Source organism: Mesorhizobium sp. L103C105A0 (genome assembly GCF_000502215.1).
Classification (GTDB): Bacteria; Pseudomonadota; Alphaproteobacteria; order Rhizobiales; family Rhizobiaceae; genus Mesorhizobium.
On record NZ_AYXF01000017.1, the window covers coordinates 1 to 55399 of the forward strand.

The window sequence follows — 55399 nt, forward strand, 5'->3', positions numbered from 1 at the left end:
GCCCGACAGCGTCATCAGGCCGTTGATCATGCCGCCCCATGACGGCATCCACAGCATGATCGAGAACACCATGCCAAGCGTCTGCGCCCAATCGGGCAGGGCGGTGTAGTGCAGGTGATGCGGCCCGGCCCAGATGTAGAGGAAGATGATTGCCCAGAAATGGACGATCGACAGGCGGTAGGAATAGACCGGCCGGTTGGCCTGCTTGGGCACGAAATAATACATCATGCCGAGGAAGCCCGCTGTGAGGAAGAACCCGACGGCATTGTGGCCGTACCACCATTGCGTCAGGGCGTCCTGAACTCCGGAAAATGCAGAATAGCTCTTGGAGCCGAGAAAGGAGGCCGGCATCGATAGGTTGTTGATCACATGCAGCATCGCGATGGTCACGATGAAGGAAAGGTAGAACCAGTTGGCGACGTAGATGTGCGGTTCCTTGCGCTTCAGGATGGTGCCCAGAAACAGGATCAGGTAGGCGACCCAGACGATGGTCAGCCAGATGTCGACATACCATTCGGGTTCCGCATATTCGCGGCTCTCGGTGATGCCGAGCAGATAACCTGTCGCGGCCATGACGATGAAGAGCTGGTAGCCCCAGAACACGAACCAGGCGAGATCGCCACCGAACAGCCGAGCGCGGCATGTGCGTTGGACGACATAGAGAGACGTGCAAAGCAACGCATTGCCGCCGAAGGCGAAGACGACGCCCGAGGTGTGCAGAGGCCGCAAGCGGCCGAAGTTGAACCAGGGCTGGATGNTGGTCAGCCAGATGTCGACATACCATTCGGGTTCCGCATATTCGCGGCTCTCGGTGATGCCGAGCAGATAACCGGTCGCGGCCATGACGATGAAGAGCTGGTAGCCCCAGAACACGAACCAGGCGAGATCGCCACCGAACAGCCGGGCGCGGCATGTGCGTTGGACGACATAGAGAGACGTGCAAAGCAACGCGTTGCCGCCGAAGGCGAAGACGACGCCCGAGGTGTGCAGAGGCCGCAAGCGGCCGAAGTTGAACCAGGGCTGGATGNTTGCCGCCGAAGGCGAAGACGACGCCCGAGGTGTGCAGAGGCCGCAAGCGGCCGAAGTTGAACCAGGGCTGGATGTTGAGATCGGGATAGGCAAGCTGCAGCGCGATGACCACCCCGACCAGCATGCCAACCACACCCCAGAACATGGTGGCGATGGCGCCGTAGCGGATTGGACCATCCATGTAGGCGGACGGGTCGATCGGAGCGGCAGCTTCGAAACTCGTGTTGCGGAGGAGGATGGCGACAAAACCGAGCAGCACAAGAAACAGCACCCACATATGCTGCCGGAAGGGCTCGTCCACTCCGAAACCGGCGGCCACCAAGGCGGCAAAGGTAAAAAGGGCCAAAGCGAAGACTTGCGTGCCGAACTTCATGACCTGTCCCCGACTTCGGATTCCTGTGCGCGGACGTCAATCCGCCTGACACCAATCCAGCAGTCACGCGGCTGGCGCCTTGATCCATGTCAAAGCCATTTGATTTTGGATTGGGCAGCGTTGGATTTGCAAAGGATCGGGAGGCTGTCATTGAACAGGGAGAGGGAGCTGCGATCGTCGCTGTTCGAAACGAGCCGCGACAGATCGATGCCGATAGTTCGATCTGGCAGAGAAGCAGTCCCGGTTGCGCTCATGAAACGTGCGCATCTGGAAAAGCTGCAGCTCTGCGATGCCTTGGAAAAAATAGCCGACACCCTGCCCAGGGTCGATAGCCTGGCATGCCTGGCTGCGGCAAACGCGATCGTTCCGCTGTTGCGCAACATTCATCAATATGAGGAGACGGTGATCTTTCCGGCCTACGAGGCTGTTTTGACCGGCAGGGATGCCAACCTTGCTTCAACTCGTCGACTGCGCGCCGAACACGTGGAGGATGAATGCTTTGCCGGCGAAGTGACTGAAAATCTGTTAGCGATCGGCCATGGCGAGAGTGTTGAGAATGCCGAGGCTGTCGGCTTCATGCTGCGCGGCTTCTTCGAAAGTTTGCGCCGGCATATCGCCTTCGAACGCGAGCACGTCTTGCCGATGATCGGGGTCGATGGCGGTTAGGCGCCGGAGCGGCGTTCCAGCCGGCCCATGTTGTCCACCGTCACGCGCCGATTATTGTCGATCCGGATCACGCTGTCTGTTCGCAGCCTGGTCAGTTGGCGGCTGACCGTCTCGATCGTCAAGCCAAGAAAATCGGCGATAGCGGCGCGGGTCAAAGGCAGGTCGAAGGTCGTCGACTGCGCCGCCGGGTCCAGCGTGGGATCGATGTTCCTGGCGATCATCAGGAGAAAGCTCGCCACCTTTTCCGAAGCACTCTTGCGCCCGAGCGTCACCATCCAGTCGCGGGCTTCGTCGAGTTCGTTGAGCGCTTGTTTGAGCAGACGATGCTCGATTTCCGGAGATTCCTTCATCATCCGCTCGATGGCGGCCTTTGGAAACGAACACACGGAAACCGCGGTTGCGGCTTCAGCGTTGATCGCGCTTTCCACCTTGAAGGGCCTGCCCAGAAAATCGGGGGCGAACTGGAGGCCGACAATCTGCTGGCGTCCGTCCGAAAGGCTCTTGGTCAGCTTCACAACGCCGGAAAGCACGTTCGAATAGCTGTCGACGGTCTCGGCGTCGCCAATCAGTTCTGTGCCCGGTTCAACGGTATGCCTCGATGAGGTTTTGGCCAGGCTTACCAATTGGTCGGGATCGAGCGCACCGCAAACGCCGCGGTGCCGTGCCTCGCAAGACTGGCAAAGCACTGGAATGCTGGAACTGTGAACGTCTTGGCGCACGGTCATCTTCATCGTCCGAGAGATTCCATCTGTCCAGAAGGTAGCATTGGCGCACAAAAGAACCTTGCGGCAGTTTGTCCGCGGGCGGCCTTGACCGAAATCAAGGCCGCTCGCGCCCAATGTGATCAGTGTCGCGCCATGCAAAGGGGATCGGATAGCGACATGCGGCCAGAATTAGTTGCCAGGCTCGGTGAGAACGTTCCACGCTACACCAGCTATCCGACCGCGCCGCATTTCCATCCAGGCGTTGATGCTGCCGTTTGTGGTGGCTGGCTGCAAGCGCTCAACGAGGGCGACGAAATCTCGCTCTATCTGCACATCCCATACTGCGACAAGCTTTGCTGGTTTTGTGCCTGCCATACCAAGCAGACACGCCATTACGAACCGGTGACGATCTATCTCCGCTCACTGCATGCCGAGATCGCTACCGTCGCCGGTCTTGTTGTAGGCAAAGGTCGTNCACGCCATTACGAACCGGTGACGATCTATCTCCGCTCACTGCATGCCGAGATCGCTACCGTCGCCGGTCTTGTTGCAGGCAAAGGTCGTGTGCGTGCCGTCCATTTCGGCGGTGGTTCGCCGACGATGCTCAAGCCCGAAGATATGGTGGCGCTGGGAACCGCCCTGCGCAAGGGCTTCGGCTTTCTTCCCAGCGCCACGATCAGCGTTGAAATCGAACCCAACGATATCGACGATGCCCGCCTCGATGCGCTTGCAGAAATCGGCATGACCCGTGCGAGCCTCGGCGTCCAGGATTTCGATCCGAAGGTGCAGAAGGCGATCAACCGCGAGCAGAGCTTCCTGCAGACCAAGACTGTCGTCGACGGCGTTCGTTCGCGCGGCGTCGAATCGGTCAATCTGGACCTGCTTTACGGTCTGCCGCACCAGACCAGGGAAAGCGTCGCTTCCACGGTTACGCAGGCACTGACCCTGGAACCGGATCGGATCGCACTGTTTGGCTATGCGCATGTACCGTGGTTCAAGAAACATCAGACGATGATCGACGAGGCCTGGTTGCCGGGTCCCGCGGAGCGATTTGCCCAGTCGCAACTGGCAGCACGGGCGATCGTGAACCAGGGATACGAGGCAATCGGGCTCGACCATTTCGCCAAACCGGGCGACGCGTTGGCGCTTGCGGCCAGCGCCGGGACTTTGCACCGGAACTTTCAGGGCTATACCGAGGATCGCTGCGAAACCTTGATCGGCCTTGGCCCATCGTCCGTCAGCCAATTTCGGCAAGGCTATGCACAGAACATGCCTTCGACCGCTGAATATGGGCGCATGGTCGCGGACGGCGGGCTGGCCGCGGTCCGCGGTATCGCGCTTTCCGATGACGACCGGGTTCGCGGCTGGATCATAGAGCGCCTGATGTGCGATTTCTGCTTCTCGGCGCTCGATCTGGTGGAGCGCTTTGGCGAAGCCGGCCAAAGACTTCTCGTCAAGGCGAGTTCCACAGCCCTCCGCGATCCTGCGCGATTGCTTGAGCTTGATGGCGACAGTTTCGTCGTGCCGGCGGAAAGTCGGCCCTTTGTCAGAAGCATCGCGGCAAAGTTCGACAAATATTTCGAAACCGGCAAAGCCAGGCATTCGGCGGCGGTCTGAGCATTGGCTCCTGTCAGAAATGTTCGCCGGCCTTGAACGGGCCGATGCGGGTGCCTGCCGCGATCAGATAGGCGGTCGACCAGCCAATCAGAAGAAATCCGTTCACGCCTTCAAGCGCCGCCAGGACACGCCATGCGTGGGCCGGCACGATGTCGCCGTAGCCAACCGTCGAGAAGGTGATGGTGGAAAAGTACAGGGCGGTTTCGAAGTCGGCGAAGATATTCAGCAACCGGTATAGTCCTGCCCAGAGCCACACCTCCGCTGTCATAACGGCAAAGAGCCCCATGACCACGCTGATCATCGCAATGATGCGGCTGCGGCGCCCGTGCATGCGAAACCGGGCGACCAGGTGTCCCATCGCATGGGTAACGGCGATCAGACCAAATGTGTGTATGAGAACGGTCAGGCTTATGGCGATGGTGCCGATGAGCAGATTAAGGATCATGCGCTGACCGTACCGATGATCATCGTTGTTTTCATTGTGCAGGATCAAGTTCGATAAACCGATCTGTGGATTCTTCAGGCACGTACCGGCGAGGGGAGTATGTGATCGTCAATTAACGGCACACCAAGCGAGCACCGGGCACGCACTCGAGCTCCTCGATCGAGCTCGATCAGCTCCCAACGGGTGTCAAAAGTGCTATTCAAAAACCAAAATGCTGCGGCTGATTTTATGGTGGGTCCAATGGCCGGTCTCGAACAAAATCAGAATTAAGCTGTTGTTTTAAAAAGATAATGTCAGAGAAATGGCGGAGGGAGTGGGATTCGAACCCACGGTGGGCTTGCACCCACGCCGGTTTTCAAGACCGGTGCCTTAAACCGCTCGGCCATCCCTCCAACGTGACTTTTCAATCATCTAGGAACATCAACCGACCCAGTGAACGACAGTTGGTATCGAATGATACCTATCCTTCCGGACCAGCTTGCGGTTCATTTCTCTAGAGCGTTGCCCATCGCCAAGTCAACCATCGGCGCTGCCATGGATAATAGGGGGTGGCGTTCGTTACCCGAACGGAGCTGCGAACCCGTTTTCGAAGGAGCCGGGATCTAATTGCGATCCTTGCTGCCGACCTGCACAAGTTGCAGAAGACCCAGCACGACAAGTGCGAGCAAGGTAGCCAAAGCCGCGATCTGCCAGAACCCGAGCCCAACCGCCAGGCCTATGGCGCCTGCCAGCCACATGCCCGCCCCAGTGGTAAGCCCTTGAACCTCGCCCTTGGAGAAGAAGATCAAGCCCGCGGCCAGAAATGCCACGCCGGCAGTCGTGGCTTCGATCAAGCGGATAGGATCAATGGCGATTTCCTGACCATCGAAGACGTGAAGATGAGTAATCTCGATCGTGAGGATGGCAATTAGAGCCGTCGCAACACAGACTAGGATGTGTGTCCTCAATCCGGCCGGCCGGTTGCGCCATTCGCGTTCGATCCCAACGATGGAGCCAAGGACGGCCGCGAGCAAAAGCCTGGCTGAAATTACGGAAAAGGGCAGCCACGTCTGTTGCCCGAAACGTTCAATGAATTCATCCATGAGGCGCAGAACGTATCTCGGGTCGGTCGGTTCCAGGCAGCCGCGCTTCATGCCACAGGTTCACACCCAGACTCCAAAGGACAGAGGTCTCGGATGCCTCCTCACTGGCGCCCGGCCAGCCCGGGACCTGGCCGCCACATTCCTGCCCGGTTCCGGACACAATCGATTAATACGCTGATAAACAATTCCTGCGCACAAGGGATGGGGATTGGCGCGTCGCAGGCATTGCTCATCTGGCTCCGCCGAAATTCTAGAAGCGGCGCCTGTGTCGAGACGGTAGGGGACATCGGAAAACATGCAGACCACGACGCATCGGCGTCTTCGTCGCGCTCCTGCTTTGGTGTTGTGCGCTCTTTCGGCTGCGTTGCTGGCCGCGTGCGCGTCGCCGCAGTCCGAGCCGAAAGCCATGGTCTACAAGAAGCCTCGCTCGAAGGAATATTTTGCCGAGACCGAGTACGGCGTGAAGGCCAGCCCGCGCGTTCAGTACATGCGGCGCGGCGGCGGCCGCGACCAGTTGGGCAAGCCCTATCAGGTGCGCGGCAAGTGGTATTACCCTAAGGAAGACAAGCGCTACGCCAAGGTCGGTCTCGCCTCCTGGTATGGCGATGCCTTCCACGGTCGTCTCACAGCCAATGGCGAAGTCTACGACATGACCCATCTGACCGCGGCGCATCCGACCATGCCGCTGCCGAGCTATGCCCGTGTCACCAACACCGAGACCGGAAGCTCGGTCATCGTGCGCGTCAACGACCGCGGCCCCTATCATGAGGGACGCATCATCGATGTCTCGGAACGCGCCGCGCAAATGCTCGACTATGCCAAGGTCGGCACGGCCAGGGTCAAAGTGGAATATATCGGCCGCGCGCCGCTCGACGGCGACGACGACCAATATCTGGTCGCCTCCTATCGCCCGGGCAACAACCGCCCGGACCCGTCCGATGGCTTGCCGACCGGCGTCATGGTGGCGATGAACGGACCTTCGCCGAGCCTATCTGTTGGCGCACCCCCTGCCGTAGTGCCGTTTCCTGGTCAGTTGACGAATTCCGACACACAGCCAGTGATGTCGATGCAGGCACCGGCCTCAAGCGATGTGACGCTGCCTGAATTCGGGCCGATCGTGCCTCAGCGCCCGGAATCGTCCTTTGCCGTGGCTTCGCTCTCCTATGCGGATGAGCGCGTACAGCGCGCCGACGTCTTTGCAGCGCTTGACGACCAGGGCATGTCGCCAGCCGACATCCTGCAATCGTGGAAGAAATCCAACCCGCAGGCGGCGCCTGCCGTTTCCGACTATGTCGCCGCCGGCTCCTTCGACGATGCCGCCGAGGCAAAGCGGGTGGCTGCGGCCCTAAAACCCTTCGGCAGGACGGAAATCCAGAGCACCGAGCTCGACGGCAATGACTGGTACGCGGTCAATCTCTATCCGGATGGCCACGGCAATGTCGACGACCTCTTGCGCGCGGCATGGTCGCATGGCGCGCCGGACGCGCTGGCTGTGCGCAACTGACCAACAAAGGCACGCCGGTTTTGTGATTGCGCGGTTGATCCGCCGGGAAGAAGCCTGATAGCGTTGCGGCAAGTTTCTGCCGGCTAACAGGTCAAGCCTCTTCATGCGATTTCGCCTTTTCCACCCTTTTGCCGGGCTTTTTGGCCTTGGCTTCTTGCTTGCCGCGCTGGTTCCGGCCAACGCGCAGCTTTTCGAGACCAAGGCCACGCAGGCTTTCATGATCGATGCCGAAACCGGCACGGTGCTGTTTTCCAAGGATGCCGACCAACCGATCCCGCCGGCCTCGATGGCCAAGCTGATGACCATGGAGATGGTCTTCAACGCCATCAAGTCGAAGCGCATGAGCCTCGACGACACCTTCGTGGTTTCGGAAAATGCCTGGCGCAAGGGCGGTGCGCCTTCGGGAACGTCGACCATGTTCGCCAAGCTTAAATCGGCGGTCCGGGTCGAGGACCTGATCCAGGGGGTCACCATACAGGCCGCCAATGACGGCTGCATGGTGCTGGCCGAAGGCATGGCCGGTTCGGAAGAGAATTTCGCCGCTCAGATGAACGATCGCGCGCGCCAGATCGGGCTGCCGAAATCGACATTTGTCAATTCCACCGGCCTGCCAGCCGACGGCCAGCAGACGACAGTGCGCGAACTGGCGCAGCTTGGTCTGCATATATGGCGCGAATATCCGGATCTCTATCTCTATTACGGCCGGGCCGATTTCACCTGGAACAAGATCTCGCAAAAGAACCGCAACCCGTTGCTGGCCATGGGCATCGGTGCCGATGGGCTGGCGGTCGGGTCGAGTGAGGCGGGCGGTTTCGGCATCGTCGGCTCGGTCAGCCATGACGGGACGCGGGTGATCGCGGCGATGAGCGGATTGGCCAACGACCGCGAGCGCGCCGAGGAAGCGCGCAAGCTGCTTGAATGGGGCGTCCGCTCCTTCGAGAAGACCGAGATTTTCGCCAGCAACGAAGTGGTCGGCGAGGCCCAGGTGTTCGGCGGCGGCAGCTTCTCGTTCTTCTCCGAGGAACTCAGGCNGACGTGTGCTCTTCCGATCTGCTTGAATGGGGCGTCCGCTCCTTCGAGAAGACCGAGATTTTCGCCAGCAACGAAGTGGTCGGCGAGGCCCAGGTGTTCGGCGGCGCCAAATCCAGCGTAGCGCTGAAGGCAAAGGCGCCCATCGACGTCCTGCTGCCGATCGCCAACCGCGACAAGCTGACCGCCAGGATCGTCTATCAGGGGCCGGTATCGGCGCCGGTGGAGGAGGGACAGCCCGTCGGCGCGCTGCGCGTCTGGATCGGCGACACGCTGAGCCAGGAAACCCCGCTTTTCGCCGCCGAATCGGTTGGCGTCGGCACACTGCCGCAACGAGCGTTTGATGCCGCCAGGGAACTGGCCGTAGGCTGGCTGCGTTGAGTTCCTGCGGCGTGGACCTTTTCTCGGGCGCGGACTAAGACACCAGCGCAAAGCAGGACAAAGGCCTTTCGATTGGCAAGCGGATTTTTCATCACCTTCGAAGGCGGCGAGGGCGCCGGCAAGTCGACGCAGATCGAGCGGCTGGCCCAGAAGATGCGCGCCAAGAAATACGATGTCCTCCTCACCCGCGAACCCGGGGGGTCACCCGGCGCCGAGGCGGTCAGGCACGTGCTCCTGTCCGGCGCCGCCGAGCCTTTCGGGCCGAAGATGGAGGCGCTGCTGTTTGCCGCCGCACGCTCCGACCATGTCGAGCAGGTCATCCGGCCGGCGGTGGAGCGCGGCTCCATCGTGCTTTGCGACCGTTTCCTGGATTCGTCGCGCGTCTATCAGGGCGTCACCGGCGGCCTCGATCCGGCTTTCATGGAAGCTCTGGAGGAGGTCGCCATCAACGGCATGATGCCGGACATGACGCTGATCCTTGACATTGACCCCGCCGAGGGCTTGCGGCGCGCCGCCGCGCGGCGTGGCGCCGAGGACGGTCCGGACCGCTTCGAAAAGGAGACGCTGGACATCCACCAGCGCCGCCGTGACGCCTTCCTGGCGATCGCAGCCGCCGAGCCGGACCGCTGCATCGTGATCGACGCGTCGGCGCCTCCCGCTGCGGTGGAGGATGTCATCACCGCGGTGGTGTTCGCCGCACTTGAGGCGAGGGCGCCCGCGCGCAACCGACAGGCGGCGCCCGCATGATCTTCGAACGCATCGCTCCCGAGCAGCACGACACGCTGGACGGTGTACCGGAGCCGTCCGAGACGCTGCGCCTGGTCGGCCATGAGCAGGCGGCCGCGATGCTCGCTGCCGCCTATCGCTCGGGAAAACTGCCGCATGCGTTGATCTTTGCCGGGCCGGTCGGCATCGGCAAGGCGACGCTTGCCTTTCACCTGGCGCACCATCTGTTGAAGCATCCGGCCTTCGACCAGGCGCCGGACACGTTTGCCGTTCCCGATCCGGCCTCACCGCTGTTTCGCCAGATCGCCACCGGGGCGCATCCCGGCGTGCTGCACCTGACCCGGCCGCTGAACGACAAGACCAAGAGTTTCAAGACCGTCGTCACCGTCGACGAGATCCGCAAGGTCAACCGCTTCCTGTCGCTGACCTCGCATGACGGCAGCTACCGGGTGGTGATCGTCGATCCGGCCGACGACATGAACACCAACGCCGCCAATGCCTTGCTGAAGAACCTCGAGGAGCCGCCGAGCCGCACGCTGTTCATCCTCATCGTGCATGCGCCGGGCAGCCTTTTGCCGACGATCCGTTCGCGCTGCCAGATGGTGCGGCTGACGCCGCTCGATGCCGGCAGCCTGATGAGTGTTCTGGAGACCGTCGAGCCGCCGCCACCTTCCGATCCTGCTGCGCGCGCGGCACTAGCGGAACGGGCAGGGGGCAGCGCCCGCAATGCGATCCTTCTGACCCAATATGGCGGGCTGGAGATTGCCGGCACCCTCGACGCCCTGGTCACGTCGGGCAGGAGCGACATCGCCGGCGCCTATCGCCTTGCCGAGGCCGTCGCCGGCCGCGACCAGGCGATCCAGTTCGACATCTTCAACCGCCGCGCGCTCGATCTGCTCTCCACCGGCGCCAGTGAAGCCGCGCTGGCTGGGGATCTCGCGCGGGCGAAAACGCTGTCCGACACTTGGCACGAGGCGCTGAACGCCATATCTGAGACCGATACCTACAATCTTGACAAGAAGCAGCACGCCTTGACCATGATCGACCGCCTGAATTCCGCAATGCGAATGTGACCGGTTTCGGCATTGGGGCGGGATGGCAATCGCCGTCTCGATGCGATATCCACCGCTCACATTCATTCGGCCATTCATGACGGTTCATTCATGTCACGCGACACATTCTACATCACGACACCAATTTTCTATCCGAACGGCAAGCCGCATATCGGCCACGCCTATACGGTCATTGCGACCGACGCGCTGGCCCGCTTCCAGCGCCTGGACGGCAAGGACGTGCTCTTCCTCACCGGCACTGACGAACACGGCCTCAAGATGCAGCAGACGGCCGAGAAGGAAGGCATAACGCCACTCGCGCTTGCCGACCGCAACTCGGCGATCTTCCGTTCGATGACAGAGGTCCTGGGCGGCTCGAATGATGATTACATCCGCACGACGGAACCACGCCACTACGAGTCGTGTCAGGCGATCTGGAAGGCTATGGCGGCCAATGGCGACATCTATCTCGACCGCTATAGCGGCTGGTATTCGGTCCGCCAGGAAGCCTATTTCGAAGAGAGCGAAACCACGCTCGGCGACGACGGCGTGCGGCGCGAGCCGCTTGGCTCGCCGGTCGAGTGGAACGAGGAGGAAAGCTACTTCTTCAGGCTTTCCGCCTATCAGGACAAATTGCTTGCGCTGTACGAAAGCCAGCCCGATTTCGTCGGTCCGGCCGAGCGCCGAAATGAGGTGATGAGCTTCGTCAGATCCGGCCTCAAGGATATCTCGGTCTCGCGCACGACCTTCAATTGGGGCGTGCCGGTGCCCGGCGACGACAAGCATGTGATGTATGTCTGGGTCGATGCCTTGACCAACTACATCACCGCTGCCGGCTATCCCGACACCAAGGCCGAGCAATGGCGCTACTGGCCGGCCACGCACATTATCGGCAAGGACATCGTCCGCTTCCATGCTGTCTACTGGCCGGCTTTCCTGATGTCGGCCGGCATCGAACTGCCGAAGCGCGTCTTCGCGCATGGCTTCCTGTTCAACCGCGGCGAGAAAATGTCGAAGTCGGTCGGCAATGTCGTAGACCCCTTCACCATGGTCGAGCATTACGGCCTCGACCAGGTGCGCTATTTCTTCTTGCGTGAGGTGCCATTCGGCCAGGACGGCAGCTACAGCCATGACGCGATCGTCAACCGCACAAATGCCGATCTCGCCAACGGTCTCGGCAATCTGGCGCAGCGCTCGCTGTCGATGATCGCCAAGAACTGCGGCGGCGTGGTGCCGCATCGCGGCGAGCTGACCGAAGCCGACAGCGCGATCCTCGACCAGGCGGTGGAAGCGCTGGGTACCGCGCGCCACGCGATGGCGGAACAGGGCATCCATCTCGCGTTGGCGGCGATCTTCGGCGTTGTGGCGGAAGCGGATCGCTACTTCGCCTCGCAGGCGCCCTGGGCGCTGAAGAAGACCGATCCGGCGCGCATGGAAACAGTGCTGTGGACGACCGCCGAACTGGTGCGGCGCGTGGCATTGCTGTGCCAGCCCTACATTCCGGGGTCGGCCGGCAAGCTGCTGGACCTGCTGGCGGTGCCGGCGGACAAGCGTGACTTCGCGCATGTCCATGCCGACTATGCGCTGGTGCCCGGCACGGCGCTGCCCGCGCCGGAGGGTGTGTTTCCGCGTTATGTCGAAAACCCTGAGGCGAGCGCCTGATGCTCGTCGACAGCCATTGCCATCTCGACTTTCCGGATTTCACCGAGGAGCGGGCGGCCATCGTCGCCCGCGCCAAGGCTGCCGGTATAGGTCACATGGTGACCATCTCGACACGCGTGAAGCGGTTTGCGCAAGTGCTTGAGATTGCCGAGAGTTTCGACGAAATCTATTGCTCGGTCGGCACTCATCCTCACAATGCCGGCGAAGAGCTGGATGTGACGGCTGAGGACCTTGTGCGCCTGTCCGCGCACCCGAAGGTGGTGGCGATCGGCGAGGCCGGGCTCGACTATTTTTACGACAAGGCGCCACGCGATGCGCAGGCGCAGGGCTTTCGCACTCACATAGCGGCCGCGCGCGAGACCGGCTTGCCGCTGGTGATCCATTCGCGCGATGCCGATGACGACATGGCTGCCATCCTCGAAGACGAAACAGGGAAGGGCGCCTTCCCCTTCATCCTGCATTGTTTTTCGTCGGGGCGACGGCTGGCAGAGGTCGGCGTGGCGCTTGGTGGCTATGTGTCCTTCTCGGGCATACTGACCTTCAAGAACTCCGCCGATTTACGCGCCATCGCAGCCGATGTGCCGCATGACCGGCTGCTGGTCGAGACCGACGCACCGTATCTGGCGCCGGTGCCGTTCCGCGGCAAACGCAACGAGCCGGCCTATATCGCGCATACAGCCAAGGTGCTGGCGGAGACGGTCGGCGTTGGCGAAGCCGAGATCGCGACGCTGACGACGGCAAACTTCTTCCGGCTGTTCGGCAAGATGCCGCGGCCCGCCGGGCTCTGACGCATGAGCGACCGGCTGCGCCTCACCATCCTCGGCTGCGGCTCGTCACCTGGCACGCCGCGCATCACCGGCGATTGGGGCAATTGCGACCCGGCCAATCCGAAAAACCGGCGTACACGCTCAGCCGCGCTCGTCGAGCGGATAGCAGCCAACGGCGCCAGAACCACGGTCGTCATCGACACCGGGCCTGATTTCCGTGAGCAGATGCTGATGGCGGCGGTCCGGCGCATCGACGCCGTCGTCTATACGCATCCGCACGCCGACCACATCCACGGCATCGACGATCTGCGCGGCTACGTGCTGGAGCAGCGCCATTTGATCGATGTCCACGCCGACCAGCCGACCATGCTCAGGCTGCGCGAAGCGTTCGGCTATTGCTTCGAGACGCCGCTTGGCAGTTCCTATCCGCCGATCGTCAGGCCGCACATCATCGATCACGCAAGGGCGGTGACGATCGAAGGCGAGGGCGGTGCCCTCACCCTCGAGCCGCTGCCGCAGATCCATGGCGACATCATTTCGCTCGGCTTCCGCATCGGCGGGCTGGCCTACTGCCCCGATATAAGCGACTTCCCGGATACCACCGCCGAGCGGCTGCTCGGCCTGGAAATGCTGGTCATCGATGCCTTGCAGTACCATACCCATCCCAGTCATCTGTCGCTCGGTCAGGCGCTTGGCTGGATTGAAAAACTGGCGCCGAAACAGGCCGTGCTGACGCATATGCATGTGCCGCTCGACTATGCCACGGTGAAGGCCGAGGTGCCGGCCAACGTCACTCCGGCCTATGACGGCATGGTGATCGAAATTCCTTTATGAGACAGCATGATACGAGCAGATCTTATAAGGACGTTCGGTTCTTCGGCGCGAAGATCAGCAGCGTTCCAATCCGCTCATAGCCCATGCGGGGATAAAGCAGCGCTCCGGCACGCGTCGCCAACAGCATCGAGCACCGCGACCCATGCGCTTTGTCGTCATGCAGCATTTTGGCCATCAGCGCCTGGCCGATGCCTCGACGCCGGTGCGAAGGCTCGACAAACATTGCCGAGCACCATGTGGCGCCGATGGCGTCTATGCTGCGCACACGCCCGACGATGGCGTCGCCATCGAGCGCCACATACTGGCGAAACGGCGCATCGTCGCCGAGTTGATCGTCTGGAAGTGGCCGCCTGCGTATGACCTTTCCAGTTGTGCAGCGCGTTCAGCCGTCCTCACGCGTTCGATAGAGACGATTGCTGGCGGGTCTGGAATTTGGCGCAGCGACTGGACGAAAAAGCCTTCCGTCCGCAGCAGCCGGTAGCCGAGCGCCTTGTAGGCAGTTCGCGTCGGTTCGTCCGGGCCGTCATTCGCGATCACGACCGAAACGGCAAAGCTTGGCCGCGCATGCTGCCGCACGATGGCATCGGCTTCCTCGGCGGCGACGTCATGGACGATCCATTCTTCGCCACGGTAGTCGCGTGCATTCTTGCGCTCGGCATCGCGCATCAGCCACAAGGGTCCGACGCGGCTGGCCTCGTAGGGAAAGGAACGGCTCTTGTCGGTGCTGAAGCCGTGCACGAACACTTCGATCGCCGCTTCGATGTCACGCTTTGCTGTCGTCATCGACACAGCGTAGCGTTGGCCATCGGCTCAAGGCAACACGCGTCGATCATGCCAAACCCGTGAAAATCGCAGCAATTTCCAGCTTCAGTCTAATGCACAAGTTCCATAATCTATCTTATGCGACTTTCATATGTGGCTGCTGCTTCCATTACGGACGTGCCAATATACGCCCTGCTGACTGAGATGCGGGCCGGCGGCTCTGATTGCTTGGCGGGAGGAACGTTGACGAAGCAGTGGCGAAATGAGTTGGCGTGGTCTTCATTTCTCAAGGGATGGCGCCTTTCGCAAAGGCCTCGACTTCCTGCTCGACCGGCCCGCGCCGGGATAACGAACAGGAGCGTCATCCCGAAAAGCTTTCCAGGAGGCCGCTGAAGGCTGCTGCGATTGCAACAAGATGGAAGACGCCAAGGGCCAGCCATCTGGAGCCGCCGGCGCCCGCAACAAATGCCCCATAGGCAGGAAACTGCAGCGCAGCCAATCCGATGGAAAGGCTGGTGATCGTTGTGTTGGTCAAAAGCGTTGCCAGCATGGGGACCGGATAGAGAAGTCGCGCCAGCACATAGTCGCCATGCCCGGCCCCGGCCGAATAGAGCGCCAGGAAAAAGGCGACCGGCGTGACGCCGAGGCCGACAAGGAACCCTGCCCGCGAGGAGAATTTTGGCGACGTCATCTGGCCATGGCCATGGCGGCCGGTGGGTCGCCGCCGGGTGGCAGTGGTACGGGAGCGTATCCGGAATAGTCGGCGCGCAGGCGTGCCAGTCCGTTCGAACAGGACCGGAGCGCATCCTCCAGCATGAACATGTTCGCGAGCGGCATTGTCGCTTTGACAACGACGACCACGCCGCTGATTTCCCGACTCCGGATCAGGCCCCGGCGGCTGTGCAGTTCGGCGATGATTTTGTCGACATAGGCCGCCGACGTGTTCACCTCGACTTGCATGATCGGCTCGAAGAGCTGCACGCCCAGCTTGGGAGCGGCTTCACGGAAGCAGGCTCGGCCGGCGATCTCGAAAGTCAGGGGCGAGGAATCAGTATCGTGATACGCGCCGTCGATCAGCGTTGCCTTCACGCCAAGCATCGGGAAGCCAAAAAACGGGCCTGAAGACAGAATGTTCCGCAGCCCCTTTTCGACGCCCGCAACATATTCGTTCGGAAGCGCACCGTCGGCGACCTTGGACCCGAAGACGAAGTCCCAGCTACCGCCATTCGGCTCGAACGCAATCTTGACGCGGGCGAACTGACCCGTACCACCGGACTGCTTATTGTGCGTGTAGTCCTGCTCGTGCTTACGGGTGATCGTCTCGCGATACGCTACCTTGGGCGCGCCGACATTCACCTCAATGCGAGACTCGCGGCGCAGGTGGTCGATGACTATGTCGAGGTGGAGTTCGTCCCTGCCGGCGACGATCGTCTGGCCCGATTCCGCATCCTGCTTGACGTGCAACCAGGGATCCTCGTCCGCCAGCTTCGACAAGGCAGTAGCTAGCTTCTCCTGATCCGCCCGCGACTTCGGCTCGATCGCGATTTGCAGCAGAGGCCAGGGCGCGGCAGACTTTTCTATCATGACGCCATGGTTGCAGATCGATCCGATGACCGCAACGGAGGGGTCTACGCCCGGCCGGCCGCCCTGCCCGTCCCTTTCGCTTCCTGACTGTGGACGCGCGCCAGGAAATCGCGCACCAGCGGAAGTGCCTCATCGAAATGCGTTTCGAGCAACCAGTGGCCGGCGCCATCGATCAGATGAAGCTCCGCTTCCCGCAAATCGCGCTGGTAGGCATGCGCCGATTGTGCCGGCATGTAACCATCCTCGGGGCCCCAGACGATGAGCGTTTGCGGTTGGTGCTCGCGCAGATAGCTCTGATAGCGCGGGAACCAGCCGAGGTTCGCCTCCAGCTTCTCCATCAGGCCGACCGCGAGCCGCCGGCGGATCGGCGTGTCCATCAAAGGCCAGTGGAGTTTCCAAAGATCGGGAGGCACGCGCTCGGCTACAGCGTAATCCACCTCTCCGACAAACTCGTGCCGGAAGCCCTTCTCGCTTACCGCCTCTTCCAACGGCCGGTGCTTTTCGGGCGTCTTTTCCTTCCAATAGGCTTTTATCCCAGCGTATTTCGGCCCGAGAACATCCTGGTATATATCGCCGTTCTGGATGATGAGTGCCGCGATGCGCTCGGGATGTGCGATGGCGTGGCGCAGTCCGATCTGAGAGCCATAATCGTGCAGCCAGAGCGCATAGCGCGACGTGCCGAGCGCATCGGCGAAAGCTGTCAGAAACCCGGCATAGGCATCGAAATCATAGCCAAAGTCCGACATTTCGGGCGTGCCGCTGTAGCCAAAGCCGGGAAAGTCCGGCGCGAATGTATGCCAGCGATCGGCAAGTGCCGGCATCAACCGTCGGAATTGATAGGACGAGCACGGATAGCCGTGCGGCAGGAGAAGGACGGGAGCATCAGGCGGGCCGTCTTCGCGATAGAAGATGCTGTTTCCGTCAATGTCGATCCGGCGATGTTGCAATTATACCTCCTTGCTCAAAGCTTGCCCGCCACTTTGTTTACGGCGCTCGGGCAAGAAGGTTCCCTTGAAGTCAGGGCGTGACGGCTTCCGGCTCTCCATTGCCCGACAGGATCTGCAGCGTTCCGCGCGTGGCGTTGCGGAACGCATCGTCGAAACTGACGCCACGTACCTGCCAGCGATACTCCTTATCCTTGAAGCTGAGCCGCCAGTCGCCGACCCAGCCCAGCGCTTCCTGGCGCCATACCAAAGTGCCGGCAAGCAGGGCGTCCCCATCCAGCGTGTTGGCCACGTCGGCGAGCGCGACGTCGGACGGCCGAGGCAACTCCAGCGGCAAACCGGTCCGGTGCGCCGCGTCCGCCAGCGCAACGCGCATATCCGCCGCAAGCTCGCCGCCGCCATCGCGCACCAGCGTGAAGCCGTCGCCTTTCATCGGCCTTACATCCAGCAGTGCGACCATTTTTGGCCGCGGCACCGCCCACGGTTTGCGCCCGAGCGACGCCAGCAAGGCATCGATCTTGTCCGGGTCGAAATCGGCGGTGATGTAATGCGGCCGGTCGTGGGTGCCCTGCTCGTCATGCGGCGGGCGGTTGTTGAGCAGGTCGCGGTAGCCGACACCAGTGACATAGTCGGCCGCGTGCCGGCTCATGTCCGCAACACGCGGGTCGCCGATCAGCCGCGGGTCGCCGGAAACCTTGACCAGCACCTCTTCAAGGCACGGCGCCAGGCCCCAGGCCCGGTTCTCCTCGCCAGTGCCGCTGGTCACCGATTGCGCGCGGTAGAGGCTGGCGCGGTCGATGTCGGCGGCAGCGACCGGAAAGACAATCAGCACAGCCAGCGCCGCTGCCACAAAGCCCAATTTCAAGCATCCAGGCACCCGCCGACCCTCCCGAACGGTCCGGAACATCCGTTGGAGCCATACTCCTGATCATCAGGGAATTTCAAGGTACCGCCCATCAAGGCGTATCGCCGACGATGCGCCGGTGTACGCCGTCCAGGCTCTCGGTGAGCGCCTCGAACATGTTTCGCGCCGTGAGTTCGCGAAGAACCTGTTCGTTGATGCCGCCGCGCGTCGCATAGTCCTGCGCCAGATGCATGAAGTCGGCATCCGGCGACATATCAGGAGCGCATCCCAAGGCTTTGAAAAGCGAGGCGATGTAATCGCGCCCCTTCCCTTCCTCCACGCCATTCCTCTTGAGCCAGCTGTTAATCGTATCGAGATATCTAAAGTAGCTGGCATAGGTTGCGGTGGCCACGCTCAACGCGTTGAATTCGGCTGGGTTCTCGACCTCGATCACTTTCCCCAGATTGCCGAACAAGGCAGCGACAGTGGCATCCGGCGGGCAGATGATCGTTGCCCCCAGCCGGTGGGCGATCATCGGCATGGGCAGCGCTTTCGTCACCTGGTGCGCGGGTGCGGTCAAGCGGGCAATCTCCTCGCGCGGCAGCGTGGCGATCAAGCTGATGAGGTGATGCTCGCGCCGAAACCGCAAACCCGGCAGGACGTCATGCGCAATTTGCGGCCGGACAGCCAGCATGACCAGGTCGCATTGATCGAGAACCGCCTGATTGTCATCAGCGATACGCACATCCGGATAACGGGCTGCCAGCTCTGCGGCGATCTCTTCATTGCGCGGCGACAGCAGCACGGAGACGGAGTTATCCGCGACGGATTTGAGCCCGCTGACAATGGCCGCTGTAAGGGCACCCGTGCCGATGAAGCCAAGTTTCATCGCGCCTGTCTCTGGTTCATCGGTCACAGCGGCGCATGCTCGAGCCGTACCTGATAGCTCAGCACGCGCTTTTCACCGGGCGCGATCAGCATCACGCCCGGCTTGTCCGCGAACTCGCCATCGAAATCCACGGGGCTGGCAAGCCCGTGCCAGGGTTCGATGCACAGGAACGGAGCGCCGCCCGGCTTCGACCAGATGCCCAATTCCTTAAAACCCTGCCACGACATCTCGATCGCCGCACCGTTCGCGGCGGCATAGCGCACGCTGGTGCTGGCCGGCCGGTCGAGGATCACGGCGTCTGCCTCGAACAGCTGTTCGGAAAGCGCCAGCGTTTTGCCTTCGATAGGCGTCGGCCGCGGTGCAGCCAGCACCAGGCCATCCTTCAGCCGGCGGATCGGCGCCGGCTCGTCCTGGGCAAAGGTCAGGTGGTAGTCTGTCTTGGCGAGCCCCGGCTGCAATGGCCAATTGAAAGCCGGATGTGCACCGATGGAGGCTGGCAGCGTCTCGTCGCCGGTGTTGGCAATCTCGAAGCTCACACCAAGTTCGCGACGCTCGAGGGTGTAGGTGATGGCAAGGCGAAAGGCGAACGGATAGCGCGTGCGTGTATCGGCATCGTCGGTCAACACCAGCGTGCAGGATCGGGGGCTCGCGTCAGCCCACACAAATGGCTTGTCGCGGGCAAATCCGTGCTGCGTCAGGGGATAGACCCGGCCCCGATGGCGAAGCTGGTCCCCCTTCAGCCGGCCGACGATCGGAAACAGCACCGGCGAATGCCGCCGCCATTCCGGCCCGGCCTGCCACAAAAACTCCAGACCCTCGGCATTGCGCAAGGAGACGAGCTCGGCCCCCTGCCCGACAATGGTTGCCGAGATGCCGTCGCCCTGAAGCGTCACTTGTTCCATGCGTTCTCGCGGAAAGCTGCGTGCGAGCGGCAGGTTAGCAAAAGCCCGCATGGACTCAAGGGCGCAGCGACATCGCGCTGATAGAGGAGCGATGTCTCCACGCCAAAACGACAGTGGCCGGAGATTCTCCTCCGGCCACTGCGAGATCGAGATTGTTGCCTTGCTACGGTTCGACTATTCGCGTTCGCCGGTGAAGTTCAGCAGCAGCTGGAAGATGTTGACGAAGTTCAGGTAGAGCGACAGCGCGCCGAAGACGGCGAGCTTCTGCTGCGATTCCGCGTCGAAATTCTCAGCATACTGTTCCTTGATCGTCTGCGTGTCCCAGGCGGTCAGGCCAACGAACACCGCGATGCCGATCACCGAAATGGCGAACTGCAGCGCGGTCGAGCCGAGGAAGATGTTGACGACGCTGGCGATCACCACGCCGATCAGACCCATGATCAGGAACGACGAGAACTGGGTCAGGTCGCGCTTGGTCGTGTAGCCGTAGAGGCTGGTGGCGCCGAACATGGTGGCGGTGATGAAGAAGGTGCGCGCGATGCTGGTGCCGGTGAAGACCAGGAACACCGAAGCCAGCGACAGGCCCATCACCGCGCAGAAGGCCCAGAACATCAACTGGGCGCTTGCCGCCGACATCGTCTGCATCTTGAACGAAAACAACAGCACGAAGGCGAGCGGCGCCAGCATCACCACCCATTTCAGCGGGCTGGAAAAGATCGGCACGTAGAGGGCCGGCGTCGAGGACACCACCATGGCAACGATGCCGGTGACGACGAGGCCGATGCCCATATAATTGTAGACGCGCAGCATGTGGCTGCGCAGGCCCTCGTCATAGACGGCGCCGGCGCGCGCGCCAGTGCCCATGCGGTATCCGAGGTCAGGGGTATTCATTGCGGGTTCTCCTTATGTGGTCTCAGTAAAGCGTCTTGATCAGTAAAGTGTCCTGATCAGTAAAGTGTCTTGGCAAGCGTCTCGGCGGTGCGGTCGAGGTCGTGGACATCGCTGCGCGCGACGACCGCGTACGCGACCTCGCCGATCTGGAAATAGGCAGAGGAGATGTCGCCGGAGGGCGCGATGGCAGGCTTGACCACGTCGAAGGTTCCGGGCCGGATCGCAAACAGCGAGACCAGCCCCATATCCTTCGTCTCCAGCGCCACCTCGACGCTCGGCCCGAAGCGCGACGGATAGATCTGGACGTCGCGGACCTTCCAGTCCTTGGGCAGCGATGGCATGACGATTGCGGTGGCGGCGCGGATTTCGTCGCCATTGTAGTTGGGCGCCTCCAGCTGCGAGGGCATCGCCTCGCGCATGAGCGTCGCCTTGTGCGCCCGGATCGCTTCTTCGACATAGGCGGGCGGCGGCGGCGAAGCCACGACCTTGGTCACCAGCAGCGGCCCGAAGAGGCCGTTCGCCAGCCAGCCGGCAGCGACAAAGATGGCGACCGCGGCCGCCCGCTGCAGCACGGCGAAGACGCGGCGACTGGCCAGCCCCCTGCCCAGCCGGCGCGCGACTTCAGTCGTCGCCGGCCGCGCCATGCCTGTGGAAGCAGCCAGCGCCAGGCGCAGTTCGTCGCGCGTCCTCAAGTCGGACATCACCCGCGCCGCAGCCTCCGGACGAGCCGACAGGAACGCCTCGACCTCGATGCGGCGCGCGACATCCAGCTGGTCGTCGACATAGGCGTCGAGATCGGTATCGGTCACCGGGTCCCGCAACAGGTCGGTCATGATGGGTCTCCCACGATCCTCAGATGGCTTTTGGCCGGCGAAGGTGCAGCGTTTTCCATCTCGCGCAGTGCTGCGCGCGCCCTGCCGATACGCGACATCAGCGTGCCCAGCGGCACCCCGCTGGCGTCGGCGGCCTGCTGGTAGGAAAGGCCCTCGATGGCGACCAGATGCAGCGCCGAACGCTGCTCCTCCGGCAGACTGAAAAAGGCCTCGCGCACCTGCGCCAGTCGCACGGAATGTTCCTGCGGCGCCGGCGTGCTGGCATCGGTGAGATAGCCGGCCTGCTCGACACGCGCTGATTCCGACCGGCGCGAGCGCATCTTGTCGATGAAAGCGTTGTGGACGATCGACAGCAACCATGCCCGCAGATTGCCGCCCGAGCGGAATGTGTCGCGCCGCTCGTAGGCGCGCACCAGCGCATCGTGCACCAGATCCTCGGCGTCAGTGCCGTCGCGCGTCAGCGAGCGTGCGTAGCGCCTGAGCGAACCCAGCTGTCCGACAATATCGAAGCGTGGCATCGACCGTTTCATGCCCCGTTTACGAAACAGGCGGGGATCTTAATCCATCGCCACCAAAACTTTTTTGCGTCGCCACAATAGGCATCATGCAATCAGAAGTCCGCTGCGCACTTACCCATCTCCCGTGCGGCAGATGTTTGCTTTATGGATGAAGTCTAGCCTTATCCGTCTGTCCCAGGAGCAAAAGATGGCCAATGGTAGTCGTGTAACGGGTTTTGCAGCGTTGCCGATCGTCGGCAGGGTGTTCATCATCTTTGGCATTGTCGGACTGATCGCTTCCGGCGTGCTGGCCATCGTCGAGATGTACGGCCCTCGTACCGCTTCGGCGACAGGCAGGATTGTCGCCGCCGAATACAATCCCCGCATCGAGTTCTCGACCGCCGACGGCACCGTCATCCGCTTCAACAATGCCGTCCACAGCTCGTTCTGGGGTGATGGCGACAGCGTCCCTGTCGCTTACGACCCAACCAATCCGCAAAATGCCTCCGTCGACAGCTTCGCCGGACGCTGGTTCCTTGCCGGGCTGGCCGGCATGCTCGGCGGTTTCTCCCTGCTGACCGGCATCGGTCTCGCCGTGATTGGACGGGTGCTTATCCGGCGGATTGGAATGAACCCGTCGCCATAGCCGCCGACCCCTGCCGTACAGACAAAGCTTGGCGTAACGGTCCAGTACGCTAGCGGACTGGCGCAGATGGAAGCACTGGCGAAACGCGGCCGCTTTGCGTATTACTCCGCCGCCATTGGAGCCGTATTGATGTTCGAGACCCTGCAACCTGCCCCGGCCGACAAGATCATCGCCTTGATCGGCCTCTATCGCGCCGATCCGCGCCCCGGCAAGATCGATCTCGGCGTCGGCGTCTACAAGGACCGCGACGGCAGGACGCCGGTCATGCGCGCCCTGCGCGAGGCCGAGAAGCGGTTGCTGCAGGACCAGGACACCAAGACCTATCTCGGCCTTGCCGGCGACACCGGCTTCAACACGGCGATGGTCAAGCTGGCCTTCGGCCCCGCTGCCGACATGACGCGCATCCGCGCCGCGCAAGCGCCTGGCGGTTCCGGCGCGCTGCGGCTGGTGGCGGAGCTGTTGAAGCGGACCCGCCCCGACGCAACCGTCTGGCTGTCGGACCCGACATGGCCGAACCACCCGCCGGTGATGCGCGGGGCCGGCCTCAAGGTGCGCGATTATCCCTATTTCGATGCCGTTTCCGGCGCGGTGCGCTTCCACGAGATGCTGGCAACGCTTGGCGCAGCCGAGCCCGGCGATATCGTGCTGCTGCATGGCTGCTGCCATAACCCGACCGGCGCCAATCTCGATATCGCGCAATGGGCCAGCGTCACCGATCTTGTCGTCGAGCGCGGGCTGTTGCCCTTTGTCGACATTGCCTATCAGGGCTTTGGCGAAGGCCTGGACGCCGATGCGGCCGGCTTGCGCCTTCTCGCGGGCAAGGTGCCTGAAATGGTCGTTGCCTCGAGCTGCTCGAAGAACTTTGCCGTCTACCGCGACCGCGTCGGCGCGGCGATGATCCTGGCGAAGGATGGTGCGCAAGCCGATGTGGCGATGAGCCAGATGCTGGCGGCGGCGCGCGCCATGTATTCGATGCCGCCGGACCATGGCGCCGCCGCCGTGCGCATGGTGCTGGAAGATGATGGCCTTCGCGCCGACTGGGAGGCGGAGCTGGAGGAGATGCGGCTGCGCATGCTGAGGCTGCGCGTCCAGTTCGCCGACGCGCTGCGCCGGCAGTCCAACTCCGACCGCTTCGACTTCATCGCCAGCCATCGCGGCATGTTTTCCAGGCTTGGCCTGACCGAGGCGCAAGTCGAGCGGCTGCGTGCCGAGTATGGCGTCTACATGGTCGGCGACAGCCGCATCAACGTCGCCGGCCTGCCCGAGGACGGCATGGATGACCTCGCCAAGGCGGTTGTGTCGGTACTCGGCTGAAGCTCGCTGTGGACAATCTCCCCTCTCCGGCTGACGCCGTTGGCCGCACGACAGGCAGCGGGATAGCATTCGCCGCATGAAACCTTCGCGCGACATTTCCCGGCTGATCGAGATCATGGCGGCGCTCAGGGCGCCGAAGACCGGTTGTCCCTGGGACATCGAGCAGGATTTCTCGACCATCGCGCCCTATACGATCGAGGAAGCCTATGAGGTGGCCGACGCCATTGCGCGCGGCGATCTCGACGATCTGCGCGACGAATTAGGCGATCTCCTGCTGCAGGTCGTCTACCACGCGCAGATGGCTGAGGAAGCCGGCGATTTTGCCTTCGGTGATGTGGTCGAGGCCATCACCACCAAGATGATCCGGCGCCATCCGCATGTCTTCGGCGACGAGAAGGCGCGCAACGCCGGCATGGCAAAGGGCATGTGGGAAAAGATCAAGGCTGAGGAAAAAGCCGAAAAGCGAAGTGCGCGCCTCGCCCGCGGCCTCGACCCCGAAGACCATGGCAAGGGTTTCCTGGACAGCGTGCCCGTCGCCCTGCCCGCTTTGACTCGTGCGCTGAAGCTGCAGGAAAAGGCAGCGCGTGTCGGTTTCGACTGGAGCGAGGCAGCACCCATCCTCGACAAGATCGAGGAAGAGATCGGCGAGCTGCGCGAGGCACTGGCTAAGGGCGAAACGGCTGAGATCAAGGACGAATTCGGCGACATGCTGTTTGCCGTCGTCAATCTGGGGCGTCACCTCAAGCTCGATTCGGAAGCGGCGCTTAGCGGCACCAACGAAAAGTTCCGCTCGCGCTTCCACTATGTCGAGCGCGCGATCGATGCATCGGGAAGCACGCTCGAAAAAGCCACGCTGGACGAGATGGAAGTGCTCTGGCAGCAGGCCAAGGGCGTGAAATAATCAGGCTTACTGCCTGTTTTTGCGGTGCAATCGGCTTTCGATCTCTTGCCGGGCGGTGTGCGTGGCCTTGAGTGCGATGGTCGCGCTGCCATCCTCATTGTCTACCCGCGAAACGACGTCGCCATTGCGGTATAGCCAGTCGACAAGGCCGAACTGCGGCGGTTCGATCGTCACCGTCAATTCCTCGAGTTCGCCCGACATCCTGGTCTCGATCAGCGCCTTCAGCACATCGATGCCTTCGCCGGTGACCGCCGAGATGGCGATCGGCGGCGCCTTGTTGGCGTCAGTGCCGTCGGCGAGCAGGCGCTCCCGGTTGCCGTCGTCGAGAAGGTCGACCTTGTTCCACACCTCGATGACCCGGTTCGCATCGCCAGCGTCGACACCGAGATCGGCAAGGATGCGCTCGACGTCCTCGGCCTGGGCGGCCGTATCCGGATCTGAGATATCACGCAAATGGATGACCAGATCGGCCTCGACGACCTCTTCCAGCGTGGCGCGGAAGGCGGCGACCAGATGCGTCGGCAGGTCCGAAATGAAGCCGACTGTGTCCGACAGGATGATCGGCGTGCCGTGCGGCAGGCGCACGCGGCGCAGCGTCGGGTCGAGCGTTGCAAACAGCATGTCTTCGGCCAGCACGTCGGCCCCGGTCAGCCGGTTGAACAGCGTCGACTTTCCGGCATTGGTGTAGCCGACAATCGCCACCACCGGGAACGGCACCTTCTTGCGCTTGGCGCGGTGCAGGTCGCGGGTGCGGCGCACCGTTTCCAGCTCATGCTTGAGCTTGATGATTTTTTCCTGCAGCTGCCGCCGGTCCGATTCGATCTGGGTTTCGCCGGGGCCGCCGAGGAAGCCGGCTCCGCCGCGCTGGCGTTCAAGGTGGGTCCAGCTCCGCACCAGGCGGCCCTTCTGGTAGTTGAGATGGGCAAGTTCGACCTGCAGCGTGCCCTCCTTGGTCCGCGCGCGCTCGCCAAAAATCTCCAGGATCAATCCGGTGCGGTCGAGCACCTTGGCATTCATTTCTTTTTCGAGATTGCGCTGCTGCACCGGCGTCAGCGGATGGTCGACGATGACCACCTCCGCGTGACCCTCTTTGACGATCTCGGCGAATTCCGCGACCTTGCCGCTGCCGAGCAAGGTTGCCGGGCGTGGATCGTTGACGGTGACCACCGCCGTGTGGATCAGATCCAGGTTGATGGCGCGGGCAAGGCCGACCGCTTCGTCGTGGCGCGCATCCGCCGAACGCGTCAGCCGTGGACGGTTCGTTTCGTCATCGTTGCGCTGATGCCGGGTAAGCACCGGCACAATGACAACCGCCCGGGTCGGACCTGTGGCTTCCGTCCCGGAATTATGTGCTGGTTTCCCGCGGACGCCGCGGTCCGCGTCTTTTTCACGTGCCAATCAGGCGCCCTGGCTTTCCTCGCCATCGAACATCTGAACCGGCTGGCTCGGCATGATCGTGGAAATGGCATGCTTGTAGACGAGCTGGGAGTGGCCGTCACGGCGCAGCAGAACACAAAAATTGTCGAAGGAAGTGACCACGCCGGTCAGCTTGACGCCGTTGATGAGAAAGATGGTGAGTGGATTTTTGCTCTTGCGAACAGAATTCAGGAACAGGTCCTGAAGGTTTTGCGATCGTTCCGCCATTGTTCTTGTCTTTCGCCGATCCCCTTCGGTTTGCAGGCTAATGCGCCAAATTAGCGGGCACATGTCAAGCTTGCAAACACCCCCTTGCCGTCAGCAACGACAAGCAGAACGAGATATATTGATGTGCAGTCCGTCTGTGCGGTTATCAGGCTGGACTTTTTTCCGCAACGTCAAAAAAGGCTTGCCGCAATGAAAGTGTTATCGAACCGGGGTGCCCATTGGCGACCGCGGCACCGTCGATTGCCACGACCGGCATGGCGATTGTCGTTGCCGAACTGATGAAAGCTTCTCGCGCAGCCTTGGCTTCAGTGACTGAAAAACCGCGCTCCTCGATCGTCAACCCGAGCTTTGCCGCCACTTCGAACATGGTCGTGCGGGTGATGCCGCGCAGGATGCCATGCTCCGCCGGCCGGGTGACCAGAACGCCGTCCCTTGTAACGATCCAGGCGTTGGACGAGCCGCCCTCCTTGACGTTGCCATCGGTGTCGACGAACCAGGCTTCCTGGGCGCCGGCCTCCTTGGCTTTCTGCTTGGCCAGCACGTTGGGCAGCAGGCCGGTGCTCTTGATGTCGACCCGGTCCCAACGGTTTTCCGGCACGGTGATGACCTTGATGCCCGCCTCGGCTCGCTTGGCGGCCGCCGCCGGGTCGGCCTTTCTGGCCGTAATCACCAGCGATGACGGTGTATCGGCCGGGAAAACGAAGTCGCGGCTGGCAACACCGCGCGTAACCTGGACATAAACCAGGCCGTTGACGACGTGGTTGCGCCGCACGATCTCGCGCAGAAGAAGCGGCAGCACGCCCTTGGTGACCGGCCAGTCGATCGACAATTCGCTAAGCGAGCGGTTCAGCCGGGCAAGATGGCGCGGCATGTCGACGATAAAGCCCTGCGCCACCTCGCAGACCTCGTAGACGCCGTCGGCGAACTGATAGCCGCGATCCTCGATATGCACGGCAGCGTCGGCATGGGCGACATAGCGCCCGTTCACATAGGCAATGCGCGGCATGGGTGATCCCTCAGAACAGTCCCGCTATTTCTAGGCGATTCCGCCGCTGCCGTAACCGGCAATTGCACGGGCGCGGCCCGCTCGACCAACAACAATGGGGATCAGACCCCCAGCGACTTCAGTTTCCGGTGCAGCGCCGAGCGCTCCATGCCGATGAATTCCGCCGTCTTCGAGATGTTGCCGCCGAAACGGTTGATCTGGGCGATCAGATAGTCCTTCTCGAACTGTTCGCGCGCCTCGCGCAGCGGCAGCGCCATGATGTGCTGGTCGGACTGGTTCGGCGTGCGCGGCATGACATCGCCGATCTCCGACGGCAACAGGTCGGCGGTGATCGGCGCGTCGATATCGTCGCCACGCGCCAGGATCATCAGCCGTTCGACATTGTTGCGCAGTTGGCGGACATTGCCCGGCCAGTTGTGCGCCTGCAGCACGGCAAGCGCATCGTCGCCGATGCGGCGCGGCTTGATACCGGCCTGGCGCGCGATCTGCTTCATGAAATTGTCGACGAGGTAGGGAATGTCCTCGCGTCGCTCGGCCAGTCCCGGCACCATGACCGGAACCACCGCCAGGCGGTGATAGAGGTCTTCGCGAAAACGGCCGTCGGCGATCATCGCCTCCAGGTTCTGCGAGGTCGAGGAGATGATGCGGACGTCGACCTTGACCCGCTTGGTGCCGCCGACCCGCTCGAACTGCTGTTCGACCAGCACGCGCAAAATCTTGTTCTGCGTCTCGCGCGGCATGTCGGCCACTTCGTCGATGTAGAGAATGCCGCGGTGCGCCTCTTCAAGCGCGCCGACCTTGCGCTCGGTGCCGTTCGATTCGGTGCCGAACAGCTCGATCTCCATGCGCTCGGGCGTGATGTTGGCCGCGCTCAGCGTCACGAACGGCGCGCCCTTGCGCGTCGACAGCGTGTGGATGGCGCGCGCGGCGAGCTCCTTGCCCGAACCGGACGGACCGATGATCATGACGCGGCTGTTGGTCGGCGCAACGCGCTCGATGGTCTGGCGCAGCTGGCTCATCGCCGACGACATGCCGATCAAGTCGAAGGTTTCGCCGCTGCGCTGCTTGAGGTCGGACACCTCGCGCCGCAATTTCGAGGTTTCGAGCGCCCGCTCGGCGATCAGGATCAGCCTGTCGGCCTTGAACGGCTTCTCGATGAAATCATAGGCGCCGCGGCGGATGGCCGACACCGCTGTCTCGATATTGCCGTGGCCGGAGATCATCACCACCGGCAGGCTCGGATGCATCGTCTTGATCTCGTCGAGCAGCGCCAGCCCGTCCAGGCGCGAGCCCTGCAACCAGATGTCGAGGAAAATCAGCCGCGGCGCCCGGTCGGCGATTGCCGCGAGCGCGCTGTCGGCATCGAATGCCGTGCGGGTTTCATGCCCTTCGTCGCTCAATATGCCCGCGACGAGTTCACGGATGTCTTCCTCGTCATCGACGATGAGAATATCAGACGCCATTACCGACCTTTTCAGTTTCTCGTTCGTGTTCCGTTTCGCCTTGACCGCGTGGCGGCGCGGTTGCGGCAGCTGGCGGCAGGATGATCGAGATCATCGCGCCGCGTCCACCGTGGAAATCCGCGGGCGCATCGTGCAATTCGAGCCGCCCGCCATGGTCCTCCACGATCTTCTTGACGATGGCGAGACCGAGCCCGGTGCCCTTCTCGCGCGTCGTCATGTAGGGCTCGAGCAGCCTTTGGCGGTTCTCTCGCGGCAAGCCTTTGCCATTGTCGATGACGTCGATTCTGATCGCGCCATTCTGCCGGGCAGCTTGAATCCGGATTATGCCGTGCGAACGGTCCTTTTGTTCCAGCCCGTCAATCGCCTCGGCCGCGTTCTTGATGACGTTGCCGAAAGCCTGCGCCATCAATCGGCTATCGAACGTGCCCTTGAGCGGTTCGTTGCCGAACACGCGTTCGAAAGCAATGTCGGCGCGGCTGACTTCGACCAGGAACGACGCCTCGCGCAGCGATTCACGCAGATCGATGGCTTTCATCTCGGGCTTGGGCATGCGGGCGAAAGCCGAGAACTCGTCGACCATGCGGCCGATATCCTCGACCTGCCGGATGATCGTGTCGGTGCACTGGTCGAAAATCTCGCGGTCCTCGGTGATGACCTTGCCGAAGCGTCGCTTGATGCGCTCGGCCGAGAGCTGGATCGGCGTCAGCGGGTTCTTGATTTCATGTGCGATACGCCGCGCCACATCCGCCCAGGCCGACGAGCGCTGTGCCTGGACCAGATCGGTGATGTCGTCGACAGTCACGACGTAGGATTTCTCCTCCTCGCCGTCGTCGCCGGCCTCGATGGTGATCTGCACGTTGAAGGTACGCTCGGCGCCGGTGCGATAGAAGGTGACCTGCTCGCGATAGACCGGCTTGCCGGATTTGCGGCCGATCTCGAAGACACGGCCGACATGCGGTAGCACGGCGGACAGGTTCTGCCCCAGCGCCGCCGTGGCCGATATGGCCAGCATCGTTTCGGCCGATTTGTTGACGATGGAGACGATGCCGTAGGGATCGACGCCGATGACGCCGGCGGTGACGCCGGCCAGCACCGCTTCCGAGAAACGACGCCGTTCGTCGATCAAATCCTTGGCCGACAGGATCTCGTTGCGCTGCGATTTAAGCTCCAGCAGCATCTTGTTGAACGTATCGCCAAGCGAGGCGACATCGCCGTCGGAAGGCCGTACCGGCACGGCGACATCGAGATTGCCGGTCGCAACCTCGTCAGCCGCGCCGATGAGCTGACGGATGGGCCGCACCAGACGGTCGGCCACCGCTATGCCGGTCCAGATGGCCGACAGGATGATGATCAGCGTCAGCGACAGATAGGGCAGCGCGAACGCCACCTGCGACGTCCGCCTGTTGTCTTCCAGGCCGCGATATTCGGCGGTGTTGGACTGGACGATCGCCCTCGCCTTGATCACTTCGGGGTCGACCAGGCGATTGGTGTAGAGGTAGAGGCCTTCGATCTCCCGCAGCTTGATGATGGCGCCCATGATGTTGCGCGTCTTCGGCTCGATCAGCACCGGTTTGCCGTCGGCCGCGGCGCTGACCGCGCCCTCCGGCGGTGGCGGCATAGAGAAATCCGCATCGGTCTTCGCGCTCATGACAAAGGAGCCGTCTTCCCTGACCAGCGCCGCATGCACCAGGCTCCTGCCCACGGCTTCCTTGTTCATCAGGTCGAGAAAGCCGGTTCGATCGAGGCCGTAAAGCGTGCGCGACGCATCGAGATCGTAGGCCATCGACAGCGTCGTGCCCTGAAGATTGCGAGCGTTTTCCTGCACATAGGCGTCCGCGATCGACAGCGACGAGTTGACGATTGCCTTGGTGCGGATTTCGAACCAGCGGTCGAGGCCGATATCGAGCGTGATCGAGGCGATGATGGCCACCATGATGGCGGGGATGGCCGCGACCAGCGCAAACATCGTCACGATGCGCACATGCAGCCGCGAAGCCGCCTTGCCGTGCCGGCGCGCCATGGTGATGCGATGCACCTCTCGGCCGACCAGGGCGATCAGCGCCAGCACAAATAAGGCATTGGCCGCAATCAGCGTCAGCGTTGTGTTTGCGTCTGGCGTGATCGGCGTGGCGCCGACAAGAATGGCAAACGAGATTGCCGCCGTAACCAGCGCGCCGGCAATTGCCACAACGCCAGGCAACGCAAGCAGCCGGCGTCCATCCCTCTGGCCGGGTCTGCTGAAAAGCGGTTCGTTTGATGTCAGAGCTTGCGAAGCCATGTCGCCGTCTAAGAGCCAGTGATTGCGTCGGATGTATGCAACGCATTGTGGCGATTATGCAACAAGTGTGGCCGTGACGGAAATCTTTCGGCCACCGATCCCCTGAAAAGGGGATGACCTGGCGTCACATCGGGCGGTAGGCGCTCACGATCTCGACGATTTGTAGACGTTGACGCCCAGCTCGCGAATCTTCTTGCGCAGCGTGTTGCGGTTCAAGCCGAGCAATTCGGCCGCCTTGATCTGGTTGCCGCGCGTTGCCGTCATGGAAGCGAGCACCAGCGGATATTCGACCTCGGACAGGATGCGCTGATAGAGACCTGCCGGCGGCAAATCACCGGCGAAAGAGGCGAAATAGCGCTGCAGGAAGTGCTCCACCGCCTGGCCGATGGACAGATCGTCCGGGATCAAATTGCCGCCGCCGGGAACGACCGGCCTTTCGCCTGTCTTCAGTTCGGCTTCGATGATTTCGGCTGATATTTCGTCCTGCGAATAGAGCGCCGCAAGCCGGCGCACCAGGTTTTCCAGCTCGCGCACGTTTCCCGGCCACGGATAGCGCTTCATCAATTCGATGCCGCCGGTCGAAATGCGCTTGGTCTGCAAGCCTTCGCTGGCGCCGATCTTGAAGAAATGCCGCACCAGATCGGGAATGTCTTCCGACCTCTCACGCAAACCCGGCAGCCGAAGCGGCACGACATTCAGGCGATAGAACAGATCCTCGCGGAAAAGCCCCTGGTTGATCAGAGTGCGCAGATCCTTGTTGGTGGCGGCGACGATGCGCACATCGGTCTTGATCGGGGTGCGCCCGCCGACCGTTGTGTATTCGCCCTGCTGCAGCACGCGCAGCAGCCGCGTCTGCGCCTCCATCGGCATGTCGCCGATCTCGTCGAGGAACAGCGTGCCGCCCTCGGCCTGCTCGAAGCGGCCGGTCGAGCGGTTCTGTGCGCCGGTGAAGGCGCCCTTCTCGTGGCCGAACAGCTCCGATTCGATCAAATCGCGCGGGATCGCCGCCATGTTGATGGCGACGAACGGACCGCCGCGGCGACGGCCATATTCGTGCAACGCGCGCGCCACCAATTCCTTGCCGGTGCCGGACTCGCCCGAGATCATCACCGTCAGGTCGGTCTGCATCATGCGCGCCAGCATGCGGTAGATGTCCTGCATGGCGGCCGAGCGGCCGACCAGCGGCATGGCGTCAGGCTGTTCTTCCGGTCGCGTATCGATCTTCGGTCGGCGCGGCTCTGACAGCGCACGATTGACGATGTTGAGCAGCTCGGTCAGGTCGAACGGCTTCGGCAGATATTCATAAGCACCTGTTTCGGAAGCACGAATCGCCGTCATGAAAGTGTTTTGCGCGCTCATCACGATGACCGGCAGCTCCGGCCGGGCCTTCTTAATGCGGGGCAGCATGTCGAAGGCGTTCTCGTCCGGCATGACAACGTCGGTGATCACCAGATCGCCCTCGCCCGCCGCCACCCAGCGCCACAGCGTCGAGGCGTTGGAGGTCACGCGCACCTCATGGCCGACGCGCGACAGCGCCTGATTGAGCACGGTGCGGATGGCCGCATCGTCGTCGGCGACGAGAATATTGCCGCGAACCGTCATTTGCGGTCTCCTTCGCCTTCATCATCGGCAGTGTCGATGGGTGTTTCTTTCCAGGCCGGCATCAGGATTCGGAAGGTGGTGCCGCGCGGCGTCGAATCGCATTCGATGATGCCGCCATGCTCGCCGACGATTTTCGCCACCAGCGCCAGGCCGAGCCCCGAGCCGTTCGGCTTGGTGGTGATGAACGGATCGAACAGGATCGGCAGAATGTCTTCCGAAACGCCGGACCCATTGTCGCGCACGCAGAATTCAAGCGGTAGCGACACGCGGTCCTGGGTTCCGGGAACGGAAACGCGGATGCCCGGCCTGAACGCGGTCGACAGCACGATCTCGCCCTGCGGGTCGCCGCCGATCGCCTCGGCAGCGTTCTTGACCAGGTTGAGAAACACCTGGATCAGTTGGTCGCGGTTGGCGAAAACCGGAGGCAATGATGGATCATAGTCCTCCAATATCCTGATTCTCTTGGCAAAACCGTTCTTCGCGATTGCCTTCACATGATCCAGCACGACATGGATGTTGACAGGATAGCGGTCAATCGGCCGCTCGTCGGAAAACACTTCCATGCGGTCGACGAGGGAGACTATGCGATCAGTCTCGTCAGTGATGAGGCGGGTCAGCGCGCGATCCTCGTCGGACGCCGAGAGTTCGAGCAGCTGTGCGGCGCCACGTATGCCGGACAGCGGGTTCTTGATCTCATGTGCCAGCATGGCGGCAAGGCCGGTGACCGAACGCGCGGCACCCCTGTGTGTCATCTGCCGGTCGATCTTGTCGGCCATCGAGCGTTCCTGGAACATCACCACGATCGAGCCTGGGAATTCCGGCACCGGCGCGACATAGAGATCGACGACCTTCTCGATGCCGAGACGCGGCGACGACACGTCGACACGGTATTCGTTGACCGGCGCACGGCGCTCGCGCACCTGGTCGACCAGCTGCAGCAACGGGCTGCCGAACGGGATCAGCTTGGAGAGTGTGTTGCGGGCAAGCATATTGGCACTTGAGCGGAAGAAGTCTTCCGCATCGGCATTGGCGTAGGTGATGAACCCGTCCGGATCGACCATGATGACGGGACGGCGGATGGTGTTCAGCACTATACTGGCGGCATCCGCCATGTCGGAGCTCGGTGTGACGGTGGCGTTCATGCGGCGCTCCGCAAGGGCGTGGCTTCGCCGGAAAACACCTCATGCAGCAAGGCAATGACGCGGGCGGGTTCGAAAGAGGTGAGGATGGCTTTCCGCCGCTCATCGGAAACGCCAGCAGCGTGGCGGTCGAGATACCAGCCGAGATGCTTGCGCGCCTGGCGCAAGCCGCTTTCGACGCCGTAAAGCGTCAGCATGTCCTCGTAGTGGGAAACGATGTAGTCGGCCATGGCTTGCGGGCTTTCCGGCACGCCGGAGAGCGCGTCGCCCGCAGCCGTCGCCGCAATGCGGCCCGCCGTCCATGGCGCGCCATAATGGGCACGACCGATCATCACCGCGTCGGCGCCCGACTGTTCAAGGATTTCGGCGGCCTCCGCGGGCGAGCCCACATCGCCATTGGCGACGACCGGGATCGAGACGGCGTCCTTGATGCGGGCGATGGCGCCCCAATCGGCCTTGCCTTGATAAAACTGGCAGCGCGTGCGCCCATGCACGGTCACCATTTTAACACCGGCCTCTTCGGCGCGGCGCGCCAAAACGGGTGCATTGAGCGCATTGTCGTCCCAGCCGAGCCGCATCTTGACCGTGACCGGCACCTGGACCGCGCCGATCACCGCTTCGATCAGCGACAGCGCGTGGTCGAGATCGCGCATCAGCGCCGAGCCGGCATAGCCGCCGGTCACCTTCTTGGCCGGGCAGCCCATATTGATGTCGATGATGTCGGCGCCCTCGCCGGCAGCGATGCGCGCGCCCTCGGCCATGTGCTCGGCCTCGCGGCCGGCAAGCTGAACCATATGGACGGGCAGCCCGGAATGACGGATGCGCAGGTCGCAGCCGGCCCTGCCCTTGGCAAGCTCGCCGCTCGCCACCATTTCCGACACGACCAGGCCCGCGCCATGCGCGTAGGCGCGCTGCCGGAACGGCTCGTCCGTTATTCCCGACATGGGCGCGAGGAAGACGCGGTTGCGGATTGTCACGCCGCCAACGTCGAGTGGCGAAGCCAATTTTGTCACTTCAGGCATGCACAAAAACCAAGCATATCGGATCGCTGCACATTCTCTAGCCATAAGAAAGGCATTGTGCAACGCGCAATGACGTCACATTGCGGCGCATTTGGGAAAATGCTGGCCTTCGCCATAAGCCGCGACTAAGCCTCTCGGCATGACAGACGCAAGCGAAAAACCGGCCGGGGCGACGACCGACAAGGTCGGCGTGGTCATCGTTGCCGCCGGCCGAGGCGCGCGTGCCGGACAGGCCGACGGGCCGAAGCAATATCAGCGCATCGGCGGCCGCGCCGTCATCGCGCGCACGCTGGAGACTTTCCTGGCGCATCCCGGAATTGGCCCCGTCGTCGTCGCCATCCATGCCGATGACCGAGCGCTTTTCGACAAGGCAGCCGGCGCGTATGCCGAGCGGGTTACCGCCGTGGTCGGTGGCGAGTCGCGCCAGGCCTCGGTCCGGCTCGGCCTGCTGGCGCTGAGGGACCGTACGCCCAGCCGTGTCCTTGTGCATGACGCGGTGCGGCCGTTTGTCGACGCGGCCCTGATCGACCGCACCATTGCGGCCATTGGCGAGCGCCAGGGCGCGCTGCCCGCTTTGCCCGTCGCCGATACGCTGAAGCGCGAGTCGGCGACCGGCATGATCGAGGAGACGGTGCCAAGGGCCGGCCTTCATGCCGCGCAGACGCCGCAAGGCTTTCCGTTCTGGCCGTTGCTCGCCGCGCACGAAAAGGCCCATCATCTCGGCAAGACGGATTTTACGGACGATGCCGCGATCGCCGAATGGGCGCATATTCCGGTAAAAATCGTCGAGGGGTCGCCGGACAATGTCAAATTGACTTGGGCAAGGGATATTGCGATGGCGGATCAACGGCTTACTGGCGAGCGTTTTCCCGACATTCGCACCGGCAATGGCTATGATGTGCACGCCTTCGAGGCCGGCGACCATGTCACTCTGTGCGGCGTTGCCATTCCGCACGGCAAGAAGCTTTCCGGCCATTCGGATGCCGATGTCGGCCTGCACGCGCTGACTGATGCGCTGCTCGCCACTTGCGGGGCCGGCGACATCGGCACGCATTTCCCGCCTTCCGATCCGCAATGGAAGGGCGCGGCGTCGAAGATTTTCGTCGAGCATGCGGCCAGGTTGGTGCGTGCGCGGGGCGGCCGCATCGCCAATGCCGACATCACGCTGATCTGCGAGGCGCCGCGCGTCGGCCCGCATCGCGAGGCCATGACCAACGCGTTGTCCGCGATGCTGGGCATTTCCGCTGATCGCATCTCGATCAAGGCGACGACGAACGAGAAACTCGGCTTTGTCGGCCGCGAGGAAGGCATCGCCGCCATCGCCACCGCCAGTGTCGTCTTCCCCGGGGAGGTTCCCGCATGAACAACAGCGATCTTGCCAACGCCCTGCTCCAGGTCTGCCAGCAGCGCGGCATCATGCTGGCGACGGCCGAGAGCTGCACCGGCGGCATGATCATCTCGGCACTGACCGACATTGCCGGCTCGTCCGCTGTCGTCGATCGCGGCCTCATCACCTATTCCGATGAAGCAAAGATGGAGATGCTCGGCGTCTCGCCCGCCACGATCGAGGCGCATGGTGCCGTCTCGCGCGAAACGGTTCTGGAGATGGCAGCGGGCGCTCTGGCGCGCTCGCGCGCCGGGCTGGCGCTTGCCGTCACCGGCATTGCCGGCCCGGGCGGCGGCTCGCCGGAAAAACCGGTCGGCCTCGTCTGGTTCGGAGTTGCCCTAAGAGGTGGGCCGGTGGCTGCCGAGCTCAATATGTTTGCCGACAATGGCCGCGACTTCATCCGCCGCGAGACGGTCAAGCATGCGCTGGAGATCGGCATGCGCGCGCTCGGCGACACTCATGAGATGGGCGTCGTTCCGTAGATGACGTCCGCACGTTTTTCGAAGGCTTCGGAAAACATGCGGAAGGCACGATCGAACATGGTGCCCATCACCACGCCGAGGATGCGGCTCTTGAACTCGTAGTCGATGAAGAAGCGGACGTTGCAGCCGCCGCCGTCGGCCGGCTCGAAGCGCCAGATATTGCTGAGATATTTGAACGGTCCATCGATGTATTTGACATCGATTGTGTTTTCGTCCGGCTTCAGCAGCACTTGCGTCGTAAAGGTCTCGCGGATCGCCTTGTAGCCGATGCTCATATCGGCGAGGAGAATGGTGCGGCCGTCACGCTCCTTGCGCGAGCGCACCGTCAGCGCCTCGCACAGCGGCAGAAATTCAGGATAGGTCTCGATATCGGCGACCAGCGCAAACATCTGCTCCGGCGTGTGGGCAACGCGGCGTGTGGCTTCGAATTTCGGCATTGAAGCAGGATTTAACTGGCTTTTTTGAGCTGCGCCTCACGCGCCGCCCGCAGCCTGGCGAAATCGTCACCGGCATGATGCGAGGAGCGCGTCAGCGGGCTCGACGCCACCAGCAGGAAACCCTTGGTCTTGCCGATCGTCGCGAAGGAGTTGAACTCCTCCGGCGTGACGAAGCGGATCACCGGGTGGTGTTTCTTCGACGGCTGCAGATACTGGCCAATGGTCATGAAGTCGACATTGGCCGAGCGCAGGTCGTCCATCAGTTGCAGGATCTCGTTGCGCTCTTCGCCGAGGCCGACCATGATGCCGGACTTCGTGAAGATCGACGGGTCGAGCTCCTTGACCCGCTGCAACAGCCGGATCGAGTGGAAATAGCGGGCACCCGGCCGCACCGTCAGGTAGTTCGACGGCACGGTTTCGAGATTGTGGTTGAAGACATCGGGCTTGGCCGCCACGACGATCTCCAGCGCGCCCTCCTTGCGCAGGAAATCGGGCGTCAGGATTTCGATCGTGGTCAAGGGCGTCGCTGCTCGGATCGCCCGGATAACCTCGGCGAAATGCTGCGCGCCGCCATCGGCGAGATCGTCGCGGTCGACCGAGGTGATGACGACATGGGTCAGCCCCATCTGCTTTACGGCATGCGCGACACGCGCCGGCTCATCGGCATCGAGCGCGGTGGGAATGCCGGTGGCAACATTGCAGAACGCGCAGGCGCGCGTGCAGATCTCGCCCATGATCATGAAGGTGGCGTGCTTCTTTTCCCAGCACTCGCCGATATTGGGGCAGCCGGCCTCTTCGCACACCGTGACCAGCTTGTGCGACTTCACGATCTCGCGGGTTTCGGCATAGCCCTTGGACATCGGCGCCTTGACGCGGATCCAGTCGGGTTTGCGCAGCACGTCCTGATCAGGCTTGTGCGCCTTCTCGGGGTGCCGCAGGCGCGGCGCGTTGGCGATCGTGTCGAGGACGGTGACCATCTCAAACCTGACTTGTTGGCGTCTGCCCGTCGGCATTCGCCCTTCTGACGTCATCTAGGACTTTTCGGTGCAAAGAAAAAGGCCGCGGCGGCGCATGCCGCCACAGCCTTTTTCGCATAGCGGTAGTTTAGCGGCGTATCAGCCGCCCGGCAAAGATCAGCAGGCAGGCGCCGATGAAGCCGGTGATCAGGTAGGCGAGCCAGCCGACACCGAAGGGTTCGATGTTGAGCGCCCTGAGAATTGCGTTCAGCACCACCGCGCCGACAATGCCCATAATGATGTTCATTAAGACGCCGGTATTGCTCTTCATGACCATCTCGGCCAGCCACCCGGCCAAACCGCCGATGATGATGGCCGCAATCCAGCCCACGCCATTCACGTCCATATGCCAACTCCTCCAGTGTCAGGTGAAAATGCATCCGGAAACGAACTGTCTTGCCGTAAGGTTCCTCCGGCGCATGCGTCTGAGTCTCGCGGCAGCAATTTATCACGCGTTGAGCGCACGGCCATAGGCATCGAGCACGCTTTCCTTCATCATCTCCGACAGCGTCGGATGCGGGAAGATGGTGTGCATCAGTTCTTCCTCGGTGGTCTCCAGGTTCATCGCCACGACAAAGCCCTGGATCAGCTCCGTCACCTCGGCGCCGACCATATGCGCGCCGAGCAGCTGGCCGGTCTTCTTGTCGAAGATGGTCTTGATGAAGCCCTGGTCCTCGCCAAGCGCGATCGCCTTGCCGTTGGCGCCGAACTGGAAGCGGCCGACACGAATGTCCTTGCCTTCGGCCTTGGCCTTGGCTTCGGTGAGCCCGACCGATGCGACCTGGGGGTTGCAATAGGTGCAGCCCGGGATCTTCAGCTTGTCTGTCGCATGCACGCCGGGGAAATTGGCGATCTTTTCGATACATACCACGCCTTCATGCTCGGCCTTGTGGGCAAGCATAGGCGGTCCGGCGACATCGCCGATAGCGTAGATGCCGGGAACGTTGGTCTTGCCATAGCCGTCAATGACGACGCAGCCGCGATCGGTCTTCACGCCGAGCGTCTCGAGGCCGAGATTCTCGATGTTGCCCTGCACGCCGACGGCCGAGATCATGCGGTCGGCGGTGATCTTCTCGACCTTGCCGTCTTTCATCTCGACGTGGGCAGTGATCGAGTTGGCACCCTTCTCGACCTTGGTCACCTTGGCCTCGAGGATGATTTTCATGCCCTGCTTCTCGAACTGCTTCTGCGCGAATTTCGAGACCTCGGCATCCTCGACCGGCATCACCGCCGGCAAAAGCTCGACCACCGTCACCTCGGCGCCCATGGTGCGATAGAAGGAGGCGAACTCGATGCCGATGGCGCCCGAACCCATGACCAGCAGCGATTTCGGCATCTCCTTCGGCACCATCGCCTCGAAATAGGTCCAGATCAGCTTGCCGTCCGGCTCGATGCCGGGCAGCGCGCGCGGCCGGGCGCCGGTGGCGAGAATAATGTGCTTGGCGGTATAGGTGCCCTCGCCCTTGACGCCCTTGGGCACCGGCGGCTGCGGCTCCATCGGTTTCTTGGCCGTCTTGGAGACGACGATTTCACCCGGCTTGGAGAGCTTGGCCTCGCCCCAGATAACGTCGACCTTGTTCTTCTTCATCAGGAAGGCGACGCCGCCATTGAGCCTCAACGACACTTTGCGCGAGCGGTCGACGACAGCGGCCGTGTCGGCGCTGACCTTGCCGCCTTCGAGCTTCAGGCCGTAGTCCTTCAGATGATCGGAATAGTGCATGATCTCGGCCGAGCGCAGCAGCGCCTTGGTCGGGATGCAGCCCCAGTTGAGGCAGATGCCGCCGAGATGCTCGCGCTCGACGATCGCCGTCTTGAAGCCGAGCTGGGCGGAGCGCACCGCCGTGACATAGCCGCCGGGGCCTGAGCCGATGATTATGACGTCGTAGGATTCAGCCACGGGGTTTCTCCCTGATTTTCTCTAGAGTTCCAGCATCACACGCACCAATGGCGCCAATGCGTCACCTATATTGCGCGTGTTTTCGGCATCGAGATGGACCCCGTCGATCGGTGTGGTCTCGGCCACCGTGCCGGCATCGAAAAAGCCGCAGCCGGCCTCGTCGGCGAGCGCGGAATATTGCGGCGCCAGCTGCTTCGAGGCCTCGTCGCCGCCGGCAAACATTTCCTTGAATTCGGCATTGTCGGTGCGGCTGACCGCTGGTGGCGCGACGATCAGGATTTGCGGCGCGGCCCAGTCGAACGGATAATCGTGGCCGCGCACGATGTCGATCAGCCGCTGCACGCCCTGCTTGGCCGCGACCGGATTGCCGTGGATCCAGGGCTTCATGTCGTTGGCGCCGAGCATGATGATGATCAGGTCGAGCGGCGCATGGCTGGTCAGGATCGTCGGCAGCACCTTGGCGCCATTGCGGTCGGCACCAGCCAGGTGATCGTCGAAAGCCGTGGTGCGGCCGTTCAGACCTTCGGCAATGACTTCGATATCGTCGTCGCCCAACGCCGCCTTGAGCACGCTCGGCCAGCGATCTTCCAGCGCATAACGCCCGAGGCTCGCCGCGTCATAGCCCCAGGTCAGGGAATCGCCGTAGCAGAGGATCGTTTTCATGCACCCGCACCCGCCTCCGCCCTAAGCGCGCGCCGCACGCGCCATCCCACGAACAGCCACTGCACGATAACCGTGGCGATGCTTGGCAAAAACAGACCGGCGACAACGGGGAGATCGCCTGACCACTGGGCTTTGCCAGGCGGCTGCGAGAAGGTCCAGGCAATCAGCCCGATTCCGGCCAGCACGAACAACGAAACCCCAACAAGCCCCGTCAGGTTTATCGCCCTTTGCGGGTTTGGCACGAACTGCGCGATGAAAAACGCCACGGTCGCAACGATGGTGACCAGCGCCGAAACCATGAAGACCAGGATGTATTCGGAATTCGCATTGGTGACGATTGCCAGCCACAGCGCCACCAGCCCGCCGGCCAAGCCGGAAAGGATCAGGGCGAAAAGGCTGGTGACGAATTTCCGCACAGCCTTTTTCCTTCCTAGACCAGCATGCCCATCGGATTTTCGATCATGCGCTTGAAGGCGACCAGAAGTTCGGCGCCGAGCGCACCGTCGACGGCGCGGTGATCGGTCGACAGCGTCACCGACATGATATTGGCGATTCTGATCTCGCCATTCTTGACCACCGGCCGCTGCTCGCCGGCACCCACCGCCAGGATCGTCGCATGCGGCGGGTTGATGACGGCGGCAAAGTCCTTGATGCCGAACATGCCGAGATTGGAGACAGCCGTCGTGCCGCCCTGATATTCCTCAGGCTTCAGCTTGCGGCTGCGCGCACGGCTCGCCAGATCCTTCATCTCGTTGGAGATAGTGGACAGCGTCTTTTCGTCGGCGTGGCGGATGATCGGCGTGATCAAGCCGCCGGGGATCGACACGGCAACGCCGACATCGGCGTGCTTGTGCTTGACCATGGCGCTTTCGGTCCACGACGCATTGGCATCCGGCACCGCCATCAGCGCCATCGCCATCGCCTTGATCACCATGTCGTTGACCGACAGCTTGTAGACGGGCACTTCGCCCTTGTCGGTCTTCTTCATCGGAGCCGCCGCATTGATCTGTGTGCGCAGCGCCAGCAGGGCATCGAGCTCGCAGTCGAGCGTCAGGTAGAAATGCGGGATGGTTGTCTTGGCCTCGACCAGGCGGCGCGCAATGGTCTTGCGCATATTGTCGTGCGGGACGAGCTCGTAGGACCCTTCGGCAAACAGCTTCAGCACCCGTTCGTCCGACATCGCCTTGGGTGCCGGAGCCGGCGCAGACGCCGGAGCGCCGGCAGGTGCGGCTTTCGCGGCCGGCGCGGCCTTGGCGCCACCGCCGGCGATCGCCGCCTCGACATCGGCCTTGACGACACGGCCATGCGGGCCGGTGCCACTCACGGCGGACACATCGACGCCGGCGTCTTTGGCTATGCGCCGCGCCAGCGGCGAGGCGAAAGTGCGCTCGCCTGACGATTGGCTGATCTCCCCCCTTGTGGGGGAGATGGCCGGCAGGCCAGAGGGGGGCGCGACAGACTGAGAGGTCGGCGGGACAGCGCCCCCCCCCNACATTGCAGGGTGAGCGAGGCGCCGAAACTGCCAATCTCCCCACAAGTGGGGGAGATGGCCGGCAGGCCAGAGGGGGGCGCGACAGACTGAGAGGTCGGCGGGACAGCGCCCCCCTCTGTCGACTTCGTCGACATCTCCCCCACGGGTGGGGAGATTGACGCCTTATCCTGTTTGGCATCGGCTTTCGCGGGCGCGGCATCGCCGCCGCCCTTTGCCGCCGCCCCTGCATCCTCGCCTTCGCCAGCCAGAATGGCGATCAGAGCATTGACCTTGACGCCTTCGGTGCCGGCCGGAACGACGAGCTTGGCAACCGTGCCCTCATCGACGGCCTCGACTTCCATCGTCGCCTTGTCGGTCTCGATCTCGGCGATCACGTCGCCCGGCGAAACCTTGTCGCCCTCCTTGACCAGCCACTTGGAAAGATTGCCCTCTTCCATCGTGGGCGAGAGCGCCGGCATGGTGATGTTGATTGGCATGATGTCCTCCCGACCGGCTCAGCGATACGTGACGGCTTTGACCGCCTCGATGACCTCGCCGACATTGGGCAAGGCCAGCTTTTCGAGGTTCGCCGCATAAGGCATCGGCACGTCCTTGCCGGCGATGGTGATGACCGGCGCATCGAGGAAGTCGAAGGCGCGCTGCGAAACCTGGTTGGCGATGTGGTCGCCGACCGAACTTTGCGGGAAACCTTCTTCGACCACGATCAAGCGGTTGGTCTTCTTCACCGAGGCAATGACGGTGTCGAGGTCGAGCGGACGGATGGTCCTGAGATCGATGATCTCGGCATCGATGCCCATGCCGCGCAGCTCGGCTTCCGCCTTGATGGCATAGGTCATGCCGATGCCGAACGAGACGATGGTGACGTCCTTGCCCTGCTTGTGAATGCGCGCCTTGCCGATCGGCAGCACGAAATCGTCAAGCTTCGGCACGTCGAAGGACTGGCCGTAGAGGATTTCGTTTTCGAGGAAGATGACCGGGTTCGGATCGCGGATCGCCGCCTTGAGCAGGCCCTTGGCATCGGCAGCCGTGTACGGCATCACCACTTTCAGGCCGGGAATATGGCTGTACCAGGCGGCATAGCACTGCGAATGCTGGGCGCCGACGCGGGCGGCAGCCCCGTTCGGGCCGCGGAACACGATCGGCGCGCCCATCTGGCCGCCCGACATATAGAGCGTCTTGGCGGCGGAGTTGATGATCTGGTCGATCGCTTGCATGGCGAAATTAAAGGTCATGAATTCGACGATCGGCTTCAGGCCGGCCATTGCCGCACCGACGCCGACGCCGGCAAAGCCATGCTCGGTGATCGGCGTGTCGACCACGCGTCGCGGCCCGAATTCCTGCAGCAGGCCTTGCGTGATCTTGTAGGCGCCCTGGTATTCCGCGACCTCCTCGCCCATGACGAAGACATCGCCGTCGCGGCGCATTTCCTCGGCCATGGCATCGCGCAAGGCCTCGCGCACCGTGGTCGAGACCATCTCGGTGCCGGCGGGAATATCGGGATCGGCCGCAGGTTTGGCCGCCGGAGCGGCGGGAACTGCCTTCGGAGCCTCGCCGGCATCCTGGGGAGCCGCTTTTGAACCTTCCTCGGCTGCATCGGTCCGCTGACCGCCAGCGGAAACGGCATCCTGGGTGGAGGCAGGCTTGCCGCTCTTTTCGACATCGCCTGCACTTTCACCGTCCTGCAGCAACACGGCGATCACCGCGTTGACCTTGACGCCTTCGGTGCCGGCGGGAACCACGATCTTGCCGATCGTGCCTTCATCGACGGCTTCGACTTCCATCGTCGCCTTGTCGGTTTCGATCTCGGCGATGACATCGCCGGCGACGACCTTGTCGCCCTCGTTCTTCAACCATTTGGAAAGATTGCCCTCTTCCATGGTCGGCGAGAGAGCGGGCATGAGAATTTCGATCGGCATGTCCTTGCCCTCCCGTTACAATACGATGTCGGTCCAGAGCTCGGACGGATCCGGCTCTGCGTCGTGCTGGGCAAATTCGGCGGCGTCGGCGACGATGTCGCGGACTTCCTTGTCGATGTTCTTGAGTTCGTCCTCGGTCGCCCACTTCTTGGCCGTCAGCCGCACCTTGACCTGCTCGATCGGATCATGATCCGAGCGCATCTTCTGCACTTCTTCCTTGGAGCGGTATTTTGCCGGATCCGACATCGAGTGACCGCGATAGCGATAGGTCTGCATCTCGAGGATGATCGGACCGTTGCCGGCACGGCACCATTCGGTCGCCTGATCGCCGGCGGATTTGACCGCACGCACATCCATGCCGTCGACCTGAATGCCGGGAATCTTGAACGATGCGCCGCGATGCGAAAAATTGGTTTCCGCCGACGAGCGCGACACCGAGGTGCCCATGGCATAGCGGTTGTTCTCGATGATGTAGATCACCGGCAGCTTCCACAGCGAGGCCATGTTGAAGCTTTCATAGACCTGGCCCTGGTTGGCTGCGCCATCGCCGAAATAGGTCAGCGAGACATTGTTGTTGTCGCGGTAGCGGTTGGCGAAGGCCAGCCCGGTGCCGAGCGAAACCTGCGCGCCGACAATGCCGTGGCCGCCGTAAAAATGCTTCTCCTTGGAGAACATGTGCATGGAGCCGCCCTTGCCCCTCGACAGGCCACCACGGCGTCCGGTCAGCTCTGCCATGACGCCCCGCGGTGACAGTTCCATCGCCAGCATGTGGCCATGGTCGCGATAGGCGGTGATCATCTGGTCGCCGTTGATCAGCGACATCTTCATGCCGGTGACGACCGCTTCCTGGCCGATATAGAGGTGGCAGAAGCCGCCGATAAAGCCCATGCCGTAGAGCTGGCCGGCCTTTTCCTCGAAGCGACGGATAAGCAGCATGTGCCGGTAGGCGGCAAGCTCCTCGTCCTTGGTGAAGTCGGCCGGCTTGGGGGCGGAAAGCCCCGTTGATTTGGCGGATGTCGATTTAACGGATTTGGCAGGCGCTTTTTTGGCGGCGGTGGCCATGCATCACTCCCTGTTGGCGTCTCTTCGCGGACACTAAAGCAGACCATGTCTGCTCCGGGGAGGATCAGCTCCTCCCCACCGATTGGAAGGAAGCTAACATGCGAGACGGCGTTTCGCCATGCAGAAAAACGCATGGCTGGCATGCGCCTAAACGCCCAGAATCGTTAGAGATATCAGCGATTAACCGAAATTCGGTTATTTCGAATTGGCCGGCAGCATGATGGTGATTTCATCGGGCTGGGACAGATTGAGCGCCCGGCGTGCCTGCTCGTCGAGCATATCCTTTTCAAGCGTGCCCTCATGCATCAGCTGGACGCGCCGCTCCAGATCGATCCGGCGCGCCTTGATGGCATCGTACTTGGCCTGCAATTCGATGGTCTGCGCTTCGAGCTGATATTTGGAATTGATGCCGAACTCGCCATGATAGGCATGGAAGCCGAAATAGGCCAGGAACGCCACGCAAAGCGACGGGATGATCAGCCGGCCGGTGTTTCTCTGCTTGTGCTGGCGTGTCCACATGGTCGCAATCCTTTGACCGCCATTTGTCGCTCGATTGTGCTTAATGGACGGTTACGGACAGGTGCATTAGCCAGCGGCCGCAACGAAAAAGGGCGGGAAAATCCCGCCCTTCGTCGTTTTCGCCAGTTCGGCAGAATTTAAGCTTTGACCACCGACTTGCCGGCGTAGCGCGCCTGCTTGCCGAGCTCTTCCTCGATGCGGATCAGCTGGTTGTACTTGGCCATGCGATCCGAGCGCGACAGCGAACCGGTCTTGATCTGCCCGCAATTGGTGGCGACGGCGAGGTCGGCGATGGTCGAATCCTCGGTTTCGCCCGAACGGTGCGACATGACGGCTGTGTAGCCTGCCTTGTGCGCGGTCTCGACAGCGTCGAGCGTTTCGGTGAGCGAGCCGATCTGGTTGACCTTGACCAGGATCGAATTGGCGACACCCATGCGGATGCCGTCGCGCAGCCGCGCCGTGTTGGTGACGAAGAGGTCGTCGCCAACCAGCTGCGTCTTGTTGCCGATCAAATCGGTCAGGTACTTCCAGCCCTCCCAGTCGTCCTCGGCCAGGCCGTCCTCGATCGAGATGATCGGATAGTCGGCGGCAAGCTTGGCCAGGTACTTGGCCTGCGCCTTGGGATCGCGGGTCCTCTTCTCGCCCTCATAGACGTAATTGCCGTCCTTGAAGAATTCGGTCGCCGCACAGTCGAGACCAAGCGCGATCTCCTCGCCCGGCTTGAAGCCGGCCTTCTCGATCGATTCCATGATGAAATCGAGCGCCACCGGCGCACTCTTCAGATTGGGCGCGAAGCCGCCTTCGTCGCCGACATTGGTGTTGTGGCCGGCATCCTTGAGCTTCTTGCGCAGCGTGTGGAAGATTTCCGAGCCCCAGCGCACGCCTTCGCGCAGCGTCGGCGCGCCGACCGGCAGGATCATGAATTCCTGGAAATCGATCGGATTGTCGGCATGCGCGCCGCCATTGATGATGTTCATCATGGGCACCGGCAGCAAATGCGCCTTGGTGCCGCCGACATAGCGGTAGAGCGGCAGGCCGGCGGCTTCCGCCGCGGCCTTGGCGACCGCCAGCGAGACGCCGAGGATGGCGTTGGCGCCGAGCCGGCTCTTGTTGGGCGTGCCGTCGAGCTCGATCATGGTCTGGTCGATGTGGATCTGGTTTTCGGCTTCCAAGCCGCCGATCGCCTCGAACAGCTCGCCATTGACGGCCTCGACCGCCTTGAGCACGCCCTTGCCGAGATAGCGGGCGCCACCGTCGCGCAGTTCGACGGCCTCATGCGCGCCGGTCGACGCGCCCGACGGCACCGCGGCGCGGCCCATCGAGCCGTCTTCGAGGACGACGTCGACCTCGACGGTCGGATTTCCACGGCTGTCCAGGATTTCACGCCCGACAATGTCGATGATGGCGGTCATTGCGATGTCCCCGATTGATCGATTGAAAGCGTCGCGCCCCTCTTAGCCAAAGTGCCGCAAAAGGCAATCAGGAATGGCATGAAATAATGGTGACAGTCGCCCCATGCGCTCAGGCCGTGGGGCATGGGCGACGCCATCTGAACGCAAACAGCCCGCCCTGACGTCATATGTCTGGCGCGGCATGGGGTGGGTGCCCCGCCCCTGCGGCAATGCCTTTGTCACGAAACCAGGCGGCACACAAACTCCACCCGATGCTTCAAAAGAGGCTACCGCCAACGTGACAAACTTCACAATGCAGAGAATTCGAAGATGTTAGGGTCACATCTACAACGCGAACTATTTGGCGACCACAGTGAAATCAACAAACTTGAACTCTTTGGGGAGGCGGCAATGGCAGCGATTTCAGGTACTGGCTGGGAACTTCTTATTAGCCGCAAAGTCGAGCATATGAGGGGCACCAGACGCAGGACAGTTGGTACCTATAAAGTCTTTCACAACGGCACGGCAGTAACGGGTCTATCGGGGTTCGTGTGTGAATCTCGCGGCCCAGGCGACAATTCCAAAGAAGACAATGGCAGGCGCATCGAGCCCGGCACCTATCCGCTGGCGACACAGGCCGGAGGCAAATATGTGACGATCGGCTACACTGGCGCCAAGACGCCACCCAAACCTGGACTCGAACTGCTGAAGACCAACAAGCGCACCGAAATCCTGATCCATCCGGGCGTCAATTTCCTGTCCAGCGTCGGATGCATCAACCCGACGAAGAAGGTGAGCGGTCCGCTTTCCGACATGGATTTCACGGAGAGCCGGACACGCGTAATCGCCCTCATCGACGATCTGAAAACCTTTGCCGGCGGTGGCTTCCCGAAAAGCAACGGCAAGCGAATCCCCAATGCTTCGGTGGTCGTCGAAGGCGAACCGGTGCTGTCGACCGAGAGTGTCGAGAGCGTGCTCGAAGCCGTTGCGGGCGATCCGAACAAGGGTTTGCCAGCAGCGGTCTTCCAGAAATTCGCGCAGAGACCGGCAAGCGGTTCCAAGCGAACAATCTATGACGGTTACATCGGCGCCTTTACCTCCGACAAAGGCCTCAAGACACTTGGCGATCATGGGGTGTGCAACAACTATGATCGGCTGATGCATTTCTTCGCTCAAGCGGCGATGGAAACCGGTGGCTTCACCCTCATTCGCGAATCCCTGACCTACACGACCGTGGCGGCAATCCGGAACGCATGGAGGTCGCGAGCCGCGGGCAAGACCGATCAGTGGATCGAGGACAACCTGCTGCGCAAGCCGCAAGCCCTGGGCGACTGGGCCTATGGCGGCCGCATGGGCAATGTGAAAGGAACGTTGGACGGCTTCAATTTCCGCGGCGGCGGCACGTTCCAGACCACCGGGCGCGACGCGTACACGGCCAAGGGCAAGCTCGCCAAGGTCGACCTCGCCAATCATCCTGAACTGATCGAGGATCCGCAGATTTCGCTGCTCGCAGCTTGCGCCGAATGGAAAGGGTCAGGCTGCAATGCCTTTGCCGATGCCGGCCTGATTAAAAAGATCTCGCGCGCGATCAACGTCGGCAACGCCAATTCCACCACGCCGGCCAATGGCGAAGCGGATCGGATCGCCTGGCACGAAAAGATTTTCAAGGCGGTGAAGAATGCCGGACTCGTCGGCTGAGCATGCCTCGGATCACGTTCGGCAACACCACGTCATCATAATTCAGAGATAACAATCTCTGTGTCGACTAGGATGGTGATGCGCGGGGCGAAACAGGAGGAGTTTCGCCATGTCCGAGTTGAGCGGTATCGTGAGTTTGTTCCTGATCGCGGCGGCGTTCCTGACGTCGTGCGATACGCAGCAGCCGCCAAAGGCGGCGACGCAGCTGTCCACGCTTCATGCAGCAGAATAATTTAGAAACTGTCGGGTTGCACTGAAAAGGCCCCCGTTTCGGAATTCGGGGGCCTTTTCACGTCAGGCGTCAGCGCAGCTGATCAATGCCAATACGGCGTGACCTTGTAGTAATCATAGGAAGCATCACGTGCGGCCTCGCCATCGGCGCCGGCCAGTTCATTGATCGAATAGGCGGGTGCTGCCTTCAGCTGCTCCTTCGAGAACGGCACGACATAGCCGCCCTTGTCCTCGTCATAGTCGAGGCTCGCCCACGGAATGGCGTGATACTTCTCGCCAATGCCGAGAAATCCACCGAACCCGATCACCGCGAACATGATGCCGTTCGACGTCTTGTCGAGCATGATGTCCTCGATGCTGCCGATGCTCGTGCCTTCGGTGTTGTAGACCGACGTGCCGATGACGCGCGAAGCGGCGATGGCTTCGGTGTGGCCTGTCTGGGTGGTCATGGCTGCTGCTCCTCATGTCGTTGATCGATACTTTGACAATGAGGTGCGCGGGCGAAAGTTCCCGTTTTTCGAGCGGCGGGCGGTTACTCCGCGAGGATGAACGTCACCTTCATGTTGACGCGATAGGCCGCGATCCTGCCGTCCTCGACGACGATCTTCTGGTCCTGGATCCAGGCGCCTTCGACGTTCTTCAGGGTCTTTGAGGCGCGCTCAATCCCCTTCTCGATGGCGTCCTGAAAGCTCTTTTTCGACGACGACGTGATTTCGGTGACGCGGGCGACGGACATGGCTTCCTCCTGCCAAGACGCTCATTTGCAGGAGCGAGCCTACAGCCGGCTTATGCCTTCCACAAGCAGGGCAGCGCGCGCGCCATAGCCGAAACCATCAGCCTCGGTTCAGGTCAGCAGCATTCTTGGCGATGCGGTCGAATGCCATCAGTCTTTCGAGCAGCGCCGGCATGTCCTTCAGCGGCAGCATGTTGGGCCCGTCGGAGGAGGTCGAATTGTCGGGATCCTGGTGGGTCTCTATGAACACGCCGGCGACGCCGACGGCAACGGCAGCCCGCGCCAGCGTCTCGACAAAGCGGCGCTCACCACCGGAGGAACCGCCCTGCCCGCCCGGCTGCTGCACCGAATGGGTGGCGTCGAAAATCACCGGCGCGCCGATCTCGGCCATCAGAGGCAAAGCCCGCATGTCCGACACCAGCGTGTTGTAGCCGAAAGACGCGCCGCGCTCGGTGGTCAGCACATTGAGGTTGCCCGAACCGGTGATCTTGGCCACCACGTTCTTCATATCCCAGGGCGCCAGGAATTGCCCCTTCTTGACGTTGATCACCTTGCCGGTCTTGGCGGCGGCGACCAGCATGTCGGTCTGGCGCGACAGGAAGGCCGGAATCTGCAGCACATCGACATGGTGTGCGACGATCGCGCACTGCTCCTCGGTGTGGACATCGGTCAGAATGGGAACCGAAAATTCCTTGCGCAACTCGTCGAACACCGGAAGCGCCGCGTCCATGCCGGCGCCGCGCGTTGCCGACAGCGAGGTGCGGTTGGCCTTGTCGTAGCTGGTCTTGTAGACGAGGCCGATGCCGAGCTTGCCGGTCAGTTCCTTCAGCGCGCCGGCCATGTCGAAAGCGTGCTGGCGCGATTCGAACTGGCACGGGCCGGCGATCAACGCCAAGGGCCCGCTGTTGTCGAAGACGACGTTGCCGACGGTTACCGACGAATTCGGCGCCAGCGAATTGGGCCCTTGCGGCTTGCTCATGGGGTCTCCCGGAAGATGAAAGCCGCGCCCTGCCCGGATGCCGGCTGCACGACAATTTCGTTGCCCGCTATATCGTGCCGGACGGCGTTGTCTGCAAGCAGCCTCGCGACAGTGCCGGCACTGCGGGCCGAAAAGACAATCGCGGCGAAGCGAACTCTTGTCGGCGCACCGGCCGGAATGTCGAAGCGCGCGGTGAAAGCCGCAGGATCCAGAACGGTCAGACGCGCATTCGGCAGGTCGAAGACCGCGCTGCTCTGCTGCTCCGAGCCAACCACTGTCGAGATCAGGCTGATCTGCGTGGAAGGCGCGTCGCTGATCGCGACGATTTCGGCAATGCCGGTCACGCCGTTGGCATGGGCCTGCAGTGCTGTACGGTCGATTTGAGGGGCGTTGATCCGCTCGCAAGCGAACAGAAAGGCGTCCATCGTCTCGGCGCCGGCGGCGAAAGCCAGTTTGAACGAGGCCATGTCGCTCTTTCCGGCCGTGTCGGTGAAGGCGCGGGAAAAGCTCAGTACGTCTCCCGCCGACAGGCCGGCTTTGATAAAGCGCGCATGGTCCGCATCGGCATCGTCGGTGGCCAGCACCACGGCGGAAAAGCCCTCATCGCCCAGCCTGGCGCGATTGAGCCGGTCGCGCGCGACAAAGACATTGCCACCGGCAAATGCCTCGTCTGCAGCCTGTTCATTCCCGACCGCCAGCGGTTCGAGGTAGGTGCCGTCGGCGAAGAAGACGCAGCAATTTTCGGTGCCGAAAGGGTGGATGCCGGTTGGTGCGACGATGAAGCCAAGCGATGTCAGCCGCGCCCGCGCCACGGCGAGGCTCGCCGTCGGCAGCACCAGATGGTCAAGCGGATGGGTCGTGCTGGTCATGCCGGCGCGGTGTGCATCATTCCCGAAATTGGTTCAAGGCCTCTTGCCGGCCCGATCAGGCCGCCGCCACGATATCGGCCGAATAGCGCAATTCGCGCAAGGGTTTGACCCGGCTGGTCGTCTCGGCATAGAGCGGGTGCGCCTTGTATGCGGCAAGCGCGGCATCGTCCTCGAACTCGGCATAGACGACCACGTCGATCGCATCCGACAGCGGATCGACCTTGGTGTTGAGCGTCACCTCGAAGAGGCTTGAATGCGGGATCTTGCCCAGTGTGAGCAAGCCCGTGCGCACGGCCTCGACATCGTCCTTGCGCCGCGCGCTGAAGAAAACGATATGCCGGATCACGCCTGCCTCCACGTTCGATTTGCGGCATGTTTTGTGTGAGCGGGACCGTCGCGTCAACCGCCACGATGTCGCGCCCGGCAATGCCGGCAGGCGACTTTGCAGAGGCGCAAAAAGCTAGGCTTTGCCGGTGACGTAGCGCACGACGCGCGACATCTCCCTGACCGTCGTGTCGAGATAGCGGCCCTGATTGTAGAGGCCGTCCCAGATCAGGAAAAAGGCGATGGCGGTGATGACGATGACGTAACGCATGGCTGAAACTAACGTATGTGGCTGTTCGTAACCACAGCGATTTCACCGGCGGTCGCTCGCCCTCACGGATTCTGGCCCCAGGCACGCCACCTGGGCCAGTGCCGGGCACGGCTTGCCTCTTGAAGTTCCCGTCGATGCGGTGGAAGATTGTGGCCAAAATTCACGCAGGCTACGGCGTTCGCGCCTGACGAATGAAAGTGGAGGATGTGGAGGCCGGCAGATCTTGCGCCGCCCCCGCGGAAGTCCAGGGGGGTGTGAGATGGCTGTCAGGGAATACAAAGGCATCGGCGACGCCATCAGGCTGGACGAACTCAATTTCGCCGAGATGGTCAAGGGCCTGCCGGCCAAGGCGCGCATGGTGCTGTCGGCGGCGATGAAATTGCCGCGCGGTTCGCTGAAGGTGAGGATGCCGGATGGCCGGGCGGTTCTTGTCGGCGGCAACGGACCCGGCCCGGATGCCGAACTGGTGTTGAAGAACTGGCGCCTGCCCGGCCGTGCCTTTTCCGGCGGCACCATCGGCGTTGCCGAATCCTACATGGACGGCGACTGGGAAAGCCCTGATGTAACCAGCTTCCTGGAACTGTTCGTCGTCAACTCGGCCGTTGGCGAACGCATTGCCGGCGGCGCCAGCTGGCTCATCAACACGGTCCAGCGCATCCGCCACTGGTTCAACGAAAACACCCGCACAGGCTCGAAGCGCAACATCTCGGCGCATTACGATCTCGGCAACGCCTTCTACAAGCAATGGCTCGATCCCAGCATGACCTATTCGTCGGCGCTCTATGCGACCGGCGCCAACGACCTGGAAAGCGCTCAGGCCGCCAAATACCGCGCGCTGGCCAAGGATACGGGCATCGGCAAGAAGGACCATGTGCTCGAGATCGGCTGCGGCTGGGGCGGTTTTGCCGAATTTGCCGCGCGCGAGATCGGCTGCCGCGTCACCGGCCTGACCATCAGCCGCGAACAGCACGATTTCGCCAAGGCGCGCATCCAGAAGGCGGGACTGTCTGACAAGGTCGACATCAAGCTGCAGGATTACCGAGACGAAACGGGCACTTACGACCGCATCGCCTCGATCGAGATGTTCGAGGCGGTCGGCGAAAAATATTGGCCGGTATTTTTCGGCAAGATGAAGGCATGCCTGAGGCCCGGCGGCACCGCCGGCCTGCAGATCATCACCATCAACGAGGCCGCTTACGACACCTATCGGGCGCGGCCGGATTTCATCCAGCGCTATGTCTTCCCAGGCGGCATGCTGCCGACGCCGTCGATCCTGAAGACGCTGGGCAGCGACCATGGCCTTGCCCATCTGCGCGAGCGCGTCTTTCCGGACGACTATGCCCGCACGCTTGCCGAATGGCGCAACCGCTTCTGGGCGTCGTGGGAAAAGATCGTCCCGCTCGGCTTCGACGACCGCTTCAAGAAGCTTTGGGAATTTTATCTCCACTATTGCGAAGCCGGCTTCAGGGCCAGCTACATCGACGTGCGCCAGGTGGTCTACAAGGCCTGATCCGAAGCGTGATTGAGCGGGCGTATGCCCGCTCGTTTCCCTGTTACCTGCGCGTTTGCCTCAAAGCAGGATGCGATACTTCGCAAACCCGGATTCGCCCTCGCCGGCCGGCTCGATCTTGAGCGATTTCACCCCAAATATGAAATCCTTCGCTTTGGGGCCGGTCTCGAACACGACGCTGGTGCCGGGCAGCGGCGTGAACGACCAATTGTCGTCGGCCGAGGGGTTGATCGTGCCTTCGCTGACGACGTAGCGCACGATCACGTCGCGGTTGGTGTCCGGCGCCTCGTAGATGATCTTCGAGGCATTGATGTCGGGGAAATTGCCGCCACCGCCGGCGCGGTAATTGTTGGTGGCGACGACGAATTTCGCTGCCGGATCAATCGGCTTGCCGTCGAAGCTGAGGCCGACGATGCGGTTCGAGCCGGCATTGGCGACGCCACCCTTGGCATCGTATTTCGGCAGCTGCGACAGGTCTATTCCGTAGCTGACGCCATCGATCACATCGAAATTGTAGGACGGGAATTCGGTGTCGATGAGCGCCTGGTCGGCTTTGCCCGGCTCGATCTTCCTGAAAATGCCGGCCGACATTTCCAGCCATTCCTTCACTTGCGCGCCGGTGATTTCGACGGCACGAACCGTGTTCGGATAGAGATAGAGGTCGGCGACGTTCTTGATGGCGATGTCGCCCACCGGCACGTCGGTATAGTAGTCGGCGCCGTTGCGCCCGCCGGCCTTGAAGGGCGCCGCCGCCGACAGCAGCGGCACGTCCTTCCACTGCGTGCTTTTTAATATGTCCTTGAGGTACCAGCTCTGCGCCTGGTTGACGATCTGCACCGACGGATCGTCGGCGACCAGCGCGAAATAGGAATAGAGCGGCGCCGAGGTCTTGCCGACCGGTCGGCGGACATAGGCAAGTGTCGCCTCATGGTCCGCCTTCAGCGCATCGACGACGCGCTGGTCGTCCGCCACCGTCGGCTTGTTTGCCTTGTCGACGCGCTGGTAGATCGGCCTTGCCTCCGATGTGGCCGAGGCTACGCGCCATTTCGATCCGTCCCGTTCCAGAAGCAGATCGATCAGTCCCATATGCGAGCCCCAGAAACCGCCCATCACGGCGGGCTTGCCCTGCAGCGTGCCTTTCTCGGTGTCGACGCCTTCGAGCGCCTGAAAATCCTTCTTGCCGGGGAAGACGAGATGCTGATGGCCGGTGAACACCGCATCGATGCCTTCGACGCCGGCGACGAAGAAGGAGGCGTTCTCCATGCCGTCGCCCTGCTTGATATCGATGCCGGAATGCGAGAGCGCGATGACGATGTCGGCGCCCTCCTCCTTGATCTGCGGCACCCATGCCCTGGCCGCCTCGACGATGTCGCGCGTCCTGACATTGCCTTCCAGGTTCTTCAGGTCCCAGACCATGATCTGCGGCGGCACAAAGCCGATGATGCCGATCTTGATCGGCTGCTCGGCGCCCGACCCGTCCTTGATCTTCT

Annotated in this window: 57 protein-coding genes, 1 tRNA gene and 4 pseudogenes (1 of these 62 cut by a window edge); 18 read left to right on the plus strand and 44 right to left on the minus strand. The window is 62.3% G+C overall.

All coding sequences use genetic code 11. The features are described 5' to 3' along the window. A partial coding sequence (locus X727_RS0134740; RefSeq protein ID WP_245274219.1) for a cbb3-type cytochrome c oxidase subunit I occupies positions 1-1122 on the minus strand: 1122 nt, incomplete at its 3' end. Then, a pseudogene (locus tag X727_RS1000000169245) lies at positions 1031-1402 on the minus strand (cytochrome-c oxidase, cbb3-type subunit I); the annotation flags it as partial. The gene X727_RS0134740 and the pseudogene X727_RS1000000169245, both read right to left, overlap by 92 nt. A gap of 252 nt (positions 1403-1654) precedes the next feature. On the opposite strand from X727_RS1000000169245, the gene X727_RS0134745 reads away from it, so the two are divergent. Then, positions 1655-2068: a hemerythrin domain-containing protein gene (locus X727_RS0134745; protein ID WP_023686750.1), complete on the plus strand. Its 414-nt coding sequence runs from the start codon at positions 1655-1657 to the stop codon at positions 2066-2068. Here X727_RS0134745 and X727_RS137840 read toward each other — a convergent pair. After that, the gene (locus tag X727_RS137840) at positions 2065-2793 is read right to left on the minus strand and encodes a Crp/Fnr family transcriptional regulator (protein ID WP_023686751.1); all 729 of its coding nucleotides are present in this window, start codon (positions 2791-2793) and stop codon (positions 2065-2067) included. The genes X727_RS0134745 and X727_RS137840 overlap by 4 nt on opposite strands. A 156-nt stretch (positions 2794-2949) precedes the next feature. Between X727_RS137840 and X727_RS137835 the strand changes: the two genes are divergently transcribed. Continuing rightward, positions 2950-4389 (plus strand): radical SAM protein, encoded by a 1440-nt coding sequence (locus tag X727_RS137835; RefSeq protein ID WP_023835236.1) that lies wholly within the window; start codon positions 2950-2952, stop codon positions 4387-4389. Between the two features lie 13 nt (positions 4390-4402). Here X727_RS137835 and X727_RS137830 read toward each other — a convergent pair whose 3' ends face one another. From X727_RS137830 to X727_RS0134750, 3 genes are all read right to left on the minus strand, one after another. Then, positions 4403-4882, minus strand: a complete 480-nt coding sequence (locus X727_RS137830) for a potassium channel family protein (protein WP_245270406.1) — start codon at positions 4880-4882, stop codon at positions 4403-4405. 254 nt (positions 4883-5136) lie between these two features. Beyond that, positions 5137-5226 (minus strand) — tRNA-Ser (locus tag X727_RS137825). Positions 5227-5436: 210 nt separating this feature from the next. Further along, on the minus strand, positions 5437-5916 hold the full coding sequence (locus tag X727_RS0134750) for an MgtC/SapB family protein (RefSeq protein WP_027050850.1): 480 nt from the start codon (positions 5914-5916) through the stop codon (positions 5437-5439). 295 nt (positions 5917-6211) lie between these two features. On the opposite strand from X727_RS0134750, the gene X727_RS137820 reads away from it, so the two are divergent. The 8 genes from X727_RS137820 to X727_RS137795 all read left to right on the plus strand — a co-directional run bounded on the left by X727_RS137820 (position 6212) and on the right by X727_RS137795 (position 13871). Further along, entirely contained in the window at positions 6212-7420 is a 1209-nt protein-coding gene (locus tag X727_RS137820) for a septal ring lytic transglycosylase RlpA family protein (RefSeq protein WP_023835237.1), read from the plus strand. Between the two features lie 103 nt (positions 7421-7523). Beyond that, positions 7524-8573 (plus strand): D-alanyl-D-alanine carboxypeptidase family protein, encoded by a 1050-nt coding sequence (locus X727_RS0134755; protein WP_081726237.1) that lies wholly within the window; start codon positions 7524-7526, stop codon positions 8571-8573. Next, positions 8546-8830, plus strand: a complete 285-nt coding sequence (locus X727_RS0134760) for a hypothetical protein (RefSeq protein ID WP_245274220.1) — start codon at positions 8546-8548, stop codon at positions 8828-8830. Before X727_RS0134755 ends, X727_RS0134760 begins: the two co-directional genes overlap by 28 nt. A 72-nt stretch (positions 8831-8902) precedes the next feature. Next, on the plus strand, positions 8903-9577 hold the full coding sequence (gene tmk, locus X727_RS137815) for a dTMP kinase (RefSeq protein WP_023668949.1): 675 nt from the start codon (positions 8903-8905) through the stop codon (positions 9575-9577). Then, a complete protein-coding gene (locus X727_RS137810) occupies positions 9574-10629 on the plus strand; it encodes a DNA polymerase III subunit delta' (RefSeq protein WP_023835238.1) in 1056 nt (351 codons plus the stop codon). Before tmk ends, X727_RS137810 begins: the two co-directional genes overlap by 4 nt. Before the next feature lie 90 nt (positions 10630-10719). Next, positions 10720-12270, plus strand: a complete 1551-nt coding sequence (metG, locus tag X727_RS137805) for a methionine--tRNA ligase (RefSeq protein WP_023745048.1) — start codon at positions 10720-10722, stop codon at positions 12268-12270. Beyond that, the gene (locus tag X727_RS137800) at positions 12270-13058 is read left to right on the plus strand and encodes a TatD family hydrolase (protein ID WP_023696113.1); all 789 of its coding nucleotides are present in this window, start codon (positions 12270-12272) and stop codon (positions 13056-13058) included. The genes metG and X727_RS137800 overlap by 1 nt, the downstream gene beginning before the upstream one ends. A 3-nt stretch (positions 13059-13061) precedes the next feature. Then, the gene (locus X727_RS137795) at positions 13062-13871 is read left to right on the plus strand and encodes an MBL fold metallo-hydrolase (protein ID WP_023745047.1); all 810 of its coding nucleotides are present in this window, start codon (positions 13062-13064) and stop codon (positions 13869-13871) included. A 22-nt stretch (positions 13872-13893) separates the two neighbouring features. Here X727_RS137795 and X727_RS1000000169250 read toward each other — a convergent pair whose 3' ends face one another. The 11 genes and pseudogenes from X727_RS1000000169250 to X727_RS137750 form a co-directional block, all read right to left on the minus strand. After that, a complete protein-coding gene (locus X727_RS1000000169250; RefSeq protein WP_348524535.1) occupies positions 13894-14169 on the minus strand; it encodes a GNAT family N-acetyltransferase in 276 nt (91 codons plus the stop codon). Next, on the minus strand, positions 14124-14654 hold the full coding sequence (locus tag X727_RS01000000165145) for a hypothetical protein (RefSeq protein WP_245274222.1): 531 nt from the start codon (positions 14652-14654) through the stop codon (positions 14124-14126). Before X727_RS01000000165145 ends, X727_RS1000000169250 begins: the two co-directional genes overlap by 46 nt. Positions 14655-14994: 340 nt before the next feature. Continuing rightward, positions 14995-15324 (minus strand): hypothetical protein, encoded by a 330-nt coding sequence (locus X727_RS137790; protein WP_023668943.1) that lies wholly within the window; start codon positions 15322-15324, stop codon positions 14995-14997. After that, positions 15321-16238 (minus strand): annotated as a pseudogene (gene fusA, locus X727_RS137785) (elongation factor G); the annotation flags it as partial. The pseudogene fusA and the gene X727_RS137790, both read right to left, overlap by 4 nt. Positions 16239-16261: 23 nt before the next feature. Then, the gene (locus tag X727_RS137780; RefSeq protein ID WP_023682543.1) at positions 16262-17164 is read right to left on the minus strand and encodes an alpha/beta hydrolase; all 903 of its coding nucleotides are present in this window, start codon (positions 17162-17164) and stop codon (positions 16262-16264) included. A 70-nt stretch (positions 17165-17234) separates the two neighbouring features. After that, complete coding sequence (locus tag X727_RS137775) at positions 17235-18011, minus strand: DUF2066 domain-containing protein (RefSeq protein WP_245261307.1); 777 nt, start codon at positions 18009-18011, stop codon at positions 17235-17237. A 106-nt stretch (positions 18012-18117) separates the two neighbouring features. Next, positions 18118-18894: a pyrroline-5-carboxylate reductase gene (locus X727_RS137770; protein ID WP_023668939.1), complete on the minus strand. Its 777-nt coding sequence runs from the start codon at positions 18892-18894 to the stop codon at positions 18118-18120. Between the two features lie 23 nt (positions 18895-18917). Beyond that, entirely contained in the window at positions 18918-19796 is an 879-nt protein-coding gene (locus X727_RS137765; RefSeq protein ID WP_023668938.1) for an aldose 1-epimerase family protein, read from the minus strand. Between the two features lie 174 nt (positions 19797-19970). Next, complete coding sequence (locus X727_RS137760) at positions 19971-20687, minus strand: Bax inhibitor-1/YccA family protein (protein WP_023668937.1); 717 nt, start codon at positions 20685-20687, stop codon at positions 19971-19973. A 56-nt stretch (positions 20688-20743) separates the two neighbouring features. Beyond that, positions 20744-21520, minus strand: a complete 777-nt coding sequence (locus X727_RS137755) for an anti-sigma factor (protein ID WP_023835240.1) — start codon at positions 21518-21520, stop codon at positions 20744-20746. Then, positions 21517-22038 (minus strand): sigma-70 family RNA polymerase sigma factor, encoded by a 522-nt coding sequence (locus X727_RS137750; protein ID WP_023706555.1) that lies wholly within the window; start codon positions 22036-22038, stop codon positions 21517-21519. The genes X727_RS137755 and X727_RS137750 overlap by 4 nt, the downstream gene beginning before the upstream one ends. A gap of 187 nt (positions 22039-22225) precedes the next feature. On the opposite strand from X727_RS137750, the gene X727_RS137745 reads away from it, so the two are divergent. From X727_RS137745 to mazG, 3 genes are all read left to right on the plus strand, one after another. Continuing rightward, positions 22226-22663, plus strand: a complete 438-nt coding sequence (locus X727_RS137745) for a DUF3592 domain-containing protein (RefSeq protein ID WP_023706554.1) — start codon at positions 22226-22228, stop codon at positions 22661-22663. A gap of 129 nt (positions 22664-22792) precedes the next feature. Then, complete coding sequence (locus X727_RS137740) at positions 22793-23977, plus strand: amino acid aminotransferase (RefSeq protein WP_023816029.1); 1185 nt, start codon at positions 22793-22795, stop codon at positions 23975-23977. Between the two features lie 76 nt (positions 23978-24053). Continuing rightward, entirely contained in the window at positions 24054-24878 is an 825-nt protein-coding gene (gene mazG, locus X727_RS137735; protein WP_023691283.1) for a nucleoside triphosphate pyrophosphohydrolase, read from the plus strand. A gap of 6 nt (positions 24879-24884) precedes the next feature. On the opposite strand, the gene hflX is transcribed toward mazG, so the two are convergent. The 8 genes from hflX to dusB form a co-directional block, all read right to left on the minus strand. Then, positions 24885-26276 (minus strand): GTPase HflX, encoded by a 1392-nt coding sequence (hflX, locus tag X727_RS137730; RefSeq protein WP_023835241.1) that lies wholly within the window; start codon positions 26274-26276, stop codon positions 24885-24887. Then, positions 26277-26522: an RNA chaperone Hfq gene (gene hfq, locus X727_RS137725; RefSeq protein ID WP_006202172.1), complete on the minus strand. Its 246-nt coding sequence runs from the start codon at positions 26520-26522 to the stop codon at positions 26277-26279. It abuts the gene before it with no gap. A 145-nt stretch (positions 26523-26667) separates the two neighbouring features. Beyond that, complete coding sequence (locus tag X727_RS137720; RefSeq protein WP_023755217.1) at positions 26668-27528, minus strand: D-amino-acid transaminase; 861 nt, start codon at positions 27526-27528, stop codon at positions 26668-26670. 101 nt (positions 27529-27629) lie between these two features. Continuing rightward, complete coding sequence (locus X727_RS137715; RefSeq protein WP_023668929.1) at positions 27630-28991, minus strand: sigma-54 dependent transcriptional regulator; 1362 nt, start codon at positions 28989-28991, stop codon at positions 27630-27632. Next, positions 28981-31269: a PAS domain-containing sensor histidine kinase gene (locus X727_RS137710; RefSeq protein WP_023835242.1), complete on the minus strand. Its 2289-nt coding sequence runs from the start codon at positions 31267-31269 to the stop codon at positions 28981-28983. Before X727_RS137710 ends, X727_RS137715 begins: the two co-directional genes overlap by 11 nt. A 144-nt stretch (positions 31270-31413) precedes the next feature. Then, the gene (gene ntrC / locus X727_RS137705) at positions 31414-32871 is read right to left on the minus strand and encodes a nitrogen regulation protein NR(I) (RefSeq protein WP_023691281.1); all 1458 of its coding nucleotides are present in this window, start codon (positions 32869-32871) and stop codon (positions 31414-31416) included. Then, positions 32868-34013, minus strand: a complete 1146-nt coding sequence (locus tag X727_RS137700) for a nitrogen regulation protein NR(II) (protein ID WP_023706549.1) — start codon at positions 34011-34013, stop codon at positions 32868-32870. The genes ntrC and X727_RS137700 overlap by 4 nt, the downstream gene beginning before the upstream one ends. Further along, positions 34010-35032, minus strand: coding sequence for a tRNA dihydrouridine synthase DusB (dusB, locus tag X727_RS137695; protein WP_023825579.1), 1023 nt, complete (start codon positions 35030-35032; stop codon positions 34010-34012). The genes X727_RS137700 and dusB overlap by 4 nt, the downstream gene beginning before the upstream one ends. Positions 35033-35171: 139 nt before the next feature. Between dusB and X727_RS137690 the strand changes: the two genes are divergently transcribed. Continuing rightward, positions 35172-36395, plus strand: coding sequence for a bifunctional 2-C-methyl-D-erythritol 4-phosphate cytidylyltransferase/2-C-methyl-D-erythritol 2,4-cyclodiphosphate synthase (locus tag X727_RS137690; RefSeq protein ID WP_023835243.1), 1224 nt, complete (start codon positions 35172-35174; stop codon positions 36393-36395). Next, complete coding sequence (locus X727_RS137685; protein ID WP_023835244.1) at positions 36392-36901, plus strand: CinA family protein; 510 nt, start codon at positions 36392-36394, stop codon at positions 36899-36901. Before X727_RS137690 ends, X727_RS137685 begins: the two co-directional genes overlap by 4 nt. On the opposite strand, the gene X727_RS137680 is transcribed toward X727_RS137685, so the two are convergent. The 12 genes and pseudogenes from X727_RS137680 to eno form a co-directional block, all read right to left on the minus strand. Further along, the gene (locus X727_RS137680; protein ID WP_023835245.1) at positions 36877-37338 is read right to left on the minus strand and encodes a type II toxin-antitoxin system RatA family toxin; all 462 of its coding nucleotides are present in this window, start codon (positions 37336-37338) and stop codon (positions 36877-36879) included. The genes X727_RS137685 and X727_RS137680 overlap by 25 nt on opposite strands. A gap of 11 nt (positions 37339-37349) precedes the next feature. After that, on the minus strand, positions 37350-38315 hold the full coding sequence (lipA, locus tag X727_RS137675; protein ID WP_023688453.1) for a lipoyl synthase: 966 nt from the start codon (positions 38313-38315) through the stop codon (positions 37350-37352). A gap of 127 nt (positions 38316-38442) precedes the next feature. Beyond that, positions 38443-38700, minus strand: coding sequence for a GlsB/YeaQ/YmgE family stress response membrane protein (locus tag X727_RS137670; protein ID WP_023668920.1), 258 nt, complete (start codon positions 38698-38700; stop codon positions 38443-38445). 102 nt (positions 38701-38802) lie between these two features. Further along, on the minus strand, positions 38803-40251 hold the full coding sequence (gene lpdA / locus X727_RS137665; protein WP_023682554.1) for a dihydrolipoyl dehydrogenase: 1449 nt from the start codon (positions 40249-40251) through the stop codon (positions 38803-38805). A 21-nt stretch (positions 40252-40272) separates the two neighbouring features. After that, complete coding sequence (locus X727_RS137660) at positions 40273-40914, minus strand: SGNH/GDSL hydrolase family protein (protein WP_023835246.1); 642 nt, start codon at positions 40912-40914, stop codon at positions 40273-40275. Then, positions 40911-41330: a hypothetical protein gene (locus X727_RS137655; protein ID WP_023835247.1), complete on the minus strand. Its 420-nt coding sequence runs from the start codon at positions 41328-41330 to the stop codon at positions 40911-40913. Before X727_RS137655 ends, X727_RS137660 begins: the two co-directional genes overlap by 4 nt. 14 nt (positions 41331-41344) lie before the next feature. Continuing rightward, positions 41345-42310 (minus strand): annotated as a pseudogene (locus tag X727_RS0134770) (2-oxo acid dehydrogenase subunit E2); the annotation flags it as partial. 269 nt (positions 42311-42579) lie between these two features. Beyond that, a pseudogene (locus tag X727_RS1000000167190) lies at positions 42580-42882 on the minus strand (biotin/lipoyl-containing protein); the annotation flags it as partial. A gap of 18 nt (positions 42883-42900) precedes the next feature. Further along, entirely contained in the window at positions 42901-44322 is a 1422-nt protein-coding gene (locus X727_RS137650; RefSeq protein ID WP_023696091.1) for a pyruvate dehydrogenase complex E1 component subunit beta, read from the minus strand. A 15-nt stretch (positions 44323-44337) separates the two neighbouring features. Beyond that, entirely contained in the window at positions 44338-45384 is a 1047-nt protein-coding gene (pdhA, locus tag X727_RS137645; RefSeq protein ID WP_023668914.1) for a pyruvate dehydrogenase (acetyl-transferring) E1 component subunit alpha, read from the minus strand. A gap of 195 nt (positions 45385-45579) precedes the next feature. Then, positions 45580-45903 carry a septum formation initiator family protein gene (locus X727_RS137640; protein WP_023682560.1) on the minus strand — a complete coding sequence of 108 codons (324 nt, stop codon included), beginning with the start codon at positions 45901-45903 and terminating at the stop codon, positions 45580-45582. A gap of 137 nt (positions 45904-46040) precedes the next feature. Next, positions 46041-47315 carry a phosphopyruvate hydratase gene (gene eno, locus X727_RS137635; RefSeq protein ID WP_023701745.1) on the minus strand — a complete coding sequence of 425 codons (1275 nt, stop codon included), beginning with the start codon at positions 47313-47315 and terminating at the stop codon, positions 46041-46043. A 186-nt stretch (positions 47316-47501) separates the two neighbouring features. Between eno and X727_RS1000000168670 the strand changes: the two genes are divergently transcribed. Beyond that, positions 47502-48992 carry a hypothetical protein gene (locus X727_RS1000000168670; protein WP_196815024.1) on the plus strand — a complete coding sequence of 497 codons (1491 nt, stop codon included), beginning with the start codon at positions 47502-47504 and terminating at the stop codon, positions 48990-48992. A 109-nt stretch (positions 48993-49101) separates the two neighbouring features. Beyond that, a complete protein-coding gene (locus X727_RS1000000169670; protein ID WP_023835249.1) occupies positions 49102-49224 on the plus strand; it encodes a hypothetical protein in 123 nt (40 codons plus the stop codon). A gap of 82 nt (positions 49225-49306) precedes the next feature. Here X727_RS1000000169670 and X727_RS137630 read toward each other — a convergent pair whose 3' ends face one another. The 6 genes from X727_RS137630 to X727_RS1000000169675 all read right to left on the minus strand — a co-directional run bounded on the left by X727_RS137630 (position 49307) and on the right by X727_RS1000000169675 (position 52399). Beyond that, positions 49307-49672 (minus strand): PRC-barrel domain-containing protein, encoded by a 366-nt coding sequence (locus X727_RS137630; protein WP_023668909.1) that lies wholly within the window; start codon positions 49670-49672, stop codon positions 49307-49309. An 83-nt stretch (positions 49673-49755) separates the two neighbouring features. Further along, the gene (locus tag X727_RS137625) at positions 49756-49959 is read right to left on the minus strand and encodes a dodecin family protein (protein WP_023668908.1); all 204 of its coding nucleotides are present in this window, start codon (positions 49957-49959) and stop codon (positions 49756-49758) included. A gap of 97 nt (positions 49960-50056) precedes the next feature. Then, positions 50057-50935 (minus strand): 3-deoxy-8-phosphooctulonate synthase, encoded by an 879-nt coding sequence (gene kdsA, locus X727_RS137620; protein ID WP_031204764.1) that lies wholly within the window; start codon positions 50933-50935, stop codon positions 50057-50059. Beyond that, the gene (locus X727_RS137615; RefSeq protein WP_023835251.1) at positions 50932-51804 is read right to left on the minus strand and encodes a VOC family protein; all 873 of its coding nucleotides are present in this window, start codon (positions 51802-51804) and stop codon (positions 50932-50934) included. The genes kdsA and X727_RS137615 overlap by 4 nt, the downstream gene beginning before the upstream one ends. A 55-nt stretch (positions 51805-51859) precedes the next feature. Beyond that, positions 51860-52150 (minus strand): Dabb family protein, encoded by a 291-nt coding sequence (locus X727_RS137610; RefSeq protein ID WP_023835252.1) that lies wholly within the window; start codon positions 52148-52150, stop codon positions 51860-51862. 114 nt (positions 52151-52264) lie between these two features. After that, complete coding sequence (locus X727_RS1000000169675; protein ID WP_023668905.1) at positions 52265-52399, minus strand: hypothetical protein; 135 nt, start codon at positions 52397-52399, stop codon at positions 52265-52267. 259 nt (positions 52400-52658) lie between these two features. Between X727_RS1000000169675 and X727_RS137605 the strand changes: the two genes are divergently transcribed. Next, on the plus strand, positions 52659-53909 hold the full coding sequence (locus X727_RS137605; protein WP_023743028.1) for a cyclopropane-fatty-acyl-phospholipid synthase family protein: 1251 nt from the start codon (positions 52659-52661) through the stop codon (positions 53907-53909). A gap of 60 nt (positions 53910-53969) precedes the next feature. On the opposite strand, the gene X727_RS137600 is transcribed toward X727_RS137605, so the two are convergent. Continuing rightward, positions 53970-55399 carry the 3' portion of a bifunctional 2',3'-cyclic-nucleotide 2'-phosphodiesterase/3'-nucleotidase gene (locus tag X727_RS137600; protein ID WP_023835253.1) on the minus strand. It continues 550 nt past the right edge of the window, so the window shows 1430 of its 1980 coding nt (coding positions 551-1980); its start codon lies off the right edge, out of view; it ends in the stop codon at positions 53970-53972.

What these genes read in the sequence shown, in the direction of transcription:
- X727_RS0134745 (WP_023686750.1), top strand. Translation starts at nt 1,655, where the DNA reads ATGAAACGTGCGCATCTGGAAAAGCTGCAGCTCTGCGATGCCTTGGAA.
- X727_RS137840 (WP_023686751.1), bottom strand. Translation starts at nt 2,793, where the DNA reads ATGACCGTGCGCCAAGACGTTCACAGTTCCAGCATTCCAGTGCTTTGC.
- X727_RS0134750 (WP_027050850.1), bottom strand. Translation starts at nt 5,916, where the DNA reads ATGGATGAATTCATTGAACGTTTCGGGCAACAGACGTGGCTGCCCTTT.
- X727_RS137820 (WP_023835237.1), top strand. Translation starts at nt 6,212, where the DNA reads ATGCAGACCACGACGCATCGGCGTCTTCGTCGCGCTCCTGCTTTGGTG.
- X727_RS137810 (WP_023835238.1), top strand. Translation starts at nt 9,574, where the DNA reads ATGATCTTCGAACGCATCGCTCCCGAGCAGCACGACACGCTGGACGGT.
- metG (WP_023745048.1), top strand. Translation starts at nt 10,720, where the DNA reads ATGTCACGCGACACATTCTACATCACGACACCAATTTTCTATCCGAAC.
- X727_RS137800 (WP_023696113.1), top strand. Translation starts at nt 12,270, where the DNA reads ATGCTCGTCGACAGCCATTGCCATCTCGACTTTCCGGATTTCACCGAG.
- X727_RS137795 (WP_023745047.1), top strand. Translation starts at nt 13,062, where the DNA reads ATGAGCGACCGGCTGCGCCTCACCATCCTCGGCTGCGGCTCGTCACCT.
- X727_RS01000000165145 (WP_245274222.1), bottom strand. Translation starts at nt 14,654, where the DNA reads ATGACGACAGCAAAGCGTGACATCGAAGCGGCGATCGAAGTGTTCGTG.
- X727_RS137790 (WP_023668943.1), bottom strand. Translation starts at nt 15,324, where the DNA reads ATGACGTCGCCAAAATTCTCCTCGCGGGCAGGGTTCCTTGTCGGCCTC.
- X727_RS137770 (WP_023668939.1), bottom strand. Translation starts at nt 18,894, where the DNA reads ATGAAACTTGGCTTCATCGGCACGGGTGCCCTTACAGCGGCCATTGTC.
- X727_RS137765 (WP_023668938.1), bottom strand. Translation starts at nt 19,796, where the DNA reads ATGGAACAAGTGACGCTTCAGGGCGACGGCATCTCGGCAACCATTGTC.
- X727_RS137760 (WP_023668937.1), bottom strand. Translation starts at nt 20,687, where the DNA reads ATGAATACCCCTGACCTCGGATACCGCATGGGCACTGGCGCGCGCGCC.
- X727_RS137755 (WP_023835240.1), bottom strand. Translation starts at nt 21,520, where the DNA reads ATGACCGACCTGTTGCGGGACCCGGTGACCGATACCGATCTCGACGCC.
- X727_RS137750 (WP_023706555.1), bottom strand. Translation starts at nt 22,038, where the DNA reads ATGCCACGCTTCGATATTGTCGGACAGCTGGGTTCGCTCAGGCGCTAC.
- X727_RS137745 (WP_023706554.1), top strand. Translation starts at nt 22,226, where the DNA reads ATGGCCAATGGTAGTCGTGTAACGGGTTTTGCAGCGTTGCCGATCGTC.
- X727_RS137740 (WP_023816029.1), top strand. Translation starts at nt 22,793, where the DNA reads ATGTTCGAGACCCTGCAACCTGCCCCGGCCGACAAGATCATCGCCTTG.
- mazG (WP_023691283.1), top strand. Translation starts at nt 24,054, where the DNA reads ATGAAACCTTCGCGCGACATTTCCCGGCTGATCGAGATCATGGCGGCG.
- hfq (WP_006202172.1), bottom strand. Translation starts at nt 26,522, where the DNA reads ATGGCGGAACGATCGCAAAACCTTCAGGACCTGTTCCTGAATTCTGTT.
- X727_RS137720 (WP_023755217.1), bottom strand. Translation starts at nt 27,528, where the DNA reads ATGCCGCGCATTGCCTATGTGAACGGGCGCTATGTCGCCCATGCCGAC.
- X727_RS137715 (WP_023668929.1), bottom strand. Translation starts at nt 28,991, where the DNA reads ATGGCGTCTGATATTCTCATCGTCGATGACGAGGAAGACATCCGTGAA.
- X727_RS137710 (WP_023835242.1), bottom strand. Translation starts at nt 31,269, where the DNA reads ATGGCTTCGCAAGCTCTGACATCAAACGAACCGCTTTTCAGCAGACCC.
- ntrC (WP_023691281.1), bottom strand. Translation starts at nt 32,871, where the DNA reads ATGACGGTTCGCGGCAATATTCTCGTCGCCGACGACGATGCGGCCATC.
- X727_RS137700 (WP_023706549.1), bottom strand. Translation starts at nt 34,013, where the DNA reads ATGAACGCCACCGTCACACCGAGCTCCGACATGGCGGATGCCGCCAGT.
- dusB (WP_023825579.1), bottom strand. Translation starts at nt 35,032, where the DNA reads ATGCCTGAAGTGACAAAATTGGCTTCGCCACTCGACGTTGGCGGCGTG.
- X727_RS137690 (WP_023835243.1), top strand. Translation starts at nt 35,172, where the DNA reads ATGACAGACGCAAGCGAAAAACCGGCCGGGGCGACGACCGACAAGGTC.
- X727_RS137685 (WP_023835244.1), top strand. Translation starts at nt 36,392, where the DNA reads ATGAACAACAGCGATCTTGCCAACGCCCTGCTCCAGGTCTGCCAGCAG.
- X727_RS137680 (WP_023835245.1), bottom strand. Translation starts at nt 37,338, where the DNA reads ATGCCGAAATTCGAAGCCACACGCCGCGTTGCCCACACGCCGGAGCAG.
- lipA (WP_023688453.1), bottom strand. Translation starts at nt 38,315, where the DNA reads ATGGTCACCGTCCTCGACACGATCGCCAACGCGCCGCGCCTGCGGCAC.
- X727_RS137670 (WP_023668920.1), bottom strand. Translation starts at nt 38,700, where the DNA reads ATGGACGTGAATGGCGTGGGCTGGATTGCGGCCATCATCATCGGCGGT.
- X727_RS137660 (WP_023835246.1), bottom strand. Translation starts at nt 40,914, where the DNA reads ATGAAAACGATCCTCTGCTACGGCGATTCCCTGACCTGGGGCTATGAC.
- X727_RS137650 (WP_023696091.1), bottom strand. Translation starts at nt 44,322, where the DNA reads ATGCCGATCGAAATTCTCATGCCCGCTCTCTCGCCGACCATGGAAGAG.
- pdhA (WP_023668914.1), bottom strand. Translation starts at nt 45,384, where the DNA reads ATGGCCACCGCCGCCAAAAAAGCGCCTGCCAAATCCGTTAAATCGACA.
- X727_RS137640 (WP_023682560.1), bottom strand. Translation starts at nt 45,903, where the DNA reads ATGTGGACACGCCAGCACAAGCAGAGAAACACCGGCCGGCTGATCATC.
- eno (WP_023701745.1), bottom strand. Translation starts at nt 47,315, where the DNA reads ATGACCGCCATCATCGACATTGTCGGGCGTGAAATCCTGGACAGCCGT.
- X727_RS1000000169670 (WP_023835249.1), top strand. Translation starts at nt 49,102, where the DNA reads ATGTCCGAGTTGAGCGGTATCGTGAGTTTGTTCCTGATCGCGGCGGCG.
- X727_RS137630 (WP_023668909.1), bottom strand. Translation starts at nt 49,672, where the DNA reads ATGACCACCCAGACAGGCCACACCGAAGCCATCGCCGCTTCGCGCGTC.
- X727_RS137625 (WP_023668908.1), bottom strand. Translation starts at nt 49,959, where the DNA reads ATGTCCGTCGCCCGCGTCACCGAAATCACGTCGTCGTCGAAAAAGAGC.
- kdsA (WP_031204764.1), bottom strand. Translation starts at nt 50,935, where the DNA reads ATGAGCAAGCCGCAAGGGCCCAATTCGCTGGCGCCGAATTCGTCGGTA.
- X727_RS137615 (WP_023835251.1), bottom strand. Translation starts at nt 51,804, where the DNA reads ATGACCAGCACGACCCATCCGCTTGACCATCTGGTGCTGCCGACGGCG.
- X727_RS1000000169675 (WP_023668905.1), bottom strand. Translation starts at nt 52,399, where the DNA reads ATGCGTTACGTCATCGTCATCACCGCCATCGCCTTTTTCCTGATCTGG.
- X727_RS137605 (WP_023743028.1), top strand. Translation starts at nt 52,659, where the DNA reads ATGGCTGTCAGGGAATACAAAGGCATCGGCGACGCCATCAGGCTGGAC.